At 61.5% G+C, this 57,671-nt stretch carries 45 protein-coding genes and 13 pseudogenes (2 of these 58 running past the window's edge); 44 read left to right on the forward strand and 14 right to left on the reverse strand.

Annotated elements, in window-relative coordinates; all coding sequences use genetic code 11:
• Positions 1-200 carry the 3' end of a hypothetical protein gene (locus tag ACN22W_RS36305; protein ID WP_419689943.1) on the forward strand. It extends 262 nt beyond the left edge of the window, so 200 of the gene's 462 nt are visible here — the last part of the coding sequence; its start codon lies off the left edge, out of view; the stop codon is at positions 198-200.
• Positions 201-737: 537 nt separating this feature from the next.
• Here the strand turns inward: ACN22W_RS36305 and ACN22W_RS36310 are convergent.
• A complete protein-coding gene (locus tag ACN22W_RS36310; RefSeq protein WP_419689944.1) occupies positions 738-845 on the reverse strand; it encodes a DUF1232 domain-containing protein in 108 nt (35 codons plus the stop codon).
• 405 nt (positions 846-1,250) lie between these two features.
• Here ACN22W_RS36310 and ACN22W_RS36315 point away from each other — a divergent pair, with 405 nt between their 5' ends.
• Together ACN22W_RS36315 and ACN22W_RS36320 are read left to right on the forward strand one after the other, a co-directional pair.
• A complete protein-coding gene (locus ACN22W_RS36315) occupies positions 1,251-1,445 on the forward strand; it encodes a type II toxin-antitoxin system HicA family toxin (protein WP_012367237.1) in 195 nt (64 codons plus the stop codon).
• Positions 1,446-1,511: 66 nt separating this feature from the next.
• The gene (locus ACN22W_RS36320) at positions 1,512-1,925 is read left to right on the forward strand and encodes a type II toxin-antitoxin system HicB family antitoxin (RefSeq protein ID WP_012367238.1); all 414 of its coding nucleotides are present in this window, start codon (positions 1,512-1,514) and stop codon (positions 1,923-1,925) included.
• 11 nt (positions 1,926-1,936) lie between these two features.
• On the opposite strand, the pseudogene ACN22W_RS36325 reads toward ACN22W_RS36320, so the two are convergent.
• Together ACN22W_RS36325 and ACN22W_RS36330 are read right to left on the reverse strand one after the other, a co-directional pair.
• Positions 1,937-2,857 (reverse strand): annotated as a pseudogene (locus ACN22W_RS36325) (ISL3 family transposase); the annotation flags it as partial.
• Between the two features lie 8 nt (positions 2,858-2,865).
• Positions 2,866-3,702 (reverse strand): annotated as a pseudogene (locus ACN22W_RS36330) (IS3 family transposase); the annotation flags it as partial.
• A 265-nt stretch (positions 3,703-3,967) separates the two neighbouring features.
• Between ACN22W_RS36330 and ACN22W_RS36335 the strand changes: the two are divergent.
• From ACN22W_RS36335 to ACN22W_RS36370, 8 genes are all read left to right on the forward strand, one after another.
• On the forward strand, positions 3,968-4,846 hold the full coding sequence (locus ACN22W_RS36335; RefSeq protein WP_419689945.1) for an alpha/beta hydrolase family protein: 879 nt from the start codon (positions 3,968-3,970) through the stop codon (positions 4,844-4,846).
• A gap of 372 nt (positions 4,847-5,218) precedes the next feature.
• Positions 5,219-6,145: an SMP-30/gluconolactonase/LRE family protein gene (locus ACN22W_RS36340; RefSeq protein WP_419689946.1), complete on the forward strand. Its 927-nt coding sequence runs from the start codon at positions 5,219-5,221 to the stop codon at positions 6,143-6,145.
• Complete coding sequence (locus ACN22W_RS36345) at positions 6,121-7,599, forward strand: NAD-dependent succinate-semialdehyde dehydrogenase (protein WP_419690731.1); 1,479 nt, start codon at positions 6,121-6,123, stop codon at positions 7,597-7,599. Before ACN22W_RS36340 ends, ACN22W_RS36345 begins: the two co-directional genes overlap by 25 nt.
• Before the next feature lie 63 nt (positions 7,600-7,662).
• Complete coding sequence (locus ACN22W_RS36350; protein WP_419689947.1) at positions 7,663-9,408, forward strand: solute:sodium symporter family transporter; 1,746 nt, start codon at positions 7,663-7,665, stop codon at positions 9,406-9,408.
• Positions 9,409-9,446: 38 nt separating this feature from the next.
• Positions 9,447-11,465 (forward strand): alpha-glucosidase, encoded by a 2,019-nt coding sequence (locus ACN22W_RS36355; protein WP_419689948.1) that lies wholly within the window; start codon positions 9,447-9,449, stop codon positions 11,463-11,465.
• On the forward strand, positions 11,446-12,315 hold the full coding sequence (locus tag ACN22W_RS36360; RefSeq protein WP_419689949.1) for a TSUP family transporter: 870 nt from the start codon (positions 11,446-11,448) through the stop codon (positions 12,313-12,315). The genes ACN22W_RS36355 and ACN22W_RS36360 overlap by 20 nt, the downstream gene beginning before the upstream one ends.
• Positions 12,312-13,829: a glycerol kinase GlpK gene (gene glpK, locus ACN22W_RS36365; protein ID WP_419689950.1), complete on the forward strand. Its 1,518-nt coding sequence runs from the start codon at positions 12,312-12,314 to the stop codon at positions 13,827-13,829. Before ACN22W_RS36360 ends, glpK begins: the two co-directional genes overlap by 4 nt.
• A gap of 7 nt (positions 13,830-13,836) precedes the next feature.
• The gene (locus tag ACN22W_RS36370; RefSeq protein ID WP_419689951.1) at positions 13,837-15,435 is read left to right on the forward strand and encodes a glycerol-3-phosphate dehydrogenase/oxidase; all 1,599 of its coding nucleotides are present in this window, start codon (positions 13,837-13,839) and stop codon (positions 15,433-15,435) included.
• A 13-nt stretch (positions 15,436-15,448) separates the two neighbouring features.
• On the opposite strand, the gene ACN22W_RS36375 is transcribed toward ACN22W_RS36370, so the two are convergent.
• Entirely contained in the window at positions 15,449-16,492 is a 1,044-nt protein-coding gene (locus tag ACN22W_RS36375) for a LacI family DNA-binding transcriptional regulator (RefSeq protein WP_419689952.1), read from the reverse strand.
• Positions 16,493-16,681: 189 nt separating this feature from the next.
• Between ACN22W_RS36375 and ACN22W_RS36380 the strand changes: the two genes are divergently transcribed.
• From ACN22W_RS36380 to ACN22W_RS36435, 12 genes are all read left to right on the forward strand, one after another.
• A complete protein-coding gene (locus tag ACN22W_RS36380; RefSeq protein WP_419689953.1) occupies positions 16,682-18,349 on the forward strand; it encodes an IlvD/Edd family dehydratase in 1,668 nt (555 codons plus the stop codon).
• Positions 18,350-18,364: 15 nt separating this feature from the next.
• Positions 18,365-19,177: an HpcH/HpaI aldolase family protein gene (locus tag ACN22W_RS36385; RefSeq protein ID WP_419689954.1), complete on the forward strand. Its 813-nt coding sequence runs from the start codon at positions 18,365-18,367 to the stop codon at positions 19,175-19,177.
• A 150-nt stretch (positions 19,178-19,327) separates the two neighbouring features.
• Positions 19,328-20,437 (forward strand): ABC transporter ATP-binding protein, encoded by a 1,110-nt coding sequence (locus ACN22W_RS36390; protein ID WP_419689955.1) that lies wholly within the window; start codon positions 19,328-19,330, stop codon positions 20,435-20,437.
• A 37-nt stretch (positions 20,438-20,474) separates the two neighbouring features.
• Positions 20,475-21,737: an ABC transporter substrate-binding protein gene (locus ACN22W_RS36395; RefSeq protein WP_419689956.1), complete on the forward strand. Its 1,263-nt coding sequence runs from the start codon at positions 20,475-20,477 to the stop codon at positions 21,735-21,737.
• Between the two features lie 16 nt (positions 21,738-21,753).
• The gene (locus ACN22W_RS36400; RefSeq protein WP_419689957.1) at positions 21,754-22,686 is read left to right on the forward strand and encodes a carbohydrate ABC transporter permease; all 933 of its coding nucleotides are present in this window, start codon (positions 21,754-21,756) and stop codon (positions 22,684-22,686) included.
• On the forward strand, positions 22,683-23,522 hold the full coding sequence (locus ACN22W_RS36405) for a carbohydrate ABC transporter permease (protein ID WP_419689958.1): 840 nt from the start codon (positions 22,683-22,685) through the stop codon (positions 23,520-23,522). The genes ACN22W_RS36400 and ACN22W_RS36405 overlap by 4 nt, the downstream gene beginning before the upstream one ends.
• 5 nt (positions 23,523-23,527) lie before the next feature.
• Positions 23,528-24,424 (forward strand): aldose 1-epimerase, encoded by an 897-nt coding sequence (locus ACN22W_RS36410; RefSeq protein WP_419689959.1) that lies wholly within the window; start codon positions 23,528-23,530, stop codon positions 24,422-24,424.
• A gap of 25 nt (positions 24,425-24,449) precedes the next feature.
• Positions 24,450-25,226 (forward strand): SDR family NAD(P)-dependent oxidoreductase, encoded by a 777-nt coding sequence (locus tag ACN22W_RS36415; protein WP_419689960.1) that lies wholly within the window; start codon positions 24,450-24,452, stop codon positions 25,224-25,226.
• Positions 25,227-25,421: 195 nt separating this feature from the next.
• Positions 25,422-26,489 (forward strand): porin, encoded by a 1,068-nt coding sequence (locus ACN22W_RS36420; RefSeq protein ID WP_419689961.1) that lies wholly within the window; start codon positions 25,422-25,424, stop codon positions 26,487-26,489.
• A 2-nt stretch (positions 26,490-26,491) separates the two neighbouring features.
• Positions 26,492-27,307 (forward strand): DeoR/GlpR family DNA-binding transcription regulator, encoded by an 816-nt coding sequence (locus ACN22W_RS36425; RefSeq protein WP_419689962.1) that lies wholly within the window; start codon positions 26,492-26,494, stop codon positions 27,305-27,307.
• Positions 27,307-28,416: a Gfo/Idh/MocA family protein gene (locus ACN22W_RS36430; RefSeq protein ID WP_419689963.1), complete on the forward strand. Its 1,110-nt coding sequence runs from the start codon at positions 27,307-27,309 to the stop codon at positions 28,414-28,416. The genes ACN22W_RS36425 and ACN22W_RS36430 overlap by 1 nt, the downstream gene beginning before the upstream one ends.
• Positions 28,417-28,450: 34 nt before the next feature.
• On the forward strand, positions 28,451-28,813 hold the full coding sequence (locus ACN22W_RS36435; protein WP_419689964.1) for a BON domain-containing protein: 363 nt from the start codon (positions 28,451-28,453) through the stop codon (positions 28,811-28,813).
• A gap of 971 nt (positions 28,814-29,784) precedes the next feature.
• Here the strand turns inward: ACN22W_RS36435 and ACN22W_RS36440 are convergent.
• Positions 29,785-30,120 (reverse strand): hypothetical protein, encoded by a 336-nt coding sequence (locus ACN22W_RS36440; protein ID WP_419689965.1) that lies wholly within the window; start codon positions 30,118-30,120, stop codon positions 29,785-29,787.
• A 1,012-nt stretch (positions 30,121-31,132) separates the two neighbouring features.
• Here ACN22W_RS36440 and ACN22W_RS36445 point away from each other — a divergent pair.
• From ACN22W_RS36445 to ACN22W_RS36455, 3 genes and pseudogenes are all read left to right on the forward strand, one after another.
• Positions 31,133-31,204: pseudogene (locus tag ACN22W_RS36445) on the forward strand (class I SAM-dependent methyltransferase family protein); the annotation flags it as partial.
• Positions 31,201-31,416 (forward strand): annotated as a pseudogene (locus tag ACN22W_RS36450) (serine/threonine protein phosphatase); the annotation flags it as partial. The pseudogenes ACN22W_RS36445 and ACN22W_RS36450, both read left to right, overlap by 4 nt.
• A gap of 232 nt (positions 31,417-31,648) precedes the next feature.
• Complete coding sequence (locus ACN22W_RS36455; protein ID WP_419689966.1) at positions 31,649-31,804, forward strand: hypothetical protein; 156 nt, start codon at positions 31,649-31,651, stop codon at positions 31,802-31,804.
• Between the two features lie 32 nt (positions 31,805-31,836).
• On the opposite strand, the gene ACN22W_RS36460 is transcribed toward ACN22W_RS36455, so the two are convergent.
• The 3 genes from ACN22W_RS36460 to ACN22W_RS36470 form a co-directional block, all read right to left on the reverse strand.
• Positions 31,837-32,601, reverse strand: a complete 765-nt coding sequence (locus ACN22W_RS36460; RefSeq protein WP_419689967.1) for an SDR family oxidoreductase — start codon at positions 32,599-32,601, stop codon at positions 31,837-31,839.
• Positions 32,602-32,620: 19 nt separating this feature from the next.
• Positions 32,621-33,616: an arabinose ABC transporter substrate-binding protein gene (locus tag ACN22W_RS36465; protein WP_419689968.1), complete on the reverse strand. Its 996-nt coding sequence runs from the start codon at positions 33,614-33,616 to the stop codon at positions 32,621-32,623.
• Between the two features lie 253 nt (positions 33,617-33,869).
• Positions 33,870-35,984, reverse strand: coding sequence for a family 20 glycosylhydrolase (locus ACN22W_RS36470; protein WP_419689969.1), 2,115 nt, complete (start codon positions 35,982-35,984; stop codon positions 33,870-33,872).
• 609 nt (positions 35,985-36,593) lie between these two features.
• Here ACN22W_RS36470 and ACN22W_RS36475 point away from each other — a divergent pair.
• Positions 36,594-37,311: pseudogene (locus ACN22W_RS36475) on the forward strand (SDR family oxidoreductase).
• Between the two features lie 57 nt (positions 37,312-37,368).
• Positions 37,369-38,480, forward strand: a pseudogene (locus tag ACN22W_RS36480) (ABC transporter ATP-binding protein).
• 34 nt (positions 38,481-38,514) lie between these two features.
• Here the strand turns inward: ACN22W_RS36480 and ACN22W_RS36485 are convergent.
• Complete coding sequence (locus ACN22W_RS36485; protein WP_419689970.1) at positions 38,515-39,417, reverse strand: MurR/RpiR family transcriptional regulator; 903 nt, start codon at positions 39,415-39,417, stop codon at positions 38,515-38,517.
• 293 nt (positions 39,418-39,710) lie between these two features.
• On the opposite strand from ACN22W_RS36485, the pseudogene ACN22W_RS36490 reads away from it, so the two are divergent.
• From ACN22W_RS36490 to ACN22W_RS36525, 8 genes and pseudogenes are all read left to right on the forward strand, one after another.
• A pseudogene (locus ACN22W_RS36490) lies at positions 39,711-41,384 on the forward strand (phage integrase family protein).
• A gap of 253 nt (positions 41,385-41,637) precedes the next feature.
• The gene (locus tag ACN22W_RS36495; protein WP_419689971.1) at positions 41,638-42,240 is read left to right on the forward strand and encodes a hypothetical protein; all 603 of its coding nucleotides are present in this window, start codon (positions 41,638-41,640) and stop codon (positions 42,238-42,240) included.
• Complete coding sequence (locus ACN22W_RS36500; RefSeq protein WP_419689972.1) at positions 42,204-42,575, forward strand: hypothetical protein; 372 nt, start codon at positions 42,204-42,206, stop codon at positions 42,573-42,575. The genes ACN22W_RS36495 and ACN22W_RS36500 overlap by 37 nt, the downstream gene beginning before the upstream one ends.
• A gap of 186 nt (positions 42,576-42,761) precedes the next feature.
• A pseudogene (locus ACN22W_RS36505) lies at positions 42,762-42,887 on the forward strand (hypothetical protein); the annotation flags it as partial.
• 593 nt (positions 42,888-43,480) lie between these two features.
• A pseudogene (locus ACN22W_RS36510) lies at positions 43,481-43,573 on the forward strand (IS1096 element passenger TnpR family protein); the annotation flags it as partial.
• 185 nt (positions 43,574-43,758) lie between these two features.
• A complete protein-coding gene (locus ACN22W_RS36515; protein ID WP_419690732.1) occupies positions 43,759-44,001 on the forward strand; it encodes an IS1096 element passenger TnpR family protein in 243 nt (80 codons plus the stop codon).
• 377 nt (positions 44,002-44,378) lie between these two features.
• Positions 44,379-44,531: pseudogene (locus ACN22W_RS36520) on the forward strand (DNA-binding response regulator); the annotation flags it as partial.
• On the forward strand, positions 44,525-45,886 hold the full coding sequence (locus tag ACN22W_RS36525) for a FecR domain-containing protein (RefSeq protein WP_419689973.1): 1,362 nt from the start codon (positions 44,525-44,527) through the stop codon (positions 45,884-45,886). The pseudogene ACN22W_RS36520 and the gene ACN22W_RS36525, both read left to right, overlap by 7 nt.
• A gap of 69 nt (positions 45,887-45,955) precedes the next feature.
• Here ACN22W_RS36525 and ACN22W_RS36530 read toward each other — a convergent pair.
• From ACN22W_RS36530 to tnpA, 5 genes and pseudogenes are all read right to left on the reverse strand, one after another.
• A protein-coding gene (locus tag ACN22W_RS36530) for an IS5 family transposase (RefSeq protein ID WP_419689974.1) occupies positions 45,956-46,773 on the reverse strand; the annotation gives its coding sequence in 2 pieces (ribosomal slippage) (positions 45,956-46,425 and positions 46,425-46,773; 819 coding nt in all).
• A 336-nt stretch (positions 46,774-47,109) separates the two neighbouring features.
• Positions 47,110-48,024, reverse strand: a complete 915-nt coding sequence (locus ACN22W_RS36535) for a PhzF family phenazine biosynthesis protein (protein ID WP_419689975.1) — start codon at positions 48,022-48,024, stop codon at positions 47,110-47,112.
• 184 nt (positions 48,025-48,208) lie between these two features.
• Positions 48,209-49,783: pseudogene (gene tnpC, locus ACN22W_RS36540) on the reverse strand (IS66 family transposase).
• 51 nt (positions 49,784-49,834) lie between these two features.
• Positions 49,835-50,184, reverse strand: a pseudogene (gene tnpB / locus ACN22W_RS36545) (IS66 family insertion sequence element accessory protein TnpB).
• Positions 50,181-50,564 (reverse strand): IS66-like element accessory protein TnpA, encoded by a 384-nt coding sequence (tnpA, locus tag ACN22W_RS36550; RefSeq protein ID WP_419689976.1) that lies wholly within the window; start codon positions 50,562-50,564, stop codon positions 50,181-50,183. Before tnpA ends, tnpB begins: the two are co-directional and overlap by 4 nt.
• Positions 50,565-50,748: 184 nt before the next feature.
• Here tnpA and ACN22W_RS36555 point away from each other — a divergent pair.
• The 8 genes and pseudogenes from ACN22W_RS36555 to ACN22W_RS36590 form a co-directional block, all read left to right on the forward strand.
• Positions 50,749-50,937 (forward strand): annotated as a pseudogene (locus ACN22W_RS36555) (helix-turn-helix domain-containing protein); the annotation flags it as partial.
• 548 nt (positions 50,938-51,485) lie between these two features.
• Positions 51,486-51,851: an XdhC family protein gene (locus tag ACN22W_RS36560; RefSeq protein ID WP_419690733.1), complete on the forward strand. Its 366-nt coding sequence runs from the start codon at positions 51,486-51,488 to the stop codon at positions 51,849-51,851.
• Entirely contained in the window at positions 51,773-52,417 is a 645-nt protein-coding gene (locus ACN22W_RS36565; RefSeq protein WP_419689977.1) for an XdhC family protein, read from the forward strand. Before ACN22W_RS36560 ends, ACN22W_RS36565 begins: the two co-directional genes overlap by 79 nt.
• Positions 52,418-52,471: 54 nt before the next feature.
• Complete coding sequence (locus ACN22W_RS36570; RefSeq protein WP_419689978.1) at positions 52,472-53,479, forward strand: winged helix-turn-helix transcriptional regulator; 1,008 nt, start codon at positions 52,472-52,474, stop codon at positions 53,477-53,479.
• Between the two features lie 585 nt (positions 53,480-54,064).
• Positions 54,065-55,216: an iron-containing alcohol dehydrogenase gene (locus tag ACN22W_RS36575; protein ID WP_419689979.1), complete on the forward strand. Its 1,152-nt coding sequence runs from the start codon at positions 54,065-54,067 to the stop codon at positions 55,214-55,216.
• 11 nt (positions 55,217-55,227) lie between these two features.
• Positions 55,228-55,650 carry an acyl-CoA thioesterase gene (locus ACN22W_RS36580; RefSeq protein WP_419690734.1) on the forward strand — a complete coding sequence of 141 codons (423 nt, stop codon included), beginning with the start codon at positions 55,228-55,230 and terminating at the stop codon, positions 55,648-55,650.
• Between the two features lie 38 nt (positions 55,651-55,688).
• The gene (locus ACN22W_RS36585; RefSeq protein ID WP_419689980.1) at positions 55,689-57,230 is read left to right on the forward strand and encodes an enoyl-CoA hydratase-related protein; all 1,542 of its coding nucleotides are present in this window, start codon (positions 55,689-55,691) and stop codon (positions 57,228-57,230) included.
• A gap of 11 nt (positions 57,231-57,241) precedes the next feature.
• Positions 57,242-57,671, forward strand: the start of a protein-coding gene (locus tag ACN22W_RS36590) for an FAD binding domain-containing protein (protein WP_419689981.1). 449 nt of this gene lie beyond the right edge of the window; 430 of the gene's 879 nt are visible here — the first part of the coding sequence; its start codon is at positions 57,242-57,244; its stop codon lies off the right edge, out of view.

Here is a 57,671-nt window from a genome sequence, read left to right on the forward strand (position 1 = left end):
GCGAACCGTGGACGTTGATGAATGCGGAGCGCGCTGCACTAGGGGCGTTGGTTGCCATCCATGACACGCAGCTCGCTGCGGTACCAGTCCACCGTTACCTCGATGCGCTGGAGCGAGCGCAGCAAACGGACGCTCCGAGTCTAGATTTGTCGAGTAGATCGAAGGATAAGGTAGCGCGAGCGATCGACGGCCAAAATTAAAACGATAGCGTGTCAGCCTGCAGATGAGACGACGACACGAGCGTGGTGAGTGATGTGGGCATGCGAGAGAGTTTCGAGCGAGAAAGTTTCTACGTAGAAACTTACGAAAAACGAAGCGCGGCGCAGCCCATGTGGTCGTTGTGCCACAACGGCGGTCCTGGCTGACCTCACTGGGGAGGGGCGACACGCTGGGAGTTCGGGCGAATCGAAGGGGGCGATAGTAAGGGCTATGTTACCCTTCATTTCGGGACAATCACCCGGGCCCGCAAATCAAGCGCCGCTCACACAACTAAAGTTTCGCTTAAGGCTCGACTGAAGTCGTGTGTACGGCCGTGCGATGCCGTGGGCCGGGCCAGTCGGCCACGGGAACAGTGTGGCCCGTAAGACCGGAACTCGAACCTGGTAGCCAGCGCGAGTATTGCCGACCATCTCAGGCCGATCACCACCGCCGTCCCTCGGCTGACGAGGCGATCGGTGGTCAGCGCACTGCAGCGAGATGTTCAGCCACGATTCCAAGCGGCACAAGTGTGGGCGCGGCTAGGATGCCGGGCGGCACCAGATCGCGTCATCGAGCAGCCCGGTTACAGGGATAAAGTCAGGGATGAGGTCGATCGACGAAGGCCAAACGAAGGCCACCGCTGTCATGGTATGGACCGGCGATTGTGAGGCCCACTCGGCCCGTTAGATCCGCGAACTGAATGGGCAACGACGTGGCACCCGACGCAACTGCGAACGGGTCAGCGGCCGCCTGTCGCGGTCAACGCAACGCGGGGACTTTTCAGCCAGGGCCGCACTTCGTTCGCCTCGACGGCAGGCGGGGGCTCCCTGCGAGGAGATGATGGCCCGTACAGCGCCGCTCCATGAGCTGGAAAGGCTTCTTCCGCGCTAACGCGTCGCACCGCCCGACTGATCTGACTCGGCTGGCGATTTTACACACCGGATACACAAATTTACCTTGCATTTCTCCGTGGTGTGTATAGACTACACATCGGGTGAGGCGAAAAGGGGTGTGTATGGCGACAGCTTTGGCGAAGGAAATGGTGCGGCGTTATGGATTCGAGAACAGTGATACGGCGGCTTGAGCAGGACGGGTGGGTGCAGAAGCGGGTGAAGGGTAGTCACCATCACTTCAGGCATCCGAGCAAGCCAGGCACGGTAACGGTGCCGCATCCAGAGAAAGACCTCACGATTGCGACGCTGAAAAGCATCGAGAGGCAATCTGGTTTAACACTCACCGGGCAGTAAGGCCGGTGGCTACAACGGACCCCGAGGGCCGCAACCGGTCAGCGGGTTCCAAACAAGGAGTTGGATGTGAGATTTTTCGTCGCTGTCGACAAGCAAGAGGGCACCGATTATGGCGTTGTCGTACCGGATTTTCCGGGCTGCAACTCATGGGGCACGACGCTCGAACAAGCGCTCGAAAACACGCAAGAGGCTATCGAGGGATGGGTTGAAACTTCCGTCGAGGCGGGGGACGAAGTTCGCTTCGAGCCCACGTCTTTTGAGGAACTTCGCGACAACCCGGACTATGCGGGCTCATTTTGGGCTGTCGTAGACATTGATCCTTCGAAATTTGATATGAAGCCAGAGCGTGTGAATATCAGTTTGCCGCGCTTCGTGCTTACACAGATTGACGCCTTCGCGGAGGCCCACAAGGAAACGCGTAGCGGTTTTCTCGTTCGTGCAGCACTAGAAGCCATTCGGCACGAGCAAACAGCCGTCTGATTAAAAAAGGTTCATCGAGGATTACCGGGGAACGCGGCGCGGATTTTGAGGAAGAAGTATTCCTCGTCGCGGTACCCGTAGGCCCGACGCTTGATGACCTTGATGGTGTTGTTGATGCCTTCGACGACGCTGGTATTGAGCGGATGGCGGCAGCGGGCGAGGATTCCGTGCCAGTAACCCTGCAGGCGCTGCGCGAACAGTTGTAGCGCGGCAATCCCGCTTTGCCGGGCTTGCTCGACCCAGTGTTCCCAGGCCTTTTCCGCCCAGGCAGGCTTTCGGTAGAACCAGAGCCGTTTGAGTTCGTCGCGTAGCACGTAGACGCACAGCAACGGCTGATTGGCAGCCAGCAGTTCCTTCAGATGCACGGACTGCTCGGGCTTCAGGTTGTGGCGGTTGCGCAGCAGCAGCCAGCGACTGGATTGCAATACCTTGCGGGCCGGCCGGTCATGGCGTAACTGATTGGCCTGATCTACTCGCACTCGATCGATCACCTCGCGCCCGTACTTGGCCACGACGTGGAACAGGTCGTAGACCACCTCGGCCTGCGGACACTGCGCCTTGATTTCCAGCTCGTAGGCCGTGGTCATGTCGATCGCGACTGCTTCGATGCGCTCGGCGACACCCTCAGGAAGCTGCTCGAAGAAGGCGCGGGCTGTCTCGCGTGAGCGTCCCGATCCAATCCAGAGCACCTGCCGGCCGATCGGATCGACCACCACCGTGGCATATCGATGGCCTTTATGGAGTGCAAACTCGTCCATCGCAAGATAACGGATCGTCGACCAGTCCGGCTCAGCCACACGCGCTTGCAAGCGCATCTTTTCGATCGATTTGACCGTGTGCCAGCCCAGATCGTAGAAGGCCGCCACTGCCTGCACGCTGGCTGCTTGCAGCAGTTTCTCGCAGGCCTTGGCAAATCGCTCCGTCTGACCCTGAACCAGAATTAGTCCCGGTCGGAAGTGGAGATTTCCGGCTTGGTTGAGTGGTCAGGCGAGGCGGATTCTCTTGCCTGACGGGCGAATTCGGCGGGCGTCATCCACTGCAATGCAGAGTGGGGACGAACCTCGTTATAGTACGTGCGCCAGTCATCGATTTTGCTCTGCGCGTCGGCCAATGACAAGAACCAATGCGCGTTCAGACATTCTTGCCGGAAGCGCCCGTTGAAGCTTTCGACCTTGGCGTTGTCAGTTGGCGTGCCCGGCCGGCTGAAATCCAGTTCAACGCCATGTTCATACGCCCAGCGATCCATTGCCTTCGAGATGAACTCGCTGCCGTTGTCGACCTTGATCGTGGCAGGGTGCCCGCGCATGGCGGTGATACGCGTCAGCGCTTCGACCACATGCTCTCCCTTCAGGCTTTGTCCAACCTCGATGGCCAGGCATTCCCGTGTGTAGTTGTCGACGACGGTCAGAGTCCGAAGGCGTCGCCCATTGAACAGTGCATCCGCAACGAAATCCATGCTCCAAATTTCGTTGATCGCGGTCACGATATGCTTGGGCTGTCGCAGCCGAGCCGATTTGTTACGTCGTGGTCGCTTATGCCGCAGTAAAAGGCCCTCCGCCCGATACAGCCTGTAGACGCGCTTGCAGTTATCTCGCCAGCCTTCCCGTCGCAGGACCACGTGAACGCGCCGATACCCATAGTGCACGCGCGTGGCGGTGATTTCCTTGATACGCATGAGCAGCGCCGACGAATCGCGCGCAACCGACTGATACCGATACAGCGAACGAGACATGCCAAACAACGCGCAAGTCTTCGTCAGGCTGGTTCGATACCTGCGGTTTCCGGCAGGTTTGTGACGTTTGATATCTTTATCTGGAGCGCAAACAAACGGTGATTTCCCGACACTAATTGACCGTCGGCTCCCCTGTCCGGGCGTAGGATTTGAATCGCGGAAACAGGCGCCGCGCGATCGCAAATAGATGTACGGTTAGGAATGGGTGATGTTGTCTTCGTTAGGTCGTTGACAGCGCGGCGCGTCCGATTAACCGTACCCGGCGTATGGATCCAATAACGCACAATTCGACAACACTCGAGCAAATCCGATGCCGCATGACAAATTTCATGAACTGCAGACGTACTCTCGGCTGTCCGTCAACCGCACCGGGCGCTTGCGCGGCTCTGCCAAAGCATCGATTTGGAGTCGGCTGCTGCTTGCTGCGGTTTTCACGCTCGGCAGTCATGCAGCAAGTGCGGGCGAGTTGGTTTCCGTGAAGAGTCGCAATGTTACTCAGAATGTCTACATCAATTCCACATCGACTTCACCCGAGTGGGTTGTCGTACTCTTCGCGGGTGGCGAGGGTGTCGTTGCTCTCGCAGCCGGTGGACCGACCAGTGAACAGGGAAATTTCCTGGTGCGGACGGCATCGTACTGGACGAACGTAGGCGATGCCGCGGTTGTTTTCGACGCGCCATCGGACCAAGCAGATGGAATGGATGACGAGTTTCGGTTAAGCGCGGCGGCCAGCCAAGACGTTGCCGCGGTCGTTGTGGAACTGAAAAAACGTTACCCCTCTTCCAGAATTGCGCTCGTCGGCACTAGCCGTGGAACGATTACAGTGGGCAACGTGCTGTTGCGGAATCCTGACCTAGCGGATGCTTTCGTGCTCACGTCACCGGTATCGATTGCCGTGCACGGCAAGCCAGGATTGTCGGGCGTCACCTGGCATCAAAGCATGGCGCGCGTACTGGTGCTATCAAATGAACACGACGTTTGCGTCGCCTCGCCATTTTGGGCAGCGAAGCGCATGGCTACCGACAATCACTTTGATTTCGTTGCGGTATCAAGTACTTCGGGTGGAGGCGACAAACATTCCGAATGTGGTGGACAGGCTCCGCATGGCTACTTGGGAATCGAAACCAAAGTCCTCGCCGCGATCAATGAGTGGCTACATGGGCCAAAGGCTGCATTTCGGTCAGAGTGACTCGATCCAGATCACGCACCCACCTATTTCAAGCCGATGGTGAACTGATATACCCACTGGTATCGGCACGCGCGTGAATTTCTGAGCGTTCGCTGGCTCCCTGTCGCAACGGGGTCGCATGTCGGGCTGCCTCGCGCCAGGACTGACGGCTACTGTAGCGATATCGGGTCACGCTTATTGTGCGCGAGAGGGTTTTCCCCCGGTTGATGCCAACGAGACAGGGCTTTACTATTTGCCTTGAATGGTAACGCTAACACAAGGTGGAACAATCAAGTCATTAGCAAGTCTCGTTAGTTCGAAATGGTAGCGCTACCGAAGTTGACGAATCTTCGTCTGTATCTGCCGTGCGTCTGGGCGGCGTAAGGAGCAACCTTGCCCGTCTTCAACTGCGTGTTGCCGGCCGCCGCGTCGTTAGGGGAGTGCCCGCGATGGGATGAACGTCGCCGGGTGCTGTGGTGGGTCGACATCCTGGCGCCAGCGCTTCACTGGTTCAATCCGGAGTCGCATCAGAGAGGCACGATCTCGATGCCGGAGCATGTTGGCTGCTTTGCGCTGACCGACGACGGCGGTTTCATCGCCGGCATGCGCAGCGGCATCTGGCTCCTCGGCGCCGACGGCGTGCCGCTTCGTCGTATCGCGGCGAATCCCGAGGACGTCGAGACGAGCCGCTTCAACGACGGGCGCTGCGACCAGTCCGGCCGCTTTTGGGCTGGCACCATCGACGAGCCGAAGGCGGGCGGAGCCGCACATCTGTATTGCTGTATCGGCGAGTCGCTGCGTGCGGTTGATGGTGGCTTCCTGACGTCGAATGGTCTCGCGTTCAGCCCGGACGGCCGCTGGCTGTACCACTCGGATACGCCACGCTTTACCGTCTACCGGCGTCCGTTCGATCTCGAGACCGGCATGGTCGGACCGCGCGAATCATGGTTGTGTATCGCACCGACCCCCAACGATCGTGGTCGCCCGGATGGTGCAGCCGTTGACGCCGATGGCTACTACTGGAGCGCACTGTTCGAGGGCGGGCGCGTGATCCGCGTTTCACCGGACGGGAGGATCGTCGCCGAGTTTCCACTCCCTGCGCGCTGCCCGACGATGTGCGCATTCGGCGGCGATGATCTGCGCACGCTCTATGTGACGACCGCGCGACACGGTCGTCCTCCCGACGAGCTCGACGCACTGCCGTTGTCCGGCGGCCTGTTCGCCATGGACGTTGATGTGCCCGGGCTCCTCGAGCCGCGCAGCCCGATGTCGAGCGCGTGCGAGCCGAATCAAATATTCCCACGGAGAAATGCATGTTGAAGCTCGACGACCCGACTCTGCTGCGACAGCAGGGCTTGATCAACGGTGAATGGTGTAACGCGGACGACGGTGCGACGATCGAAGTCGTTGACCCGGCGACGGGCTCAGTACTCGGCACCGTGCCCGCAATGGGCGCGGTCGAGACACGTCGTGCTATCGACGCTGCCGAGCGCGCGTTCGCCGCTTGGCGGCGGACGACCGCGAAGCATCGCGGGCACGTGCTGCGCAAGTGGCACGATCTGATGCTTGCGCACCAGGAGGATCTCGCGCGGATCATGACTGCGGAGCAGGGTAAGCCGCTCGCGGAAGCGCGCGGCGAGATTGGGTTTGCCGCGAGTTTTATTGAATGGTTTGCGGAGGAAGCGCGTCGCACGGATGGTGACGTGATTCCGACGCCGTCGCCGGACCGACGGTTGATCGTGTTGAAGCAGCCGGTGGGCGTGTGCGCGGCTATCACGCCCTGGAATTTTCCGGCGGCGATGATCACGCGTAAGGCCGGGCCGGCGCTCGCGGCAGGCTGCACGATGGTGCTAAAGCCCGCGACGCAGACCCCGTTTTCCGCGCTCGCGTTGGCCGTTCTTGCCGAGCGCGCGGGCGTGCCGGCCGGCTGCCTGTCGGTGGTGACCGGTGCGGCTGAGCCGATCGCCGGCGAGATGTCGGCGCATCCGGCCGTGCGCAAGGTCACGTTCACCGGCTCGACCGCGATCGGCGCGAAGCTGATGGCGGCAGGTGCGCAGCATATCCAGAAGCTGTCGCTGGAACTTGGGGGTAACGCGCCATTCATCGTGTTTGAGGATGCGGACCTTGACGCTGCTGTCGAAGGCGCCTTGATTTCGAAATATCGGAACGCTGGCCAGACCTGTGTGTGCGCGAATCGTTTGTACGTGCAAGACCGTGTGCATGATGCATTTGTGGAAAAGCTGGTCGCGCGGGTCGCGCAGCTGAAGGTCGGTCGTGGTACCGACGACGGCGTACAGATTGGCCCGCTAATCGACGCACGCGCACTCGAAAAGACTGAACGGCTGTATGACGACGCGATCGAGCGCGGTGCGCGAGCCCAAGGCGGCGGCCGGGTTGCGCTGCCGGGGCTCGCCGACCAGTTCTTCGCCCCGGCGGTGCTGACGGGTGTCACGCCGGAGATGCGTGTTGCCCGCGAGGAAATCTTTGGTCCGATCGCACCGATTCTCCGGTTCTCGACCGAAGCGGATGTGATTAGTCTGGCTAATGACACGGAATTCGGACTCGCAAGCTATTTCTACAGTCGCGACCTCTCACGGGTATGGCGCGTCGCGGAAGCGCTTGAATTCGGGATGGTCGGCGTGAACACGGGCCTGATCTCGACGGCCGAGGCACCATTCGGCGGTGTCAAGCAGTCGGGGCTTGGGAGAGAGGGCTCGAAATACGGGATCGACGAGTATCTCGAGATTAAGTACATGTGCGTTGGGCTCGACTGACGCGTCGGGTACCTGACGGACGGGCTTCGATCCCGTCCACGCATCAAGTAGAGAGAGGCAAGGATGGAGACTGATCTTTTCACGCTGGCGAGCTTCATATTCTTCACGGCGCTCGTCGGTATCGTGTCGTACCGGATTACGCATCGCGCAAAGGACACGGGAGCTCAGGGCTATTTCATGGCGAGCGGAGGGCTGTCAGGATGGTTTATCGCGGGATCTATGATGCTCACGAACCTGTCGGTCGAGCAGCTCGTCGGCCTGAATGGCGACGCATACGCGCACAACCTTTCCGCGATGGCATGGGAATGCACGGCCGCGCTGTCGACGATCGCTCTCGCTCTGTTTTTCCTGCCGCGCTACCTGCGCGGCGGCTTCACGACGTTACCGCAGTTCCTCGAAGAGCGCTATGACGCCGGCACCCGGCGTATCGTTAGCGCGCTCTTCATCATCGGTTATACGCTCGTCGTGAATCCATCCGGGCTCTATCTCGGCGCGATTACGTTCAACCAGATCTTCGGCGTCGATAAGCTGTTTGGTCTGTCTTATCCGGCGACGATCACGGTACTCGTCGTTGCAAGCGGCGCGATCGGTGCGCTGTATGCGGTGTTCGGCGGGCTGCGTGGCGTTGCCGTGTCGGACACGATCAACGGAATCGGCTTGCTGATCGCAGGTTTGCTGATCCCGGTGCTCGGGCTCGCAGCGCTTGGGCATGGCGATATGTATTCTGGGTTGCGCGAGATTCTAGATCATGCTCCCGAGAAGCTTAACGCGATCGGCGGCAAGCGCGACAGTGTACCGTTCGGCACATTGTTCACCGGAATGATCTTTGCGAACCTTTTCTACTGGTGCACGAACCAGTCAATCGTGCAGCGCACGCTTGCCGCGAAAAGCCTCGCCGAAGGGCAGAAGGGAGTATTGATATCCGGTCTGCTGAAGTTGCTCGTGCCGCTGATCATGCTCGTGCCGGGTGTCATTGCATATCACCTGTACGCAGACCGCGCGCTGTCGCGCCCCGACCTCACCTATCCGACGCTTGTCGCAACGCTGCTGCCGTTCTGGGCGAAGGGCTTCTTCGTCGCCGTGTTGTTCGGCACGGTGATGAGTCACTTTAACGCGGTGCTGAACAGTACGGCGACGCTTGTCGCGTACGATTTCTACAAGCCCTTCCGCCCGTACGCTGCCGACGACGACCTGATTCGTGTCGGCAAGCGCGTGAGCGTCGTCATCGCTGTGCTGTCGCTACTGATCGCGCCTCTGCTCATCTACGCGCCGGACGGGATCTACGCAGTGATGCGGCGTTTCACCGGCTTCTTCAACATTCCGATTATCGCAGTGGTGCTGATGGGGATGTTCGATCGCACCGTTGGCGCGCGCCCCGCGAAAATCGTGCTTGTCCTGCACGTCGTGATTTACACGCTGCTCGTGTTCGTGCTGAACGTCGACACGCGATTCGGCTTGCACTTCATTCACCTGATGGGGATTCTGTTCGCCGCCGAGATTGCGCTGATGGTCGCGCTGCGAAAGCGATTCGCGCGTGCTGTGCTGTATGCCCCGACGGTGCGTGAGCATGCAAACGAGACGCCTTGGCGCTATGCGCGCAGCATGAGCGTGCTGCTGGTCGCGCTCCTGGTAACCGTCTATCTAACGTTTTCGCCGCTTGGGATCGCGAGCAGCAATGGCCCGTCCGTGATGTATCCATTCGCCATGGCGATCGTGTGGACGTTCGCGCCGATCGTCGCGTGGACCCTTGCACGGCGGCGGGATAACGCTGGCGCGAGTGTGCGGGCCTCCGGCGCCGCACGTCACTGAGCCGCCCCGTATTTTTTGACATCGAGACCGAAACCGGAATGGAATTCGACTACACCGATCGATCCTGGGTGCTGCGCCATGCTGGGCAGACGCTGATCGAGCATACCGACGTACAGCCGTGCTGCTATGTCGGCTCAGGCACCGCGAGCGTGCAGATGTATCGCGGCAACTTTGACATCGAGGATTTCGTCGAGGAGCGCGTTGCGCTACGCCATGCGCATGTCGAACCGAAAGGAGGCGCTTTTCGCATCTCGCTCGCACGCGCGCCGGACGTCGAGTGGGATCTGGTGCTGACCGTGCATATGGACACGCACGGTGCAACGATCGCTTTCGAGCATGCGAAGCCGGAGATCAACCGGCTCTGGTGGCGTGTCGTCGCCCGGCCGGACGAGCATGTATGGGGCGGCGGCGAGCAGATGTCGTATTTCGATCTTCGCGGACGACGTTTCCCGTTGTGGACGTCGGAGCCGGGTGTCGGCCGCGACAAGACCACTCATCTGACCTGGCAGGCTGACGTGACCGGTAACGCCGGCGGCGACTACTACACGACCAACTATCCGCAGCCGACCTACGTATCGTCGCGGCGCTATTGCCTGCATGCCGAGACGACGGCATACGCGGACTTCGACTTTCGAAACGAACAATTTCACGAACTGCAGTTCTGGGCCGTGCCGGCGCGCATCGAGTTGACTGCGGCAGACAGCTTCGTCACGCTCGTCGAGCGCATCGCCACGCGCTTCGGCCGCCAGCCGGTTCTTCCCGACTGGGTTCAGAAAGGCGCGATCCTGGGGTTTAAGAACGGCCGCGATCACGCTCAGCGGTTGCTCGACCTGAGCAAGGAGCGAGGCGTGCAGGTGTCAGCACTGTGGTGCGAGGACTGGGTCGGCCTGCGTTTGACTTCGTTCGGCAAGCGACTCTTTTGGGACTGGCGCTGGAACGACGCACGGTATCCAGATTCGCGCGAGTGGGTTGCGTCGCTGAACGCGAATGGCGTGCGCTTTCTCGGCTACGTGAATCCCTATCTGTGCAACGACGGCACGCTGTACGAGGAAGCTCATGCGGCCGGATATCTCGCGACGAACGCGCAGGGGGGTGACTATCTGGTCGACTTCGGGGAGTTCTGGTGCGGCGTCGTGGACTTTACGAATCCGGCGGCCGCGCAGTGGTTTGCGGACCGCGTGATTCGCCGCGAGATGCTCGACGCGGGGCTCGATGGCTGGATGGCCGATTTCGGTGAATATCTGCCGACCGATGTGAAGCTCGCGAACGGGGTCGATGCGATGTTGATGCACAATGCGTGGCCGACGTTGTGGGCACAGGTCAACGCCGACGCGATCGACTCAGCCGGCCGTAGCGGCGACGCGCTGTTCTTCATGCGTGCAGGTTACACGGGCGTGCAGGCGCATTGTCCGCTGCTGTGGGCGGGCGATCAGTCTGTCGACTTCTCGCGACACGACGGGCTGCAGACGGTAATCTGCGGCGCGCTGTCGTCGGGGTTGCTCGGGAATGCGTACCACCATAGCGACATCGGCGGCTACACGAGCCTGTTCGGCAACCGCCGTACGCCGGAGTTATTTCAGCGCTGGGCAGAGATGGCGGCGTTCACGCCGGTGATGCGTACGCATGAGGGCAATCGCCCGGATGAGAACTTTCAGTTCTGGCAGGACGACGCGGTGCTCGCGCATTTTGCGAAAATGACGCGGCTCTACGTCGCGTTGGCACCGTACGTACGCCAGTTAAGCGAGGAAGCATCGCAACGCGGCCTACCGCTGCAACGACCGCTGTTCCTGCATTTCGAAGACGACCGTGCAACGTACGCGATCCAGGACCAGTACCTGTACGGCGAGGATCTGCTCATTGCGCCGGTGCACGAGGCCGGGCGCAGCGACTGGACGCCATATTTGCCAGCTGGTGCGCGCTGGATTCATCTTTGGAGCGGCGAGACGTTCGACGGTGGGCAACGCGTAACGGTCGCGGCGCCGCTCGGTCAGCCGCCGGTCTTCGTCCGCGCGGACAGCGCATCGCGTGAGTCGTTGCTTGCGCTGGCTTCGTGTTGAGCGCGCGATGACGATTGCACAACATATGATGTTCCTGCTATCGGTTGCATCTGCGACCTATACGCAGAACCTTACCGGCTTCGCGTTCGGTCTCGTCCTGCTCGGGCTCGTCGCGCTGCTGCACGTTGCCCCGCTTCCGGTCACTGCCAACGTCGTGATGATGATGGTGCTCGCGAACGCCGCGATCATCGTGCGGCGACGTCCCGATGTTCCGGCACCTGTGCTCGTTGCGATCCTCGCAAGCAGCCTTGTCGGCGTCGCGTGTGGAGTGACGCTGCTGACGTGGCTCAGCGATAACGCGGTTGATGCGACGAGGCTCGCGCTCGGCGTCGCGATTCTTGCGTGCAGCCTGCTCTTGCTGATGCAGGCGCGTGCGCTATCGGCGCTGTCGCCGCGCTGGACGTTCGTCGCATTCGGATGGCTGTCCGGTGTGATGGGCGGTGTGTTCGCGAGCGCCGGGCCGCCGATGGTGTTCCATATGTACCGGCAACCGCTGAAACCGAACGTGATCCGCGAGACGCTTGTGCTGTTGTTTGCGGTGAACGCGGTGCTGCGTCTTGCAATGGTCGCGGGGCAAGGGCGCTTCGATCACACGTCGGCGATGCTGAGCCTCGAGGCGCTGCCGGTCATGGTCGGGTTGACGTGGCTAAATCGCGTGCGGCCGCCGGACTGGTCCCCGCAGATCGTGCGTCGCGTCGTATTCGGACTACTGCTTCTCGCTGGCATCAGTCTCGTGCTGCCCGCGCTGCCGCGTCTAGTGGCGCACGGCAATATGCAAGCTTCGACGGAGCAACGTGTTGCCGTGTGCACTGATGCAAGCACCGAATCGTTCGGAGTGGCCATGTTATGAGAGAACACCGCTTTATCCTCGCCCTCGATCAGGGCACGACAAGCTCGCGCGCGATCCTGTTTGACCGCGACGGCATACCGGTCGCGACGGCACAGCGCGAATTTGCGCAGCATTATCCGCATCCGGGCTGGGTCGAGCACGATCCACGCGAGATATGGCAGTCGCAGCTTGATGTTGCGCACGAAGCGATGCGGATAGCACAAGCCAGCGCGGTGAACATCGCGGCGATCGGCATTGCGAACCAGCGCGAAACGACTCTGCTGTGGGATCGTGCGACCGGTGCGCCGCTCGGACCCGCGATCGTCTGGCAGGACCGCCGTACGGCTTCGTTCTGCGAGCGTCTTGCGTCGCGCGGCGCCAGTGGGTTGATTCGCGAGCGCACCGGTTTGCTGATCGATCCGTATTTCTCCGCGACGAAGCTTGCCTGGCTGCTCGACAGCGTGCCGGGTGCGCGTGATCGCGCTCGTCGCGGCGAGCTTGCATTCGGGACCGTCGACAGCTGGCTCGTTTGGCAACTAAGCGGCGGCCGACGGCACGTGACTGATCTGTCGAATGCAGCGCGGACATCGCTGCTGAACATTCACACGCTCGACTGGGACGATGAACTGCTCGCGCTGTTCGATATCCCGCGTGCGCTGCTTGCTGAACTGTTGCCGTCTAGCTGTCGATTCGGTCAGACTGACGCGGCGCTGTTCGGTGCGCCGCTGCCGATTACCGGAATCGCTGGCGACCAGCAAGCCGCGACGTTCGGCCAGGCATGCGTCGACGCAGGCATGGCGAAGAACACGTACGGCACGGGCCTCTTCATGTTGATGAACACCGGTGAACAGCCGGTTGCGTCGCAGCATCGGCTGCTTGGCACCGTCGGATGGCGGCTGCGCGAGCGCACGTCGTATGCGCTTGAAGGCTCGGTATTCATGGGGGGGGCGACGATCCAGTGGCTGCGCGACGGGCTTGGGATCATCGAGCGTGCGTCCGACGTTGAGGTATTGGCGGCTCAATGTACGAGCAGCGAGGGTGTAATGATGATTCCGGCGTTTGCAGGTCTTGGCGCGCCGCATTGGGATCCGTACACGCGCGGCACGCTGCTCGGCATGACGCGCGGCACCGGGAGAGCGCATATTGCGCGCGCGGCGCTCGACGCGATCGCATTGCAGACAGTCGACGTGCTCGGTGCGATGGAGGCCGACGCGGGCATCTCGGTCAGCGAGCTGCGCGTCGACGGCGGCGCGTCGCAGTGCGACCTCCTGATGCAAATCCAGGCTGACCTGCTCGGCCGCCCGGTCGTGCGGCCCGCGGTGACTGAAACTACCGCACTCGGCGCTGCATATCTGGCTGGCCTCGAGGTCGGCTTTTGGTCTGGGCTCGACGAGATCACCCAGCAATGGCGGGCCGAGCGGCGTTTCGAACCGACAATGTCGCAGGAAGAGCGTGCGGCGCGTGCCGGTGAATGGCATCAGGCCATCGAATGCGCTCGCGCATGGGCACCTCCGCCAGTCAACTCCTCGAATTGAAGCCAAGATGACTGATATCACTCCTTTGCCGCGAGCGGCAATTTTGCGCGAGATCGACCACACACCCATTTGGGACGTTGTCGTCATCGGCGGTGGCGCGACGGGACTTGGCACGGCGGTCGATGCGGCTGCGCGGGGCTACCGTACGCTGCTCGTCGAAGCGCGCGACTTTGCGAAGGGCACATCAAGCAAGGCGACGAAGCTCGTGCACGGAGGCGTTCGCTACCTTGCTCAAGGCAACATTTCGCTGGTGCGCGAGGCACTGCGCGAGCGTGGGCTGCTGGCACGCAATGCGTCGCATGTGGTGGGTCGCCTCGGTTTTGTTGTGCCCGCTTACCGGCATCTCGACAAGCCGTTCTATGGCGTCGGCCTGAAAGTGTATGACTGGCTGGCGGGGTCGCTGAATTTGTCGCGGTCACACGGGCTGAGTGCGGACGAGACGCGTTCGCTACTGCCGACGCTCACCGATTCGCTGCACGGGCGGCCGCTACGTGGCGGCACACTGTACTACGATGGTCAGTTCGACGATGCGCGGCTCGCGATCAGCTTGATGCGTACGGTGTTCGATCTCGGAGGCATCGCGTTGAACAATGCCGCCGTGCGTGCGATCAGGCCCGACGCCGGGAGGCGTGAGCACGTGCTCACGGTCGAGGACGCGGAGACCGGCAACCGGCTGGATGTGCGCGCGCGTTGTGTGGTCAATGCGACCGGCGTGTGGGTCGACGCGGTTCGCTCAATGGTCGAACCGGCCGCCCGGCCGATCGTAGCGCCAAGTCAAGGCGTCCACCTGACGCTGCCGGCGCGTTTTCTTCAAAGCCGGCATGCGATCCTGGTGCCGCGCACCGAAGACGGACGTGTGCTGTTCGTCGTACCGTGGCACGGGCATACGATCGTCGGCACGACGGACACGCCGCGTCCCGATATGCCAGTCGATCCCCATGCAAGCGCGCAGGATGTCGATTTCATCCTTCGGACGGCTGCGCGATACCTGTCGGTGGCGCCGACGCGCGACGACGTGTTGAGTGTGTGGGCCGGGCTGCGGCCTCTGGTGAAGGGCGACGGCGACGCGACGACGTCATCGCTGTCGCGTGAGCATACGATCCAGCTGCATTCGACCGGAATGATCACGGTGACGGGTGGCAAGTGGACAACGTATCGCCGGATGGCCGAGGAGGTGGTGGATCTCGCGATCGGGAGCGGACTGCTGCCGGCAGCGGGTTGTCGGACCGAGGATCTGCCGCTGCATGGCGCGACACGTTCGCCGGGCGCGGAGGCTGGCGTTTCCGCGTCGGGCGCTGCAGCCGGCTGTTACGGTACGGATGGTCCGCTGATCACCCGTCTACCCGGCGCGGACCGAGTTCTGGTCGCGGCGAGCGGACTGACCGAGGCTCAGGTGCGCTATGCGGCGCGAGCCGAACTCGCGCGTAGTGTCGAAGACGTGCTTGCCAGGCGCAATCGCGCACTGTTTCTCGACGCACGCGCCGCACGCCAGGCAGCACCAGAAGTCGCGCGGATTCTGGCGGCGGAACTCGGCCATGACGCGTATTGGCAGTCGCGCGAGGTCGCCGCATTTTCCACGTTCGCCGGCGACTGGCTACTCGGGTGATGGATCCGATCTATCAGGTGCTTTCGCGCTCGACGATTTCGTAAGGCAGCAGATTGTCGCGCTCCACATGACTCGGCGATAGGTCGCCGACCGCGACGCGCAGCGATTCGATCACGCGTATCGCCGCGATGCGGCCAATGTCGTATCGTGGTGGCCGGACGGTCGTCAGGCTCGGCACCAGCTTATCGGCGATTGACAGATCGCCGAAGCCCATCACAGCGCACGCGTCCGGAATGGCGACCTTCGCGCGCAACCCGTGCAGCAGTGCGCCCGCGGCGAGATTGTCGTTTGCGAAGATGATCGCTTCGGTGGGCCATCGCCCGCGAAGCAGCGTCTCGAACGCGTGCTTGCCCGCCTCCAGCGGCGCGGTCGCCGGCGAATGGAACGTGGACGGCGCGAGATCCAGCTCCTGCATGGCCTGCTCATAGCCGTTCGCACGCTCCATCGCGCGGAAGTCTTCAGGCTGCCCGGTGTGGACGAACACGATCCGCCGATAGCCGCGGTCGTGCAGATAACGAGTCTGGTCGCGGCCGACGTCGGCGTGCGAGAAGCCGACCTGGATGTGTGTCGAATCCGGCTTGTGGTCCCATGTCTCGACGACCGGAATGCCCGCGTTCACGAGGAGTTCCTCGGTCGCCGCCGAGTGACGGTGCCCCGTGAGGATCAGCGCCGCCGGCGACCAGCCGATGAACGCGCGCACGGCTTCCTGTTCCTCGTCTCGAGAATAGTTGCTCGATGCGAGCAGCAGTTGGTAGCCGTGCTGGCGCAGCGTGTCGGTGACGCCCTGTACAGTTTCCGCGAACACGCCGCTGCCGATGTTCGGAATCACCATGCCGACGACTTTGCCGCGCGCGGATGCGAGCCCGCCGGCGAACACGTTCGGTACATAGCCGGTCTGCTCGACTGCCGCGGCGATCCGCTTCTGCGCTTCCTCCGCGACGAGACTGGGCTGGCTGAAGTATCGCGATACGGTCATTGCGGACACGCCTGCGAGTTCGGCAACGTCGAGCAGCTTGATGCGCCCTGCGCCCCGGCGCTTGCGGGTGGTTTGTGTCATGACGTCAGGGAAATCCTTACTTGAGTCGGGTTGACGGAATGAGAGCGGTAACAGATACTAAGTCATGATAGCGCTAACAGTCGAGCGACGTACGGCGGGCCAAATCCTTTGAAGCAGGGACAAGCAGTGGACAGACAACGCAAAAGACTTGACGAACTTCGCAGCCAGCGCTGGTTTGCGCCAGACGACATGCGCTCGTTCGCACACCGCCAGCGGCTCCAGCAAATGGGATTGCGCCGAGAGGAATTCATGTCGCGTCCGGCAATCGCCATCATCAATACGTGGAGTGATCTGTCGCCATGCCATGCTCATCTGCGCGAGCGAGCCGAGTCGGTAAAGCGCGGCATCCTGCAGGCAGGCGGCATGCCGTTCGAACTGCCAGCGATGTCGCTGGGCGAAGTGATGGTGAAGCCAACCACGATGCTTTATCGGAACTTTCTTGCGATGGAGGTCGAGGAGTTGCTGCGTTCGCTGCCGATCGACGGTGTCGTGCTGATGGGTGGTTGCGACAAGACCACGCCGGGTCTTTTGATGGGGGCGCTGAGTGCAGATGTGCCGTGCATCTTTGTGCCGGCCGGCCCGATGCTGAACGACCGTCATCAAGGCACGGCGGTCGGTGCTGGCACGCACACGAAGAAATTCTGGGACGAGTACCAAGCCGGGAACATTGATAACACCGAATGGGTCGCGCTCGAAGCGCGGATGACGCGTGCGCCCGGCACCTGCAACACGATGGGCACCGCCAGCACGATGACATCGATCGCCGAGGCAATGGGCTTTACGCTGCCGGGTGCGACGAGCATTCCGGCCATGGATGCTGCGCATGTTCGGATGGCGTCCGCGAGCGGCGCGCGCATCGTCGACATGGTCTGGGAAGACCTGCGGCCGAGCCGCTTCTTCGGCGAGCGGTCGGTCGCGAACGGTGTTGCGACGTACATGGCGCTCGGCGGTTCGACGAACGCTGCGATCCACCTGATCGCGATCGCCGGTCGCGGTGGTGTGAAGCTGACCCTTGACGGGATCGACCAACTCGGGCGCGGGATTCCGGTGCTCGCGAACGTGTTCCCGTCCGGCGATCGCCTGATGGAGGACTTTTATTACGCGGGAGGGTTGCCGGCCCTGCTGCAGCAGATCGGCGAGCGTCTGAGCCTTGACTGCGTGACCGTGAACGGTCGCACGCTCGGAGAGAACCTCGCCGATGTGCGCCGGACCGATCCGCAGACTGTACGTTCGTGCGACGACCCGGTCACCGACGGCCAAGCGCTCGCGGTGCTGAGGGGCAATCTCGCACCGTCCGGCGCAGTCATCAAGCCGAGCGCGGCTAGCAAGAAGTTCCTGAGACACGTTGGTCCGGCGCTGGTGTTCGACTCGATCGCCGAAATGAATGCACGGATCCACGATCCAGATCTCGATGTCGACGAGAGCACTGTACTCGTCCTGCGTAACGGCGGACCGCTCGGCGCACCCGGGATGCCCGAATGGGGCAATTTGCCGATTCCGCGCAAGCTGCTAGAAGCCGGCGTTCGTGACATGGTGCGTCTGTCCGACGCGCGGATGAGCGGCACCCACTATGGAACCTGTGTGCTACACATCGCACCCGAGGCGGCGGCCGGCGGACCGCTTGCGCTGATCAGGACTGGCGACGTCGTCGAGCTCGACGTGGAAGCGGGGCGGCTCGACATGCGCGTCGACGACGACGAGCTTTCGCGCCGGCGCGCCGAATGGCGACCAACCGCGCAGACGCGCAAGCGTGGGTACACACGCATCTTCCTCGAGCACGTGACGCAGGCCGACGAAGGCTGCGATTTCGATTTCCTGATGGGGACGGAGACGCCCGTCGAACCGTCGATCTACTGAATGCGAGACACCACGATGAATCCGACCGAAGCCGATCCGCTCTTCAATCGTTTCAAGGCTGCGTTCGCGAGCGGCAGAGTGCCGCTCGGCACCTGGCTGATGTCAGGCTCGGCCAGCACGGCGGAGGCGCTCGGGCATGCAGGTTTCGACTGGCTCGTGATCGACATGGAGCATGTGCCGATCGAGTTTCGCGACACGTGGCAATTGCTGCAGGCTATCGGCTGCACGGGCGCAATGCCTGTCGTGCGACTGGCCGCGAACGACCCGGTGCTTGTGAAGCGCGCGCTCGACATGGGGGCGCCGACGCTGATGTTCCCGTTCGTGCAGAACGCGGACGATGCCCGCCGTGCGGTCGCAGCCGCCAAGTATCCGCCACACGGCACACGCGGCTATGCCGCAATGCATCGAGGCAGCCGCTATGGGACGTGGACCGCGTACGGCACCGAGGCGAACCGGGCGACCGCCTGCATCATGCAACTCGAAACGCCGGAGGCGATCGGTCAGCTCGACGAGATCGCGGCGGTGCCGGGCGTCGACGCGGTGTTCGTCGGGCCGGGGGACCTGTCGGCGGCGCTCGGCCAGATCGGAAATCTGAAGGACGCCCACGTTCAGGACCTGATTCACGATGCCGCACGGCGCGCGCGGGCGGCCGGCGTGCCGATCGGCATCGTCGGGCCGACGCCGGAAATGGTCGAATCGTTCGTTAAAGCAGGTTACGGCTTCGTCGCGATTGCGTCGGACCTCGGAATGATGATGCGCCAAGCGAACGCGTTCCTCGCGACGATGAAGGGTACCGAGGCGGTGGGTACCAGCGGCGGGCCGTACTGAGCGCCCGGACCTACCGCTTCGTCGGTGCCGGAAGAACATGGAAACATGAAGCGGCGCAGCGCTTTCCTGAAAGCCGCTCACGGATCGAACCAACGGCCCGAAACAGAACAACATCGCCGCGTTCCACTGGGGACGCGCAAGGAGACAGAAATGGCGACGGTGACCTTCGACAATGTGGTCAAAGCCTACGACAACGGCGTAACCGTACTGCACGACATCAACCTCGACGTGAAGGACGGCGAGTTTGTCGTGTTCGTAGGCCCGTCGGGCTGTGGAAAGTCGACGCTGATGCGAATGCTCGCAGGCCTCGAGAGCGTGACGCAGGGGGCGATCCGAATCGACGGCGCGCGAGTGGACGGGCTTGTGCCGCGCGAACGAGAGATCGCGATGGTGTTTCAGGACTATGCGCTGTATCCGCACAAGACCGTATACGAAAACATGGCGTTTGGTTTGCGACTGCGCAAGATTCCGAAATCGGAAATCGACGCACGCGTGAAGGAAGCCGCCGATATCCTGCAACTCGGGCATTTGCTCGAGCGCAAGCCGCGCAACCTGTCCGGCGGTCAGCGACAGCGCGTCGCGATGGGGCGCGCGATCGTCCGGCACGCGAAGGTTTTCCTGTTCGACGAACCGTTGTCGAACCTCGACGCGAAGCTGCGCAACGAGATGCGGGTCGAAATCAAGAAGCTTCATCGCCGGCTCGGCGCGACGATGATCTACGTGACGCACGACCAGGTCGAGGCGATGACGCTGGCGGACCGCATCGCAGTGCTTTCTGGCGGCCACGTCGTCCAGTACGGCACACCCGACGAGATCTACAACTCTCCGCGCACCACGTTCGTCGCAGGCTTTACCGGCTCGCCGCCGATGAATCTTCTGAAACTCGATCTCGACGGCGCGCGCGGGCGCGGCCACGGAATCGAGATCGCGGTCCCGTCGGACGTCCTGCAACGGCAGGGGCGGCTCGGCGGAGGCCACATCACGCTCGGCGTACGCCCAGAATCCGTGCTGCATGCGATGGACAGGAACACGATGCCGGCCGGGCGTTGCGCGCTCGACGCGCGCGTGGTCGTCACCGAGCCGCTCGGCGCGGAGACGCTGTGTACGTTTGAGGTCGCGGGTCAGCAGCTCGTCGCCCGCCTGGGTGCGGACGTGCGGCTCGAGCCGGGCACTGCCGCGTCGCTTGCAATCGATCCCGCGAAGGTGCACTGGTTCGATGCCGAGTCGGGTATGTCGCTGTCACAGCGCAGCGCGAAATGATCAATAACGCCACACCGGCATAGCAAAGGAAACAAAAATGATTGCAAAGATAGCTGCGGTGACCGTCGTCGCCGGTCTTGCCGCCGCGTCGCTGTCCGTGCGCGCCGACGTGACGATACGCCTGTTTGCAGGAGGATCGGGGCAGCGCCCCGATCTCGTGCGCAAGGCGCTCGACGCATACGAGAAGACGAATCCCGGGGTTAAGGTCGTAACCGAGACTGGCGGCGCCACGTCGGAGCAACAGCGCCAATATCTGTCGACGTTACTCAATGCAAAGGATGCGTCTCTCGACGTATTCATGATTGACATCGTGAATCCCGCGCAATATCTGACAGCCGGCTGGATCGCGCCGCTCGATCCATACCTTGGGCCTGCGTCGAGTGTGCTGAATGCGTATCTGCCCGTCTACGCGAAAGCCGACGTCGTCAATGGCAAAATCGCTGCGCTTCCCGCGTTTGCGGACGGGATGTTCGTCTACTACCGAAAAGACCTACTAGACAAGTACGGCCTGCCGCAGCCGAAGACCTGGGATGATCTGGCAACCGGGGCCAGCAGGATCCTCGCGAAGGAGCACAACCCCGTGCTTCAGGGGCTGTCGATTCAGGGGGCGCCAGCAGAGGGTGCGGTCTGCACTTTCCTGCTGCCGTACTGGAGCCAAAGCAAGGAGCTGACCGGTGCGGCCGGTGAGTTGACGCTCGACAAGCGCGCCGCCGTCGCCGGAATGAACATGTGGACCGGCTTGATGGACCAGGGCGTGATCAAGCGTAATGTCGCCGAGGTAAAGACCGCTGACACGGTCAACGAATTCAAGGCGGGACACGCGATATACGCGGTGAACTGGGGTTTCGCGTGGAATCACTTCCAGGCCGATATGGACTCGGCCGTCAAGGGCAAGGTCGGGGTGATGCCGCTGCCTTCGATGCCAGGCGGCACGTCGACAACCTGCGTCGGTGGCTGGCAGTGGGCATTGTCCGCGTTCTCCGCGCACAAGCCGGAAGCAGCGAAGCTGATTCGCTACCTGTCGTCGCCGGACGTCGCGAAGATGCTCGCGGAAAAAGGCTCGCTGCTGCCAGTGTTTCCGGCAACCTATCAGGATCCGGGCGTGCTCGCCCAGAATCCGTGGTTCAAATCGGCCGGCGATATCCTGACCAAGACCGGTCGCGCCCGCCCGGTGACGCCACGCTATAGCGAGGTGTCCGATGCGATTCGCACGGCGACGTCGGCGATGCTCGGCCGCTCGATGCCGGTCGCGGACGGTGTCGACCAGATCGAAGGCCGGCTGCGCCGGGTCCTCCGTTAAGCGAAGCGAGGCCAAGATGAACTCCGTCAGCTCAATGCAGGATCGTGCCTTTCCGGTGCGACGGGCGAGCCACTGGCTTGATCCGTCGGATCGATGGTTAGCCGTCGCCCTGCTCGCGCCGACCGCGCTGCTGCTCGGGCTGATCGTCGTCTACCCGATCGGCAAACTGCTGTACAACAGCTTCTTCGACATACGGCTATCCGGCGGTGCGGTGCCCGCGTTCGTGGGCTTGCGCAATTACGTTGACGCGTTACACGATCCCGACTTCTGGAACGCTACGAAGAATACGCTGCTGATCACGTTGATTACCGTGCCGGGCGCCTTCCTCGTAGGGCTCCCACTTGCGCTGCTCGCGAATCTGCCGTTCCGGATGCGCTGGCCGATCCGTCTCGCGCTCCTGTTGCCGTGGTCGCTGCCGATGGCGTTTTCAGGACTGATTTTCGCGTGGTTTTTCAACACCGACTACGGGATTATTAACGACTTGCTGGGCCGGTTTGGCTTCCATGGAGTGACGTTCCTGCTAATACCGGGATGGGCGTTCGCGGCAGTCTGCCTGACGACGATCTGGAAGACCTCGTCGTTCGTGGCGCTGATCCTGCTCGCGGGCTTGCAGACAATTCCGCGCTCGCTATACGAGGCGGCAGAGGTCGACGGCGCGACCAAACCGCAGCAATTCATCCACATCACGCTGCCGATGCTGGTTCCGTCGATCGTCGTCGCGATGATCTTCCGCACGATCACCGCACTGCAGACCTTCGACATTCCGTACACGATGGTCCACGGCGGCCCAGGCACCAGCACTACGACGCTCGCGATGCTGATCAACACAACGACGATCGATTATCTCGACGTCGGTTACGGATCGGCACAGGCGGCGTTCATGTTTGTAATTTCGCTGGTCATCAGCTTCATCTATCTGAAATTCGTGCGCGGAGAAGCGAAAAAATGAACCTGTTCGCTACGTTGTTCGCCGGTGCCCGGCTGCGCGTGATCGCCGGTGCGATCGTTGTCGTCAACGGCTTCTTTCCGGCTGTCTGGATCCTACTGACGTCATTCAAGGGCGAGGCCGAGCTCGTGCAACGACCGATCACGTACCTACCGGCCGCACCGACGATGGCCAATTACGTACACGCGTTCACCGACCAGCCGCTATTCCTGTTCCTGCTGAACAGCGCGATTGTTGCGCTGTGCTCGACCGGTCTCGCGGTGCTGATCGCGTCGGGCGCCGCCTACGCGATCGCACGGCTCGACCTGAAGTGCCGAGGATTGATTTTGTCGGCGATCATCGCGTCGTCGATGTTTCCGCTCGTCACGCTGCTCGTGCCGATTTTTCAGATCATGCGCAGTCTCGGATTGCTTAATACGTACGCGGCGTTGATTCTGCCGTACACGGTGCTGAGCCTTCCCGTCTGCACGCTGGTGCTGGTCAGCTTCTTCCAGGCAATCCCGCGCGATCTCGAAAGCGCCGCGATGCTCGACGGATGCACGCGGCTGGGTGCGCTGTGCCGGATCGTGTTCCCGTTGTCCGCGCCCGGCGTGTTCACTGCGGCGATCCTCGCGTTCGTGAACTCGTGGGATGAGTTCTTGCTCGCGCTGTCGCTGAACTCCGCGCCGAACTTCCGTACGCTGCCGGTCGGCATCACGTTCTACCAAGGCGAATACTCGTTCCCCTGGCCGCTGATCGCCGCAGCGCTCGTCGTTGCGATCGTGCCGGTCGCAACGATCATGGCGATCTTCCAGGAGCGCGTGATCGGCGGACTGACGTCAGGCGGCCTGAAGGGGTGACGGCGATGGATACGCTGACGCCGGATGTTGTCGAGCTGGAGCACGGCGACTGGCAGGTCGACGTGTGCGCATCGCTCGGCGGCGCATTGACACGCGTGAAGTGGCGTGGTCGGCCGGTTCTCCGCGACTGCGGTGACGAACCGGTCGCGGCTCGCAACGTGCGGCGCGCAGCTTGCTATCCCCTCGTGCCGTACTCGAATCGGATCGGCTACGCGCGCTTCGACTGCAATGGTCACGCACATACGCTACGTGCGAACTTTCCGGGCGAACCCCACGCCATGCACGGCTTCGGCTGGCAGCGCGAATGGCGGATCGCCGCACTCGAGCCTGCCCGCGCGGTGCTGCGTCTCGACCATGACGGCGATGCCGATTGGCCATACGCATGTGCGATCGAGCAACGAATCGACGTCGCTCATGATGCATTGTCTCTCGAGCTCGTGCTGACCAACGTTGACGCACGACCCGCGCCGGCGGGTCTCGGCTGGCATCCGTACTTTCCACTGACGGCACATACGAGGCTGCGCACCGAGTGGCGGCACGTATTGCTCACCGCGCCGGACAGACTGCCGGCTGACGTTGCGCGAGTGCCGGACACGTGGCGTTTCGACGACGGGCGTTCGCTTGCCGACGTGCAGGTCGATCATTGTTTCACGGGCTGGCAAGGTAACGCAACGATCGTCCAGCCGGACTACCGTCTGGAGCTTGTCGCCTTGGGGACGCCGGCCGTGGTGCTGTTTCGCCCCCCGGACGCCGGGTTCTTTGCATTGGAGCCAGTCAGTCATTCGAACAACGTTCTTCAGTTCGGTGACGTCCCGGGAACTGTGCCGATGGGAATTTTGGCACCTGGAGCATCACTTCATGTCGTGATGACGCTCACGGCTTCCGAATCGGAACTGCCGTAATTCTTGCCGACAAAATGGACTGATCATGTCACATGCAACTTATCCAAGCCTAGCAAACAAGGCCGTGTTCATCTCCGGGGGAGGATCGGGGATCGGTGCGGCGCTTGTCGATGCATTTGTGCAGCAACGCGCGCGAGTAGCGTTCTGCGACATCGACGCAGGGGCGTCGGCAGAACTTCTTGCCGGCTATCCTGAGGGTGCGCGCCCCTGGTTCGGGCAGTGCGACATACGTGACATCGCTGCCTATAAGCGTGTGCTTTCAGACGCGGCAGAGGCGGTGGGTCCTATCCGTGTGCTCGTCAATAACGCAGGCCGTGACGACCGGCACGCGCTTGCGGACCTCACACTCGAGCGCTGGAACGACATTTTGTCGGTCAACCTCACGCATCACATATTCGCGACGCAAGCTGTGACCCAGGGAATGGCGGCTGCAGGCGGCGGGTCGATCATCAATCTCGGATCGATCTCGTGGCTGCGCGGGCGCCCGAATCTCGTCGGTTACACCGCGTCGAAGGCGGCGATAAGCGGGATCTCTCGCACGCTGGCGCGCGAGCTAGGTGAGCACAATATTCGCGTGAATGCGCTCTTGCCCGGCGCGGTCGTTACCGAACGCCAGCAGGCGCTTTGGCGCGATCCCGGTGCGGATCAGCGTTTCATCGAACTGCAGTGCCTGAAGTTTCGAGTCGAGCCGTCGCATATCGCAGATATGGCCCTGTTCCTCGCATCGGACCAATCCACGGCAGTAACCGGACAAAGTGTCATTGTTGATGCAGGACTCGCGCAGGTGTCTGTGGTCGGCTGAGAAGGGCCGAGGCCGAGGGTTTCCACGCGTTGCGAGCGGAGGATCACCGAAATAGTATTTGAACTGGTAGCGCTACCAGTAAACCGCAACAAGGGTATGAGTCGTATGTGAAAAGCCCGCGATAAGGGCTATGGCGCTCAAAGGCACGTCAGAAAATGATACCGCTAACTATTACAGGGTTTGAGGAGATACAGGATGAAGGTTCGCCATTTGAAGTGGGTTGCTGGCGGGGTGGGGCTGATTGCCGCGGGCGCGTGCCACGCACAGTCATCGGTGACGCTCTACGGGATCGTCGATTCTTCGATTCAATATGTAAAGCTTGACCGCACTGTCAGTCCCACCGTGATGGCCGCGAGCGGCAACCTGCAGGCATCTCGCTGGGGACTGCGCGGAAGCGAAGATCTTGGTGGCGGATATCGAGCCAACTTCCAGCTCGAAATGGGTTTCAACACCTACACCGGAGTGGCAGGTGGTTCGACGCTGTGGAATCGCGGCGCGTCGGTTGGTTTGTCGAGCCCCTACGGCAGCCTTGATTTTGGCTACATGTATCTGCCGATCTACTGGGTGTTCCTCGGTTCCGACGTCGCAACCTACGGGCTCTCGAATCCGGCCGCAATCATGAGCCTTGAGCACACGGTGACGCTCGGCAAATCCGGCACGGGTGGATTCTACCAAAACGCGGTACGTTACCGTACGCCGAATTTCCACGGACTGACCGCTGAGCTTGGCTATTCGTTCGGTTCGCAAAACTCGTCGGGGCAAGTCGCCGACGGGCGAAACCTCGGCATGAATGTCCAGTATGCGAACGGCCCGCTGTGGGTTGGTTACGGCGTCAATCATTACCAGTATTACGCGAACACCACGATACTGACGCCCTCGGCGCAGACCACACAAGTCGTTTCCGCGTCCTACAATTTCGGTCCTGTCACGCTCGGCGGCAACTACCTCTATACCAAGCGCAGCGATCCGACCAATTTCTTCGCATCGGCGGAGATGCTCAACGCCAAGGTTCCAATCGGGCCGGGCGACCTGAACATTGGAGCAGCGCGGCGGATCGAAAAGGGAGGCGCACGCGCGCTTGCTTACGACATCGGCTACGTCTACTTCCTGTCGAAGCGCACGCAGCTATACGGTTACGCCGCGTACATCCAAAACAACTCGCATTCCACCCAGGGGTTCGGCTTGCTCAACTCCGCGTATGCGACCGTCCAGCCGGGGTTCAAGCCGTGGGCATTTACCGCCGGCCTTCGAACGTCGTTCTGAGCATGGCGCATCCGCGCCACGGGCGAATCGTCGACGTGTTGTGTGCCGACGGCAGCATGTCGGTTGACGTGCTCGCCGAGAGGCTCGGTGTGACACCCCAAACGGTCCGACGGGACCTTCGAACACTGACGCGAGACGGTAGCGTCACGCGTACGCGCGGGATCGCGATGGCGACGGCATGCGTCGGTACTACGGTTGCCAGCAGGCGCGATACCGATGCGCTGACATCGGCATGCCGGACCGAGCAACACCTGTGCGAAATCGCAGCGTGGCAGGTGCCGCACGGCAGTACGGTGTTGCTTGGGAGTGGGGCCGTCGCTGAAGGGATCGGAGCAGCGCTTGCGCGACGCGGCGGTGTGCGTGTGGTGACAAGCAGCCTTAAAGTCGCGATGTCGTTAAGCATCGCGGCACGTGACGTCGAAGACACGCGCGCCGATATCGAGGTGATCGTTGCTGGCGGTGTCGTGCGACCTAGCGATTCGGCATTGTTCGGCACGCACATCAGGGCATTCCTGACTGACTACAGGGCGGACATCGCGATTGTCGGCGTCGACGGAGTGGGTGCGGACGGCGGGATGCTCATCGGTGATCTGGATTGTGCAGCGGTGCTGCGCATGATCATTGAAGTAGCCCGTGAGGTCTGGCTTGTGGCAGACAGTGCGCGCTTCTCCAACGTGCGCGGATTCACCATGGTTGGCCAGATCGGCCGTATGGCGAGAGTTTATACCAACGCACCGTTGCCAGCGTCCATCGCAGAGATATGCGATGGACGTGCGATCGAAGTGTCCGTGGCGGTACCTATGAGCGAGGAAGCGTGATGCAACAACTCAGGTATGGCGTGATCGGTACCGGGATGATGGGGCAAGAGCATCTACGATACCTCGCGTTGCTGCCTGGCGTGACAGTCACAGCGCTTGCCGATACGCACCGTGAGTCGATTGTCGCTGCGGCTGCATTGGTTGGGCACGATGTTCGGACGTTCGCTGATCATCGCGCGTTACTCGACAGCAATGTGTGTGATGTGCTCGTCGTTGCGACGCCGAACGACACGCATCGCGCAGTGCTCGACGATATCTTTGCGGCAGCGCGAGCGTATCCAACGCTCGTCGAGAAGCCGATTTGTACGTCGCTCGACGATTGCCGTTGGCTCGAGGAAGCGGCGTCGAGCCATCCGGCGCCGGTGTGGGTCGGGATGGAGTATCGATACATGCCGCCGTTTCGCGCGATGCTCGACGAAATTCGAGGCGGATTCATTGGCACGCCGCGGATGTTCTCGATTCGAGAGCATCGCCATCCGTTCCTGTCCAAGGTCGGCAACTGGAATCGCTTCAGCGATCGTACAGGCGGAACGCTTGTCGAGAAGTGCTGCCACTTCTTCGACCTGATGCGCCTGGTCGTCGGTGGCGAGGCAGTACGCGTATACGCCTCAGGGTCGGCGGAGGTCAACCATCGCCACGAGCGCTATGACGGGCGGGTGCCGGACATGGTCGACAACGCGTATGTGATCGTCGAGTTTGACAACGGTTCCCGCGCAAGTCTCGATCTATGCATGTTTGCAGATGGCTCGGAATGGCAGGAGGAATTTTCGGTGGTCGGCGATAAGGGTAAGGTGGAGTGCTTCGTGCCTGGTGCGCAGAAGCATTGGCCGGAGCGCGGCGAGCGGCACGCGGAGCTTGTGCTATGTCCACGCGAACCGAAGGGGCCGCAACGCCGAGTGGTGGAGGTCGATTCCTATCTATTGTCGCTCGGTGCACACCACGGCTCGACGTATTACGAACATGTCGGCTTCATGCGGACCGTGATAGAGGCCGAGCCGGTCGGTGTAACCGTGCGTGATGGCGTTCGTGCTGCGGTAATAGGGCTAGCCGGGGAATTGTCGATACGCGAGAAGCGGCCTGTCACGATCGATGGTCTGTCGATAGCTTGACTCATGAAATTATTGTCGGAAGAGGAGAGATCAAATGAGAATGCGTATAGCAATGGGGTTGGTGGCTTGGCTGGCTGCCGCCACGCTATGTGGGGAAGCCGCAGCGCAACAGACTGGTGAGATCGCATCGGGCGTGAACCCGACAGGTGTGACCGCGAATGCTAAGGCGAGCCGCCAGGCCGATCGGCAACTCGCGAAGCAGGTTCGTCATGTACTCGCGAAAACGAAGGGCCTTGTAAGCGTCAACTTGACGGTTCGCGCCAAACGTGGCGTGGTCACGTTGCGCGGCTCGGTACCAGACAACAAGCAAGTCGCCCTCGCGGGGCAAGTCGCTGGCGGGGTGAACGGCGTGCAGTCTGTCGACAATCAGCTCACGCCGTTCCGACAGGCGCAGTGACCCGCAATCGGTGCTGCCCGTCACCCGGTGTCGCGGGCCGCACCGATTCCGGATACATTTTGGAATTGACTCTTACCTGATTTCGGCTGGTACGAGCAGTGAGGCTTGCATACCATGACGGCTTTTGAGGGGCTCGTCAGCTATGGACGTTCCGAAATCCGTCATCGCGACTACAATCGTGTGTTTGTCACTTCTTTGCAGTGCAGTATCACGCGCCGCTCTGGCCAGCGTGCTCGAGGTAAGGCCCGAGGCGCCGCGGTGTGACGCGGCGGCATATGCGAAGGGGGGCGCCTTGAATCGAGCCGCGTGCCGCCGCCTGTTCGCGCGTCAAGGTCGACCATCCGTACAGACATCGCCTCAAACGGCCGGGGACTACGCGTCCTGACTGTAGTGCGGACCTTCGGTCAGTTGAAAAACCGGGCGGAGCCAAGCGTGCGGCACCACATTTTCTGAGAGTAAAGACGTTAAGTCGCAGCGTTAGCTACCATCGCAAGGCGCATCGCGGATCGGTCCAGGATTCCTAAAGCGGATCAGTCGCGGGACGTCATCGTTCCTGAGACCATACAGCACCGACGTTGTCGGGCTGGCCGGCCGTGTCAACCAGATGTTACTCATCTTCGCATAGCGCGTCAGCCCTGGTGTGCGGTCGAACCTTGCTTACCGATTCGGCACCAACCAAATCGGAGGAGAACTCGGCGCCCTGCGCGGTCTGAACAAGCTGGCTCATCGGATGATCCTGTTAGGCAGCCTGACCATCGAGGTGTGATGCTGCGTTTCGGGCTGTGCAGTTCGACCTTAGTGTTGACTACCGCACCGACAGATCTGAAGGCATAACAGAGGCGCGACTCAACGGCATAGGCACTATGCGTTTTCCAGGTTGATCTTTGCGCGCTTTGGCTGGCGGACGACGTCGGGGGTATTTCATTGAACGTTGTCAAGCGTGACTGCGTCACCTGAAAAGGAGGCGCGGGTTATCGAGCGTCGTCATCGCTTGCAATTGTTTGTGGTTTTGTGATCGGCGAGCACTTGTATTCTTGCCCGGTTTCCTTCTCCGTGAGGAACCAATCGCCGGACGATAGACGTGTGACGTGGCAGAACGGGAACCGTTGTTCCATAATCATCTTCTCATTGGCGTCACGCTGCTTTCGCCATCGATCAAGTTGACGCCGCAGAGCTGAAAAAGCCAAGGAAACCGCGAAGAGAGCGAAAATCGCACAACCGACGATCATCTGGTCGCCTTTGAAAAGTCTCGTAGAGACGGAGACTAAGATGACAATCATCAGCACACTCGGAATGAGCAGGTCCATGGTCGGGCGTTGCAGGTGAGAGCATATGGGACCGAGTCCCCGATCATGCCAACTTCTCAAATGCACTAGCGTTGCAACGGGTCTAACGTGCACGTATCGAGGTGGCGGGAGGGGAGCGGAAGGTGAGTCACCTCAACGATACAAGCTTCGAATTCCGAGAATCGGAGCGAAAACAGGTCATTTTTCAGGCGTTTTCCACCCAAATTCACACGTCCGGCTGTGAACTTCGGTATTTGCCTGACCCTGTACCACCGGCCATGTTTCATGCGCGAGTACTTTCCCGGCATACACCCACACGAACACCATGCCGCTGAGGACGTGTCCGCAAGCCTACGCGGGTAGGTAGCGAGAACTTCAGCTTCGAGTCGAGCCTTCTGCCTCGCTTGTTTCAAGTGCGAGCGTTTGCGCCAAGCGTAATAGCCGCTGACTGGCGCCGCTCGCAAGAGCGACGTCGGTGGCTGTTGCCGCTCGCAGTTTCTGCTAACAGTGACCACAGATACTGCTAATGGGTAAACTCGTGGTAGCGCCGTCAGCAAAGGCTGATAGCGATGTTCCTTTCGTGTCCGCACGCGTTGCTGGAATGCAACAAAGGGGGGATGTATGTGCGACGATTTTGCTAATGCACCTTCAAGAGCTTGCAATGTCGGATGTGGCTCACGAGCGGCGCAATGAGGAAAGTCGCTTGTGACGAGAGCATGGCGTGCACGTAACCGATGATCAACAACGTGGGTGTATGCGCAACAATATACCTCTCGTCGAAAGGACGGGGGTGCGACTTTAATGCCTGTTTTCCAGGGTGGGAGAGGCTGTCGACATTGAGCCGTGGTGCACGCCCATGTCGCGCTTCAACTCCATCGTTTGGAATTCAGCGCACGTCGACGAAATACCTCGCCAGCGACCTGCCGCTGCTCACTTCCTCAGCTTGACGTTCGCCGCCCCGCATTAGCGGAATCATTGGACACGATTAGCGCTCGAACGGACACCATTAGCAGAATCTACGAACTTCAACAGCAAGCTCGATCAGCGGATCGACGAGATGGGCATTTTCACTGTCAGCCTCGCGCAGCGGGTCGACGCGTCATGAGCGAATTCGGCGGCGACGCGCGCGGCCTGGCGGCGCAGGTGTCGGCGGCCGGCGCGCGCGACGCGTTGGTCGCGCTGCGCTTCGGCTGGCTCGCGGCGATGGGCGTCGTGTTCTTCTCCACGTACGGCTTCGCGAACTGGCTCGCCGCGCGCCGTGCGGCGGTGCCGACGTTCGCGTTCGGCTGGGAGCACGCGATCCCGTTTGTGCCGTGGCCGACTCTCATGAGCGGTTCCGTGCTCGCCGAACCCCCGCGGGCGCTGCGTCCCGGTCTGCCGGTGGTCACCGTGACCGCACTGGTGACGCTTTACGACCGCGCGAAGTGCGAGGCCGCCGACAAGGCGTCGGTCGTGACGAAACCGCTGTCGCTCGTGGCTCCGGTCGACGTGCTCGAATCGGTGACGACGCAGACGGCCAGCCATGCCGCCCGCGCACCGGTGAGTAATATTGAAGACGGCCAGGGCCAGGGCCAGGGCCAGCGCGGAAACCACTCAAGGCTGGCTCGGCGGCCGTGCATGGCCGGCCGACGTGATCGACGTGTTTCGCGAAACGGCCGACGCGTCGCTGTGCGCGATGCGCGGCGGCGCGCCGCGCATCCTGTAGCGGGGCGGCCGCCGGCCCTGCGGGCTTCAGCTTCAGTAGAACGTCTCGAGCGTCAGCTCCTGCGCCATCACGCGATTGCCAGCCAGCAGGCCGCCGTCCACCGGCAGCGCGACGCCGGTGATGATCCGCGCGGCCGGCGAGCACAGGAACAGGGCAGCCTGCGCGACGTCGTCGGGCGTCGCGAAATCGTCGAGCGGATACCACTTCCTCAATTGCTCGAACACCTGCGGGTTGCGCTGCACGCGCGCTTCCCACGCGGGTGTCTTCACGGTGCCCGGCAGAACGATGTTCGCGCGCACGCCGTCGCGGCCGTACTCGATCGCGAGCGATTTCGTGTAGCTGATCAGCCCGGCCTTCGCCGCGCTGTAGGCCGGATGCCCGAGCGCGTGCACGCCGTTCACCGAACCGATGATCGCGATCGCGCCGCGCCGGCTCGCGCGCATGCCGGGCAGTACGGCTTCGACGCTCACGTAGGTCGCCGTCAGGTTCGCGTCGAGATCGGTGCGCCAGCTGGCGGGCGTCGTGTCGCGCAGCGTGGTCGATGCGGCCGTGCCCGCGTTCGCGACCAGCACGTCGACCGGCGGATGCGCTTCGAGCATCGAGCGCAGTCGTTCGGCGTCGGTCAGGTCGTCGACGACCGCCGTCGCGCGTGCGTCGCCGAGCGTAGCGATGAAGCGGTCGAGCGATGCGCGGTCGCGATCGAGTGCGAGCACGCGGTCGCCTGCCGCAAGGAAGGTACGGCATAGCGCCTGGCCGATGCCGCCGGCGGCGCCTGTCACGAGGGTGGTGCGTGTCATGTCGGCTCCTTGGACCGGCTCACAGGCCGATCGCGGCGCGCGCCCGCTTTTCGTTGTCGCGCGTGATCAGCGTGCCGGACGTCAGCACGAGCGGCGGCGGCGCCTGGTTCTTCGTGATCCAGTCGTACATGTTGAGGCTCGTCTGGTAGCCGTGCTGGCGCGGATTCAGCAGGATCGACCCGTAGAAGCCGGTCGGCTTCGGCTTCGCGAATTCGTTGAGCGCGACTTGGCTGCCATTGATGCCGACCGCGACCATCGCGTCCGCGCCGATGCCGCGCCCTTCGGCGGCGCGTACCGCACCGACCGTCGTGTCGTCGTTCGAGCCGAACGCGACCCAGCGCTTGAAATTCGCATGCTTGGTGAGCGCGATGTTCGCCGCGTTGAACGCGCCTTCGGTGTCGGCCGTCATCTCGGGCGCGTCGATCACGTTCGCGGCCGGGAAGCCGGCGGCCTTCAGCGCATCGACCGCGCCGGTCGTGCGCTCCTTCGCGGTCGGCAACTGGTCGTACGCGATCCGGATGATGCCGACCTCGGCCGGATTCCAGCCACGCCGCTTCGTTTCGTCCGCGATCGCCTGGCCCACCTGCTGGCCGATCTTGTACGCGGAGATGCCCATGTGCGGCACGCCCGGGAGCGGTGCGCCGTGGCCGTCGACGAGCTGGTCGTCGACCGACATCAGCTTGATCCCCGCGCGCTTCGCCTTCGCCGCGATGCCGGGGCCGAGCTTCACGTCGGGCGCGCAGACGATCACGCCTTGCGCCTTCTGCGCGGCGAGGCTGTCGAGCGCGGTCGACACCTTTTCGCCGCTCGGCGTCGCGATCTTGATCAGCGTGAAGTGCTTTTCCTTCGCGGCCTGCTCGGCGAAGCGCCATTCGTCCTGGAACCACGGATCGTCCGGCTGTTTGACGAGGAAGCCGATTTTCACGTCGGCGGCATCGGCGGCGCGGGCCGGGGCGCCGCCCAGCAGCGTGACGCTCGCAGTAGCCAGCACGAGTGTTTTCCAGTGAAGTCTCATGTGTTTTCTCTTTGGTTGTGGGTTGATGCAGAGAGCTACAATAATTCGCGAGAGATTAGTCAGATATAATCTTGAGAATTGGTTTAAAAACATTGGCTGATGGCATGATAAAAAATATTGCTCTTCCAGCAGTTAATCGCCAGCTGGATGGTGAACTCAGACGGAAAGCGACCTTTCAGCGCCTTCCGAACGGAGGCATTAGTTTATGATATCCCGCCACGCCATCAATGAACGGGATGTCACATCTTAAATCTTATCTAGGTGAAAGCCATGTTTGATTATTCTGAGCGATCCCGCATTGCCAAAAATCGACGGGTGCTTGGTCGCCCTTTACCCCTTGGAAAACATCAAGACAATAACCATTTACGGCGGTAAAGTTTTTGTTTGTGTAGCCAAATTTTTGATTATTGGAAGTTGCATCGCAGGTCGTCAATTGCGCCCACGTCCCAGTTATGCCATTTAAATTATTTTTCACACCATTCGCCGTGGATGCTAAACACTGACCAGTTCCAAGTTGTTGAATCTGATAGTTTGAATTGTAGACCCATCGTTGCGTGACACTTGAATTGTCGCAGATCGCTGCGATCGCATATCCATTTTTGCTATCGAGACAAAGTGGACTTTGCTGATCAAGTGAAATTTGTCCTGCTCCGTATGGAGGTGCACCAACGGTAATTGCATTGTTTGTGAAAACCGAGTAGTTTGTAGATTTTTTGCCGCCCCATACGCGATCGGCAATGACTTGTCTGGCGCCTACCGCATAATAATCGATCCATTCGACCGTCTGTTTCTCAGCGTTATCTGACCAACGCGAAACCTTGTATCCTCGAATATGAGGGCCGACAGCAAAATTATAGTTCATGTAGATATTGTTCGCGTCAAAATAACCATATTGCCCAGAACTCGTTCCGTAGCCTGGAGATACGTACAAGCTGCCTCCCTGAGAACCAATGGTGTCATATTGCAAAGGTGCCATCCCTGCCGTCAAGAATGAAGTTGCATTTCCATTTGCAAAATCCGAAGCGGCACTAGCCCAATTGTCGATTCGAATGGATGTATCGACTGCAGTTGACACATTATTGTGCTCTCGCTCCCACCAGTCCCATATTTCCATAGTCTTACCTTTTCCGCGCACAGTGCCATTCATGTCATTGATGAAATCCACGAGGACATCGCCTGGATATTTAAATCCTTTTTGCTTTTGATACGCTGTCCACTGGGAGCACGCTTGCTGGTTATATGCCACAGGAACCTCATCCGTACCAATATGAAAATATGGCCCGGGAAATAGTGACATCATCTCGACAAACAGATTTTTTAAGAAATTCCTCGTGTAAGAGGACGTGACGTCGAGCGTCCACCCGAGGTGTTCAGAGCCAGACCATGTGTCGGGTGATCCGGGATAATTTTTCGGCTGACTCATTGAACTGCACGCGATTGGCAAATTGCTGTCAGTGATGGAAATTGCCACTGCATGAGACGGAACATCAAATTCTGGGATTAATGTCACATAATATGTGCTGGCATATGCCGTCAGGCTTTTGATGTCTTCTTGCGAATAGTGATCGATCGAGGCGAGATTGGGATAGAGTTTGCTTTCTACGCGAAAACCCTCCCAATCTGACAAATGAAGATGGAAGCTATTCATCTTCATCCATGCCATGAGGCGAATTTGCTGTTTGAGATAAGCAAGGGGATAAAATTTTCGTCCAATGTCAAGCATCTGCCCTCGCTCCGGAAGCGTCGGCCAATCGACCGCCAGGCCCTGCGGTATGGACTGACGAGACGCACTCGTCTTAAGCATCTGCAACAATGTCTGTGTTCCGTAAAAAACACCGTTTGCCTGATTGGCACGAATGATGGCTGAATTCCCAACGAAAGCGCTATAACCCTCGTCACCAATCTGCGAGGACGTGTTGCTACAGGGTGAGAGACTTAACCCAATATCCCCGGCGCTAAGTTTTCCATCTGTCACAACCGGCAAAACCAACCCGGTAATCATCTTTAGATCGGCCGAGAAAGTATTGGCCAAATCTTGTAGTTTTGCAGAATCGATTACGATTCTGTTCGCCGCCGACAGATTTAGATTCCCGCTTCCTCCCTGCCAGCTCTGCAGTGCGGGAACCACTATCGGTGCAGCATTTGGGCCGCCAGGGTTCGCGCCATTTTCCGCGGACGTGCAAGCTGGCAATGCCGCGATTATCGGGCTCGTCCCCGTTGTTTGCTGCATTACCATGTCATTGGTATTCGCTACGCTTGAGGATTCTATGGTGGCGGTCGGAGATGATATCGTGGTGGATGAACCGTCTTCTCCGCCACAACCCACTACAGTACAAGACGCCAAAAGCAGTAAAACGTAGAGTTTCATGGTTGCCTCCTTTATATGGCGTTTGATTGGTCAGTTGAATTATTTGGCCACACCCAATGCTAATCTCTTCACCAAATACTGCTGTAGCTTCTGTTGCAGTGTGTCTCAGTTCACGCCCTCAATCTTGATCGTGGTGCGCGGATTCGTTTTTTCGAAGTCGCGGACGACCTTCTCGAAGTACGGCGCCGTCGCATCGCTCTAGTGCGCGACGGTAACGCGGACCATGTCCGCCTGGGCAAGACCTACCAAGACCATCACGGCGCCAAGTTTTTGAAGTGCATCAGGAATAGGGATCATTCGGGGCTCTGTCTGATAACGCGTCGCGGGAACTTGTGTGCGTCGCGATGTAATCAAGCTACATCCTTCCAAATAAAATGTCACCTCGGATTTGTGCGTACTCCATCCATTTTTCAGAAAAATCAACGATTGTCTGGAAATGTAGGTCGGAAATCCCAATTTTTGGGACGACTCGATCTGATTCGCTACGCCATTGTAATTGCTGATGTGTAATTAAGTTACATATCGTTCTAATTGGGAATCTGTAAGGTGCGCATCGTGACGAGCTGCTCCAAGACACGTCCTTCCGCCGACAAAATCTGAGGAAAAAGCATGAGTCGCATGGTGTTGACAACTAGCGCGTGCGGTGGCAGCGGATCGGCCCAGGGCAGGCGTAATGTCGAACCAGGTGACTTTGTGCTTGCGCTCGACATCGATGCAAATGCGCTCGCTGGCCTGGTTGATCAACGGGGCAGATGCGGGTCACGCCGATCATGGCTGACGTCGGGCATCCGGTTCGGAAAGCGGTTGAGCATGCCGTCAAACTGCGGGGTCCGGTTGGTGTGCTGGTCGTTAATGCGGGAACTGCGCACGGCCTCGCGCTAGCTACCACCGACACTGAGAGTTGGCAGCGCGACGTGCCCCTGAACCTGAACGGCACTTAACACGCGGTCGGGTCGGTCCGGTGAACGGCATGGCGGCGCTCGGCCACCCGGCATACAGTGCTGCGAAGGGCGGTCTGATCAGCTATACGAAGTCGCTCGCAATCGAGTTGGGTCGCTTCGGCATCCGCACGAACATCGTGTGTTCCGGCACCGCGAAGACGCATGCATCGAGGGCCCGCGTCGAGAAACATCAGCAGGTGTTCAAAGCGCCGAAGAAGTGATACGCGCGACGCGATTTCGCCACGCCAGACGATATCGCCGACGCGCTGCTGTTTCTCGCCTCACCGTTGGCGTGCTTGATTTCCGGCGTCGCGCTACCGGTGGATGACGGCGTGATGGTGGACAACCGGCTGATGGCCGAAGAACTAACGCTCGAATCGATCTGAGGCGCGAGATCCGAATCGCCAAGCTGCGCAAAAACGCGTGCAATCGTAAGGGACGGGATGGCAGCAGTTCAACTGAGCGGCATCTTTAAGCGCTACGGCGAGACCCAGGTCGTGCACGGCATCAACCTCTACATCGACGACGGCGAGTTCGTCGTGCGGGTCGGACCGTCCGGTTGCGGCAAGAGCACGCTGATGCGGATGGTCGCGGGACTGGAGGAAATCAGCGGTGGTGATCTGATGATCGGCAGTACACGCGTGAACGGCCTGACGACGCAGCAGCGCAGCAACTCGATGGTGTTCCAGAGCGATGCGCTGTACTCGTATCTGTCCGCGTAAAAGAGCATCGCGTTCAGGCCGCGCATCCGCAAAGAACCCTCTGCGAATTTTAAGCCGCGAATCGAATCCGCGGGGAAGATCCTGAATCTCGGCGGCTATCTCGATCGTCTGCCGCGCGCGTTATCGGGCAGCCCACGGCAGCGCGTCACGATGGGTCGCGCGCTGGTGCGAGAGCCGTCGCTGTTCCTGTTCGACGAGCCGCTGTCAAACTCGATGCGAAGCTGCGTGTGCAAATGCGCACCGAAATCAAAGCGCTGCATCAGCAGTTGAAGAACGCAGTGATCTATATGACGCACGACCAGATCGAAGCAATGACAATGGCCGATCGCATCGTCGTGATGAATGCGGACCGCATCGAGCAGGTAGGCCGGCCGCTCGATTTGTACGACAAGCCGGCAAACCTGTTTGTCGCCAGTTTCTTCGGTTCGCCTTCGATGAATTTTGTGGAAGGCGTCGTCACGGCGGGGGCGCAGGGACCGGCGGTGAAGTTCGGCGACGGCACGGAAGTGGCGCTACCGGGAGCGGTTGCGGCTGCAGCGGCGCCGGGTGCGAAGCTCACGCTCGGTGTGTGACTCGAGCACATCGCTCTCGATATCGCGAACGACGGTGCGGACGAAGGTGCGGACGAAGGTGCGGACGCCGTTGCGATGGATATCGAAGCCGCCGAGCCAACCGGTGCAGGGACGCACCTGTACGGCAAGGTGGGGCGCAATACGTGGTGCGTCACGACCCGCCGGCGTACAGCGTTCGGGCCGGGCCAGCGCGTGATGCTGCGGCTACCGGCCGCGTATCTTCATCATTTTGACGAAACAACGGGTAGCCGGATTGAATAACTCAGCGCGGGAAGTACAGACCAAGTCTAAACGTCTAGCACTTTTTACTGCCCGTCGAACGTGGAAATACGTCAAGCCCGTGCTCGGAGAGGATGCTCTGTAGCCGTCGCAGCTGTTCTCTGCCTAAGTCCCCCTTCTGGAGCGCGACGCCGATGATCAGGATGTCAATGATTGCCAGGTGTGCGATGCAGGCATCGCTGCCGATGTACGCATTGACCGAAGTGGGCAGCGAGAAGGTCAACGGAATGTCGCATAATCCGGCAAGCGGCGTGCCAGGCTCACAAAGACCGATTACGACTGCGCCACGGTCCCGAGCTACATTCACTGCCTCCAACAGGAAGGGCATGCGTCCAAAGTGCGTCACAGCGATCACAACGTCGCCAGCATTCAGCGTGGCAGCAGAAAACATCTGCATGTTTGCATCGGTATAGGTCTGCGCCTGGATACCGAAACGAAACAGTCGAGCTTGCGTATCCGCGGCGACAAAGCTGGACGTGGTACCAACGCCATAGCAGTCAACACGGTGTGCCTCCCCGAGCGCACCAATCGCACGTTTGATCTGCTCGATGGGTAATTGTCGCTCAACATCTAGCAGGATATCGGCTGAGCTACGCAGCACCTTGCCAACGATTTCGTCGATTGAATCGATCGCTGTGATGCTCCGATGCAACGTGACGCTACCGAGTGCCACTTGTTGCGCGACGCGGAGTTTGAAATCCCGCAGCCCCTGAAACCCCAGGGCTCGGCAAAACCGCACGACGGTGGGCTCGCTGACGCCGGCGAGCCTCGCAATTTCATGCACATGCGCCTGCATCGCCCATTCGGGTCTGTCTAGGAACACCTTGGCGACCAGTTGCTGAGCGGCCGCCAGATCAGGCAGGCGGGTGTGAATCAAGCCAAACAGATCGGAATCGATATCGGTATTTAACGTGCCCATCACAGTCAGATTAGGAACCTGATAGGTGAATAGCCAGGATGGCCATTCGGAATCGCCCTATATTTTGCACGTCTTCCAGTAACTATGGGCGTTTCTTTACCATCGATTGCATCAGGCGCCAGGTGCAGTCGGCGAACGGATCCGTGATGGCTAGGAGGTGCGTGGAAGAGGGATGTATAGAGCTCGTGACGGCGGCAATGCAGATCTTCCGGTTTGCGTAAGACGCAACTACACCTCTATCGCTAAACCGGACATTATCGATCCATATCTGATCTTTATTTAAACTGTGAATCATGAAAACGCGCGAGACTCTTCCCGTCGACGACAAGGGGCCCTACTTCCCGGACGAAGCCGGGCTCGCCGCATTGCGCGGCTGGTACGCCTGCCTGGACGCGCGGGCCGCCGTGAGACCCGTTATCTCGGCTATCGACAGGATGTCGTCGCGCGGCGCGCTCGGCCTGATTCGCCGGCGGCTCGTCGCATACGCGCTGGCTCGCGACCGCGCCGACCTGGCGGCCGCGTTCTTGGTTTGTCCGACAAGGACATCGACCGATAGCGTGATCCGCGCGATTGAGGTACTTCGTAACTTGCCCGTACTGACACCGCTGATCACCGACACAGTCGAGCAGTGGCAGCCGCCGCGCATTGTCGAGGCGCTGCACGCGCACGGTGTGCGACCACTGGCCGATCTGACCGTGCGGGTCCCGCGGCGACGCCGCTGGTGGTCGGTGATCGCTGGACTCGTTGCTGCCGGCCCACACCGCATCGAGGTGTTCCTTGGCGTGCATCCGGCGCTGACCGAACCAGCGCGCGCATTGAGCGTGGCGGTGCCGTCCGGCAGTATCGTGCCGTGGGAGAAGTTGCTTGTACCGAACCCCAGGTCGACGGTTCGCGCGGGCAGTTCCGAGCCTCGGAGAGCAATGCCTGCTGAAGGCTTCGAACGACTATGAGGCGGTTCAGTCGTGGCTGTCGCTGCACGAATCGGCCGCCACACAACGCGCCTACCGAAAAGCGGCCGAACGACTGATCCTGTTGGCGCTCATCGAGCGCAGTTGCGCACTGTCGTCGCTCGCCACCAACGATGCGATCGCCTACCGGAGTTTCCTGAGGCGGCCAACACCGCGCGAGCGCTGGGTTGGACCATCGCGGCCGCGGCACAGCCTAGAATGGCGGCCGTTCACCGGTCCGCTGCCCACCGGATGCCCTGAACGTCTTGTCGGCGCTGTTTCGATGGCTCGTCGAGCAGCACCACGTGCTCGCGAATCCGTTTGCCGCTGTCAAGATCAAGAGCCATGTGCAGCGTGCGGGACTGGACGTGTCTCGCGGCTTTACCGAAGGTGAGTGGCTGCTGATCCGCACGCTTGCCGATGGCCTCGGATGGTCCAACGGCTGGAGTGCGCCGGCCGCGCAACGCCTGCAGTTTCTGCTGAACTTCGGCTACGCAACCGGCCTGCGCGCGAGCGAATTGGTCAGTACGTCGCTCGGCGATATCCGCCGCGACGAGCACGGCGATCACTGGCTGCACGTTCTCGGCAAGGGAGGTAAGCTAGGTAAGGTGGTATTGCCGTCGCTCGCTCGTAGCGCGCTGGAACAATCTCTCGTGCAGCGCGGACTGTGCCCCTCACGCCGGCGCGCTGAAACCGGTCGACGCCACTCGTCGCGGGTCTCGACGACGATGGCATGAGCATCGAAAGCACTCGACTGTGGCGCGTGCTGCGCTGGTTCTTCGTGCTGTCGGCCGACGCGATCCAGGACGAACGGCCGGCAACCGCTGAGAAGCTGCGGCGCGCGAGCCCGCACTGGATGCAGCACGCGCACGCGTCGCACGCGGCGCCGAGCTGATCATGGTGAGCGACAACCGGCGCCATACATCGATCTCGACGACGTCGACCTCTTTTGATAGCGACAAGATGCAGCGAGCTCGGCAGTTCGATCAGGCATTTAGCTCACGGGATTTCAAGCAGTAGGCCGCAGCCGAATGACATTTTAGGTATAGGCGCATGAAATTTCATAATTTATGACTATGATGGTGAATTGCGCTTACCTTGTTCATATTTCTAGTTTAATTTTTCGAAAAGTTCCAAGTTTTGGTCAATCGGAAGTAACACAAAAATGCAACCAGGACCGACGTCGTTGCTTGTTTTGCACGGGTTTCAAGCTCATGATGGGGTTTCATGTTTGGTTCGATTGACAGCAACCGGCACGGCGGCAGCTGGTGGCGTGCGATTCCCCGCATCCGCTCGCTGCGCGCAAAAAACGCTGGTGGCCTGGCTGCGCCGGCACGATGCGATCCTCGGGGTGCGCGTCGATGCCGACGTCGACGCGATGCCGCTCACGCCCTCACCCGATCGCGCAATCGTGGTTGGCCCAGGCCGGGCCGGACTCGCGCCGCTCGAACGGCTGGCCGCGCCGGTCGAGCTGTCTGGCGTGAGCGGCACGAACCGCGCGGTCGGGTTTCCGTTCATCCGTGCCGAGCACGATCTGGCCGCGCTGCCTGCGTGGCTGACGCGTTATCGCGACCGGCCCGCGACGCTGCGTGCATACACGCGCGAGATCGAACGCTTTGTGCTGTGGGCGCTGAAAGTGCGCGGCGTCGCGGTCTCGTCGCTGCGTGTCGAGGACTGTGACGCCTACAAGGAATTTCTGCGGCAGCCGAGCGCGGACTTCTGCGGCCCGAAGGGACCCCGCGCGAGCGGCCGCTGTCGGCCGTTCACCGGTTCGCTGTCGGCCGCCAGCCAGGCCTATGCCGTGCGCACGCTTCGCATGGCATTCCACTGGCTGTCAAGGTGCGCTATTTGGCCGGCAACCCGTTCAGCGCGGTGACGCTGCCGGCGACGCTCGCGCCGGAATGGTCGTTGCAGATCGAGCGCGCGCTGGCGCCGGAACTGCTGCGCGCACTGCGCGAATCGCTCGACGCGCACTGCGCGCGGCCGGGCGACGAGGCCGCGCAATGCCGGATTGCACGCGCGGCGATTGGCCTGATGGTCGACTCGGGCCTGCGTCGCGCCGAAGCGGCTGGCGCCCGACGCAGTGGCGTCAAGCGCGTCGACGGCATCAGGGGGCAGTCGATGTGGACGCTCACGCTGGTCGGCAAGCGTAGTAAGGTGCGCACGGTGCCGGCCAGTCCCGCGACGCTCGACGCGCTGCGCGCCCACTGAACCGATCGCGGGCTTGCGTGGGACCGACACGACACGAGCGAGGCGAGGGCCGCCGATCTCCCGCTGATCGCGCCGCTGGCGATTCGCGGCACCGCGGCGGCCCGGGTGCAGCATGGCGAGGGCCCGGTTGCCTATGCTCCGGATGCGCCCGGGCGCCTGGTGCGCGCCGCGCTTTAGCGCCTGCAGGTGGAGCTGCAGCGCTGGGGCGTACTGTCGCTATGGGCTGCTGCGCAGCTGCAGAAGACCAGTGCGCACGCGCTGCGCCATACGTTCGGCACCGATGCGACCGCGCGCGGCGTGCCGATCGACGTGGTGCAGCAGATCCTCGGTCACGCGTCGCTCGCGACCACCTCGATCTACGTGAAGGCGCAGCAGCGCGTGCTCGAGGCTACGCTCGACTATTTCCAGCAGCAGGCTCGGGATATCCCTGCCGAATCCGCGACGGCGTTCGCGCCGCAGTTATCGGTGAGGGCGAAGACGGCGCCTTCAGCGCGCGAGACGGCGACGAGGGGGCAGGGATGCGGACTACCCCGATCCAGCTCACGCTGCGCGTCGAGAACGTCGCACCCGGCGGGCGGGGCCGCGCACGCACGATCCGCGCGCTCGAGCGCGGCATCCTCGCCGTTCACGCGGCCTAGCGTATCGCGCCCGGCACCTATGCGCTCAAGGTGCTGCACGAAGACGAGGCGGCGCTCGAGGTCGAGCTTGAGGAACTGTTCGACGAGATCCGGGACGAGGCGCATCTGAACAACTGCGTGTCCGAGATCGATGCGCAGCGCGTCGGCGCGGATCTTACATGGACCTACCGGATCGCTCCGGGCAACGTGATTCCGTTTCCGGGCGATCCAGATAGTCCAGGTTCAGCCACGTGCGACCCTGTGGAGGCAGCGCCTGGTCCGCGCGTGATGCGGCTGCGTATCAGTCTGCTGGACGTTGCGCCGGAAATTTGGCGCCGCCTCGAGGTGTCGGCCGACCTTTCGCTGGCCGAGCTGCACGACGTGATCCAGGCGGCGATGGGCTGGCACGGCCGGAATCGCTACGGGTTTGGGTTTGCGGAGCTCGTTGGGGCGCTGAATCCGTTAGCGAGCGGCGCCGCCGACGTACGGCTCGAAGAGGTGGCCGCAATCAGTGCGGCATTGACCTGCACTACGATCCCGACGATGGCTGGCCGCATGCGGTCAGGATCGAGGCGGTCGAGCCGGCGGCTGTGGGTGTGCGCTATCCGCGGTGGGTCGCCGGTGCCGAAGCGTGCCCGCCCGAGGATTGCGGCGGCCCGGCGGGCTACGCTCAGCTCGTGCGCACGCTGGCCGGCCGGATATCCGAAGTAAGGCGCCAACCGGTGGAGTGGCTCGGAGAGCCGTTCGATCCGGATGTGTTTCGGTTGGCTGAGGCGAACGCGCAGCTAGCCGCGTCACGACGCTCCTAACCAGCACAATTCGCCCGCCCCGCCCCGGCACGCCAGCCACAGGCTTTTGCTGAAAAAAATTAGAAAGGTATCCTTGACGATTGTTGAACGTCGGTCAATTTTACAGATGATAGGATCAGTGGGGTAGAAATATCAAACCACGCAAGGTCGTGTATGGGGTTCTCTACGCGACTAAACAACAAGCCTTCGCAGGGGCGGAGATCACGCGTCACAAGGGTGTTGTCGCGTTAGCGGAGTTCTTCGCGAGGCCCCCAGTAACAGTCTTGATGCGTGACGCACAACATCATGAATTCACGAGATATTCGCATCTCTCGGTCGACGACGACAGGCGAAGTGACATCTTTCCTTCGCAAACTGTGACAACATTAATTGCTCCACGGCAGGCGACGGACATCCCGTCGCGCAAGATGGACACTCACATCTCGATGCTACGCACGAAGCTTGGCCAGCGGCCTGAAAATGGCTATCGCCTCGCGCCGATCTACGGCTATCGGCTCGAACGGGTCGAACAGGGAGAAACGGAGTGGTGACAGAAATCACGCAGCGCATGGCAAACCTGCGCACGATGGCGCTGCGCACAGCGTGCGCCGTTCCGTTTGCATTCGCCGCGCAGCAGGCAGCTGCGCGGCCGCCCGCTGCCGCGAGCAAGATGGTCGAGTACCGCGCGCAGGCAGGCGACACGCTGTACGACGTCGCCGCGCGTTATCTGCAGGGCTCGGACGACTGGCAACTGCTCCAGCAGATCAACAGCGTGCCAGCGCCGAAGTACCTGCAGCGTGGTGTCGTGCTGAAGCTGCCGGTTGTTCGCCTGCGTAAGGAAAAACTGACCGCACGAGTGATCGCGGTGCAGGGCACGGCCGAACGCGCGTCGGGCGACGCTTTCACGGCGCTTGCAAACGACGCGACGCTCGCCGAAGGCGACCGCGTACGTACGGGTCCGAACGGGTTCGTGACGATCAAGCTCGCCGATGGAACGCACATGAGCTTGCCGCCCGACAGCCAGCTCGACCTGAAGTCGTTGCGCCGCACCGTGCTGACCGGCACGCTCGATCGCGAGTTCGAACTCACGCGCGGCTCGGTCACCAGCGAGGTCACGCATCTGAAGAAACGCGACGACCGCTTTCAGATCCGCTCGCCGTCCGTCGTGGCCGGCGTGCGCGGCACATACTTCCGCGTGAACTACGACGCAGCCGGCAATGCGTTGACGCGTGTCGAAGTGCTCGACGGCACCGTCGGCGTCGCGGGTCACCGGCAGGCAGCCGCCCCGACGCTCGTGCACGCGAACTTCGGTAGCGTCTCGACATCGTCCGGCGCGGTCGGGGCGCCCGTCGAGCTGCTGGCCGCACCCGCGCTCGCGTATCCGGACAAGGTGCAGGACGAGTCCGACGTCGCGTTCGACGTCGCGCCACTCGCTCAGGCACATGGCTACCACGTGCAGCTTGCGCACGACGCGGGGCTGCTCGACCTGTTCCGCGAAACGCGCACCGATGCGCCGCGCGCGGTGTTCAGCGACGTGCCGAACGGAAATTACTTCGTGCGGCTGGCCGCGATTGACGAGAACGGTCTCGAAGGCGTGGCACGCACCTATGTGTTCGAACGCCGCGTGATGGGGCTAGACGCAAGTGCGTCCCCCGGCGCGGGCGGCTACGAGTTTCGCTGGTCGCCGAGCGGTTCGGGCAAGGATGCGCACTACCGGTTCGTGCTGTCGCGCTCGAAGGACCTGAGCGCGCCGGTCGTCGACCAAGTGGGGCTGCAGGCCTGCAAAATCACCATCGTGCACCTGCCGCCGGGCGACTACTACTGGGCGGTGACCGTCGAGGAGTTGGAAGGTGGCAAGTTCTACGAGAAGACCAGTCCGGTCAGCGCGTTCACGCTATCGCGGTGAGCGACTCGGCTGGGCCAGTGTTGTCGTGTAGTGGTCAACTCATTCCGGACACTGCGTTAAGAGACGGTTTCATAAAGACTGATCGGCCCGCCGAAGGGTATTCCAGCAGATCAGACAGCAACCGAGTTTGAGGAACGCGCCGTGAATGTCTGCACGGCGCTCGAAACGAATACGGAGACGACGGAAGTGATGCAGCCAGGCATGCGTGCGTTCGACGACCCAGCGATATTTGCCAAGGCCGCTGCCATGTTCGGTACGGCGCTTGGCGATCACTGGCTCGATACCGCGATCGCGCAACGCGCGCCGATGTCGCTCGGAGTCGTATCCGCGATCGGCGTAGACCACACACGGTCTGTGCAGCGGGTGGCCGCGCAAACCGCGAATCGGCGGAATCGCGTCGATCAGCGGCAGCAATTGCGTGACGTCGTTGACGTTCGCGCCGGTCAGGATCGCGGCGAGCGGCGTGCCGTTGGCGTCGGTGACGATGTGGTGCTTGGAACCGGGTCGCGCGCGATCGGTAGGGTTTGGCCCAGTTTTTGGCCTGCCCCAACGGCGCGAATCGATGATGAATCGACAGCAACTCGAGAGAAGTCGATCTGGTCTGCTGCTCGCAGCTTCGCGAGCAGCAGCTCGTGCAAGCGGTCCCACACGCCGGCAACCTGCCAGTCGCGTAGCCGTCGCCAACATGTCACGCCCGAGCCGCAACCCATCTCGGCAGGCAGATCGCGCCAGCGCAGTCCGGTCTTGAGAACGAACAAGATGCCGGTCAGCGCGGCGCGGTTCGAAACCGGCAGGCAGCCCGGGTTCTTCTTGCGCCGTGGCTTGGATGGCGGCAGTAACGGCTCGATCAGTGTCCACAACTCGTCGTCGATGATCGGCTTGCCCATCTCCTCAGTCTCTGTTGCTCCGATGCCTGAGGTTAACAGCTCGTCGCGAAAGTTAACAGCCCCAAGGGGCCATTTTGAAACCGTCTCTAAGCGGCGCGCCGTCGAACATCCTGGGACGCTACCGCGATCGCAGCAGTGTCAACGCACGGATCCGCGTAACCGTACGACCAGTACCGTCTTGCGGGGTGTCGAAAGCCGGCAAGACGGTATCCGCGCTCTTGCCAACTTTCGGATTGTTGTCGCATCGCTCAAGCCGGTTTGACGCTCCCTAGCTTTTGTTCCCGCCCGTCATTCTGCTGTGATTCGGACACCACTACCGAAATGGCGTTGCCTCCATCACGCTTGGCCTGCGAGTGTGAACGTGCCCGTCATAACGATGACGCATTTACCGCCCACTCGAACCGTCGCGCCATCACCCGCCACCTCGAACTGTGCGAGGAGCAGGCTAGGACGGCCCATATCAACACCTTGCCGCACACGCAATGTCAACTGCGGGGCCGCACGTAGCGTCGCCAGCAAAGCAACGGTCGCGGCAGTCGCGCTACCCGTCGCTGGATCCTCCGTCATGCGTGGCGTGAACATGCGCGCCTGTAAATCGCAGTCACTCGCTGCGTCGTGCAGAGCTACATCGCGCGTGTATGCGTAGATCGAGACAGCGCCATCGAGTGGAAGCGTCGCCTTATAGGCAACTGGATTGGGCGTGCAACGGCGCAGCGCCTCACGGGAGGCAAGTTCCACCACCAGAAACGGCAGCCCCACTGAGACGACCCGAGGCTGGTGCACGTCAGTCATGATGTCGCCGGCGTCGAGCGAGAGACATGCCGCAACCTGGTCCGCCTGTACGGCTGAGCGCCGCGATAACGATTCGGGGGCGATGAGCTCACCACCCACCACCGCATTACCGTCTTTCATTTGCCGCACTGGCACAAGGCCGCCCGCTTCGTCGAACACTAAGGTGTCGGGCAACGGCTTTCCTCCTGCGACCGCTTGTGTGGCGAGGACAAACGCCGTACCGATGTTCGGGTGACCGGCAAATGGAATTTCCCTCGTGGGTGTGAAAATTCGCACCCACGCCGTATGTGATGAATCCCGTGGCGGCAGCACGAAGGTCGTTTCGCTGTAAGCGAATTCTGCCGCAATGAGTTGCATCTGCTGCGTCGATAAGCCCTCAGCGTCCAATACAACCGCGACCGGGTTTCCTTCAAACGGAATATCGGAAAACACGTCTGCAGTCACGTAACGGCGTTTCATGGGAATCTCTCTTTTCAACTGGCGTTGTTCGTCGGGCGGTGCTGATAGCGGCTCGGAGATCGTACTTCTCGCATTCTCGGTGGAACGCGTTGTGCCGACCACACGCCTTCAGGCACCCCATCGGAACTCTATCAGCATCGACCTGCACCGTCGTGAATATCGTCGATGAAGAATACGCGAGCGGCTAATGAATTTCTGTGATGCGCGCGGAAACTGGCAGAAGCGGCCCCACGTTCCACGGCAGCAGCTCGTCGATGCGGCTGATCGGATGGTCAGCGATGCGCTCGAGCACGTACGCGAGATACGCCTCGGGATCGAGGCCGTTCAGACGTGCCGTGCCGATTAGGCTATACATCGCGGCGGCACGTTCGCCACCGGAGTCGGCGCCGGCGAACAGGTAATTCCGCCTGCCTAGGGCGACGCCGCGCAGTGCTCGCTCGGCGATCAGGTTATCGATTTCCGCACGCCCGTCGCTGCAGTAGTAGATGAGCGCCGGCCAGCGATTCAGCGCGTACTGAATCGCCTTGGTCGTGTCAGATTTTGCAGAGAGCGTGGCAAGCGTCGCTTCGAACCAGCGCTTCATGTCGTCGAGCAGCGGCACCGCCCGCGCTTGGCGCACACTGCGCCGTTCGTCGGGCGGCTTGCCGCGGATCTGCTCCTCGATCTTGTAGAGTGCGCCGATCCGGCGCAGCGCCTCCTCCGTCACGGCGTTGGGGCGCACCGCGTGCAGGTCGTGGATCTTTCGGCGAGCGTGGGCCATGCAGGCAGCTTCCTGGATGGTGCCGCCGCGATACAGTTCGGCATAGCCGGCAAACGCATCGGCCTGCAGCACGCCGGCGAAGTCTGCAAGATGCTGCTAGTGGGGATGCTCGCCCCGTCGATCGGGCGTGTAGGTGAACCAGACCGCTGCCGGCTCTTCGGAGGCACTCGGCCGATCATCACGCACGTAGACCCACAGACGTCCTGTCTTCGTGCGACCGTTGCCCGGTGCCAGCACAGGCAGCGGCGTGTCGTCCGCATGAACCTTCTCGCCAGTCAGCGCGTAGCGGCGCACGGCGTCGACCAGCGGTGCGAGCAGCGCCGCGATACTGCCCATCCAATACCCCATTGCGCCCGGATCGATCTCGACGCCGTCACGCGCGTACATCACCGCCTGGCGGTGCAGCGGGAGGTGGTACGCGAACTTCGACACGGCGATGTGGGCTAGCAGCGCCGGACCCGGGATGCCCCGATCGATTGGGCGGCTCGGCGCCGCGGCCTGCACGATGCGATCACAGCGCGCGCAGGCCAGCTTTGGGCGACGGTGACGGATCACGCGGAAGTGCGCACGCACGTATTCGAGTTGCTCAGCGACGTCTTCACCCAACGGCTTGAGTTGCCCACCGCAATCGGGGCAGTCATCATCGGCGGGCAGATGGACGCGCTCTTCGCGTTCAAGATGTTCGGGTAGCGGCTTGCGGTTCACACCTTCGCGGCGCGGACGCTTTGCCTCGGGAGCGGCTGCCACATCGGCGGCGCCTTCGTCGGCCTGCAGGTTCTCCAGCCGCAATTCGAGCTGTTCGATCTGGCGATCTAGTTTCTCCGATTTCCGGCCGAACTGCATTCGGCGCAGTTTCGCGATCGTGAGCTTCAGATGCTCGATTTCGAGAACCCGCGACGAGAGCTGCTTTCGCAGTTCAGCTACCTGAGCTTCACGCTCAAGCAGCAACGCTCTCAGAGCGTTGCTGTCGTCGGGCAGCGCGGTCGAGGTTGATTCCATGAGGACAGTTTACGACTGCCCGCGATCACGCGAACGCCAGTTAACAATGGTTTACAGCGCACTACGTGGGCGCGCGGCTTCGACCGGCTGCCGCCAATCGAAGCCCTCGAGCAACAACGACAGCTGCGCGGTTGTCAGCGCGACCACACCAGAGTCGGCACGGGGCCAAGCAAAGCGTCCTTTTCGAGCCGTTTCGCCAATAAACATAGCCCGCCGTCGCTCCAATACAAGCACTTCAGCAGGTCACCGCGCTTGCCCCGGAACACGAACACGTGTCCAGAGAACGGATCTTTCTCCAGCACCGTCTGTACCTTTGCGGCCAACGAATTGAAGCCGCATCGCATATCGGTGACGCCCGCCGCGATCCAGATCCGCGTGTTTTGAGGCAGACCGATCATCATAAAATGCGATCGAGAACAGAACGCAGCACGTCCGGGTCCGGCGCGCCTTCGATGCGAATCGACGTCTTGCCATGCTGGATCTGGATCGAGCCGGACTGTATGTTGTCGGTCGCAGTCGGCACCTCGAGCGCCATCGACGGCTGAGACGGTTCGTTGACGACAACCGGCAGCATTGCGTCTGGAATCGCATCGTCCGTTAGCAGGCCTTGCGCATGGAGGCGGCGCCATGTCCACACCTGATTGGCATTGATGCCGTTCTCGCGAGCAACACGGGCGACCGACGCGCCGGGCTCGAATGTTAGCGCGACGATGGTCCGCTTCCATTCCGTGGGATGTCGGCGAGTTTGCCGTTTCGGCGGGATCTCGACTGTCTGAGTCACTCTGTCCACAACTCCTATCGTGGACACGACCGGTCATTCGTGTCCTTCACAGGACATCATGGCATTCGTCACCGAGCGTTCACAGACGGTACTGGTCCCGTGCTTACGGATCCGCCAGTACTTGCGCGGCCTCGACGTGAACGCGTGATCGGATTTCGCGGGGGTGGCCAACGCGATGCGCGTCTCCGAGCGTACGCTGTTTCGCCGTCTCAGCGCGGAAGGGCGGTCGTACCAGACCATCAAGGATGACCTGCGCCGCGACATGGCCGTGCATCTGCTCGGCAACTCGCTAAGCAGTATCGGCGATATCGCGGTGCAGCTCGGCTTCTCGGAGCCGAGCGCATTTCACCGTGCGTTCCGCAAATGGACCTGACAGGGGCTGGGCGCGTATCACGCGATGATAATGAAGGATTAGCGAAGACGACGAGGGGGCGACGGGAGCCCCGGAGGGGGGTACGTGCACCTCGCGCGGTGCCTTCGATTTACCTTGCTTGCAACGCGCCGCGATGATCTGCGAGCAGAGCAAGCACCGGAAAACTAGTTGGACCGACTTTTTGTCGCCCACTGGACTCGTAGCAGTCCTGGCAGGCGACCCACTGTGCACACTGGATCACATAGCCGATCGTGCCGGACTAGCAGGACATAGCGAGAGGTTGATCGCTTGCCAATTCGGGCGGCGCATCAGCGCGGAGTATGTCGCGATTCTGGCTGAACCGGCTTTCAGCAGTCTTCATGTCGAGGAAGTCGAACAATCGAGGACGACCCCATTACGATTCACGGCGGTGCTCGAAATCATGTTGCTTGCATAAGTAGACTAAACGACGTACAGTGATAGAGTCGTGGAGGAAAACTGCGTTGGACAGCTTGGATCGAGAAGTACTGGAAACTGCCGTCACGTGGCGTCGCGAGGGGCGCGCAGTGATGCTTGGCACGGTTCTGAAGACGTGGGGCTCGGCGCCTCGCCCGATTGGCGCGATGGTCGCACTGCGAGACGACGGAGCGGTGAAGGGATCGATATCGGGCGGATGTCTCGAAGACGATCTAATCGAGCGCGTGTGGCGCGTCGGATTCTCGGGCTCGGCGCCGACTGTTGTAACCTACGGCCTCTTGGCGGACGACGCGCATCGCTTCGGTCTTCCATGCGGCGGCACTCTGATGATTCTTGTGGAGCCGGTTCGAGCGCTGTCGCGCCTGGATGATGCGCTGGAGTGGGTCAGGCGTGGCCGAGTGGCGATCCGGAACGTAACGCCGAGACCGGTGAGGCTGACGTGTGGCCTGTCGATGTGACGGACCAGACCTCATTCGGTGGCGTGTCGTTGCGTGCATGTTACGGACCGAGCCATCGCCTGCTGATCATCGGCGCCGGGCAACTGTCCGAATATGTTGCGCGGATGGCGGTGGCGCTGGGCTATCGGGTCATCGTTTGTGACCCGCGTGAAGAGTACCTTGGGGAATGGCCCGTGCCTCATACTGAAGTATTCCGCGAAATGCCCGACGACCTGATCGAGCGAATCGGCTTGGATCCGAACACTGCGTTGGTGGCGCTGACGCATGATCCGAAGATCGACGACCTGGCGTTGATCGAGGCGCTCAAATCGCCGGCGTTCTATGTGGGAGCGGTCGGCTCGCGTGCGAATAACGCGAAGCGTCGGGAACGGCTTAAGCTGTTTGACCTGACCGACACGCAGGTTGCAACGCTTCATGGACCGATCGGGCTTCACATCGGAGCCAGGACGCCGCCGGAGATCGCGGTGGCCATCATGGCGGAGATGACTTCGCTACGTTACGGCGTGCCGGTCGTGCAGTCGCACGCGCTTCGCGAAGCGCCATCGGTGCCGCAACGGGTCGAATAGGCGTGCGAGCATCTGTGTTGTGCGCATGGCAGCTCAAATTTTTTCGATGAACTTATGGCTAAACCCACCATGCTCGAATCGTCGAGCCACAGTGCTTCGGATGCGCGCTTTGCATCGATCGAGCGCTATTCATCGGTTGCGAGAACGGTCGAGATCCTGTCGGATGCGTGGGGCTTCCTGGTGCTGCGAGAATGCTTCTTCGGCGTCAGGCGATTCGAGCAGTTCCAGAGCATCCTGCAGGTTCCGCGTACCACGCTGGTGGAGCGGCTCAAGAAATTCACGACCCTGGGCATACTGAAGAAACAGCTTCCGTCTACAGGCGGTGCGCGGCACGAGTACTGTTTCACGGAACAGGGCCGCGACTTGTACGCGACGATGGTTGCATTGCTCGCATTCGGGGACCGGTGGCTTGCAGGCGGCGCGCAGCCTCCGTTGAAGCTAATTCACAAGGCCTGCAAATGCGATTGCACGCCCCGCGTCGTATGCTCGCACTGTCACGCCGGCGTAGACCCGAGGTCCGTCCACTATCGCGACGGGCCGGGGGCGGGCGGTGAGGAGCGTATCGCTGAACGCAAGCGTTCGCGCCGGAATTCGGATGTGAGCGTCCTCGAGCGCATTCGCCCATGCTCGGTCGCGCGGACGTTGCAGATCATCGGTGACCGATGGAGCTTCCTCGTGATCCGGGAGTTCTTTTACGGCGTTCGACGCTTCGACGAATTTCAGTCGCGCTTGGGTATCGCCACCAACATCTTGTCGGACCGGCTGCAGCGTCTCGTGGAGCAGGGTATCGCGGAGAAACGCCTGTATCAGGAGAGGCCGAAGCGTTACGAGTACCGGCTGACCGAAATGGGCCGTGACATGTATGGGCCGATGCTCGTCATGATGGCCTGGGGCGACAAATGGTTGTCTGGTGGAAAAGCACCGTTGAAACTCCGGCACCGGGAGTGTGACCACGATTTCCATGCGCTTGTCGTATGTGACAAATGCGGTGCCGAACTCGATCCGCGTGAAATGTCGTACCTGCTGCGGTATGCGTTGCCGGTAGAGCTCGATGTCGGCTGACTTGCGCTGCGTTACCGCCTGGCGCCACAGTGCGCGTGCGGCGGCAGGTCTATTCAATAGCATGGTGGCGGTGGCAGTCTTTTCGCCCAGCCGGCCCGCGGGCCGGCTGGGCATATCCTTCAAATTGCGCCATACGACCGCGAGCGTGGCGGTTGCATCGCCATCTCGCTCTTTCTCGTCCTCATAGTTCGACGCTTCTGGCCTATTGCACGTGTCGATAGGCACACCCAGTCGCGCGCGCGGACTTGCCGTGTCCCGATTCGACCTTGCAGCAGACGAAAGCCGTGTAGGCATGTCCGGTACACAATCAAGAAGGTATCAGAAATGCAAGCGATCTCTACGTTGACAAATCCACATCGGAACGGCCGCGTCATCACGCGAAAGAGACGGCCGCATCCGCGCGGAATACTTCAATAGCTCACCAATTAACGGCTGAACAATCACGTAACGTCATATGTAACAAGTTGTCGAACAAGAGGCTTGCAAACCAAAATTTTGCCCACTATAGTCCATTTATGCAAGTTACATGAGAGCTACGACATCGTCGTAGATTCCAGGGATCTTTGATCGGGTGGGGGAGCAAAATTGAACGCATTTGAGTTTCAGTCGAACAGGTCGACGATCGTCGAGGCCGGTGCCTCGGCGCGCCTTGGGGAAATCGTCGAGCGCCTGGGTTGTCGCTCGGCCTTTATCGTGACCGATCGCGGCATCGTCGATAACGGTCTGCTAAAGCCGGCTCTAGGAAGCCTCGAGGCGGCCGGCATGGATGTAACGGTGTATGCGGACGTGCACGCCGATCCGCCGGCTCATGTAGTGAACGGTGCGGCCGATGCGGTGGTGTCCGCGCGGGCCGACTGTGTGGTCGGTATCGGTGGCGGCAGCTCACTCGACGTCGCGAAACTGGTGGCGCTTCTAGCGCGCCGGACGGAAAAACTCGACGACGTCTACGGCGTTGGCGTCGCGAAGGGACCGCGACTTCCGCTGGTGTTGCTCCCCACGACTGCGGGAACCGGATCCGAGGTCACGCCGATTTCGATCGTGACGACCGGGGACGGAGAAAAGAAGGGTGTTGTCTCGCCGGTGCTGCTGCCGGACATCGCGGTGCTCGACGCGGATCTGACGTTGAGCCTGCCGCCCGCGGTCACGGCGGCGACGGGCGTCGATGCAATGGTTCATGCGATTGAGGCATATACCAGCAGGCGCCTGAAGAATCCGGTTTCCGATTGCCTGGCGAAGGAAGCGCTTCGCTTGCTCGGCGCCAACATTCGCGAGGCCTGTGCCAACGGTGCAAATCGCGACGCACGTCAGGCAATGCTGCTCGGCGCAATGCTGGCCGGCCTCGCGTTCGCCAATGCTCCCGTAGCAGGCGTGCATGCGCTGGCCTATCCGATAGGCGCACGCTTCCACGTTCCGCACGGGTTGTCGAACTCGCTCGTTCTGCCGGCGGTCATGCGCTTCAACCTCGATGCGGTGGCCGATCGGTATGCGGAGCTTGCCGACGTTCTGATGCCGGACTTAACGGGAAACGCCAGTGCGCGTGCGAATTCACTGGTCGAGCGGTTGACTGCGTTGCCGAAGGCGCTCGGTTTGCCAACGCGGCTGTCGGACGTCGGTATCGGCCACGACGATATCGCGACACTGGCTGAAGACGCGATGCGTCAAACGCGTCTGCTCGTCAACAACCCGCGTGAGATTTCCCTTCAGGATGCGGCCGCGCTCTACGAGGAGGTTCTGTGAGTCAGAAAAAAATGCCGTCGTGCCGCGCCCAATATCCGCACTTCAGTGCCATCCAGACGCGCTGGTCTGACAACGATTCCTACGGGCACGTGAACAACGTCGTCTATTACGCGTACTTCGATACGGCGGTCAATCGGCATTTGATCGAACGTGGCGTGCTCGATATAGCAAACAGCCCCGTCATCGGGCTCGTGGTCGACACGCGTTGCACGTACTTCTCGTCCATCGGCTTTCCCGACGTCGTCCATGTCGGCATGAAGGTCGTGCATCTCGGCAACAGTAGCGTGCGCTACGAGATCGCGCTGTTTCGCAACGATGCCGACACGGCTTCGGCGATCGGCGAGTTCGTACATGTCTATGTCGATCGAGCAACGAACGGCCCGGTGCCGGTTCCGCACGATGTCCGGCAAGTCTTGCAGTCGTTGATGGCCTGACGCGCTGATCGCGACAGGTGTCCTGGAGGAGAGAACAAATGGAAATGGCAGGAGAAGCGCGGTTGCAGGCCTCCCGCGAGACCGTGTGGAGCGCGCTCAACGATCCGGCGGTGCTGCAGGCCAGCATCCCGGGGTGCGAAGTGCTCGAGAAGAGCGCCGACAACGAATTTACCGCGACGGTGGTGTCGAAGGTCGGGCCGATCAAAGCGCGGTTCGCCGGCAAGGTGACTTTGTCGAATATCGCCGCCCCCGTCAGTTACACGCTGACGGGTGAAGGGTCTGGCGGCGCGGCAGGCTTCGCGCGTGCCGACATCGACGTAGTGCTCGAAGCACTGGAGCAGGATGTCACGCTGCTTCGATACGGCGTCAAGGCAAATGTAGGTGGCAAGCTGGCCCAGTTGGGCTCGCGCATGATCGATGCGGCGGCGCGCAAGTCTGCAGACGATTTCTTTGATCTGTTCGCGAGGCAGGTCGGCACGAGAGTGGCCAATGGCGAACAGGAGACGTCGTCATCGACGATGGGTGTCGATGCGCTGATGGCGGCTGTGTCGATCGAGCGTCCGCTCGTTGCGCCGGCTCAGGCGGAATTGGCCGTCGCCGGCGAACCCGCGGCACCGCGGCAACGCGCGGAGCCCGTCGGCGCTGCTGCGCCGCAGGCTCGCTCCACCGGGGCGGACGGCGCACCTGAGGTCCCGCTGGCCGGCCTTCAGGCGGAGATGGTGGATGCGTTGATGACCGAGAAGATCAAAGTATGGATCTCCGATCAGATCGCGGTCGTCACCATGAACCGGCCGGGCAGCCGCAACGCGATGACATACGGGATGTGGCTCGCGATGCCATCGATCATGGCTGCGCTCGAACGAAATCCCGAGGTGCGGGCTGTGTTGCTGACGGGCGCGGGGGACGACTTCTGCGCCGGCGCCGACATCTCCGAGTTCGAGAAAGTGCGTGCCGACGCTGGCCAGGCGAACGCATATGAGATCGCAGTGGATGCCTGCTGCGATGCGATCGCGAACATCTCGAAGCCAACCATCGCGGTATTGCGCGGCTATTGCCTGGGCGGCGGCGCGCATCTGGCGATGTCTTGCGACTTCCGCTTCTCGGCGCCCGACGCCACGTTCGGCATTCCTGCGGCCCGCCTTTCCATCATCTACGGCGTGCGTGGGACGCGCAAGCTGTTGTCGCTGGTGGGGCTGTCGCAAGCGAAGAAGATTCTCTACGGCGCAGAGCGATTCGATGCGCGAGCGGCACGTGACATTGGATTCGTGGACCGGATCGCCGGAGACGACGCGCAGGTCGCGCCGCTCTCGTGGTGGCAGCGTGTGAGCTGCGCCAAGGCGCGCGCAAGGACGAGCGATCCGGTGGCCGATGCGCGCGCGTTCGCGAGAACGATGGCGGCGAACGCGCCACTGAGCCTGGCGGGCGCGAAATACCTGCTGAACGGGATGGTGATGGGCACCGGCGTGCTTGATCTCGATCGAGCCGAGGCGATGATCGCGGCGGCAGCCAGCAGCGACGACTATCGGGAAGGCCGGGCCGCGTTCACCGAAAAGCGCTCCGCGAAATTCCAGGGACGTTGACGGAGGAAACGATGAAACCGGCACCGTTTGATTATTGTTGTCCCGACTCCGTCGACGAGGCGATCGCCGCGCTGGCAGCCTGCCGCGGCGATGTGAAATTAATGGCCGGCGGCCAAAGCCTAATGCCGATGCTGAATTTTCGTGTGGTTCGTCCCGCGATGATCGTCGACATCCGCAAACTGGTCGAGCTCGACTACGTGCGCGAGCGTGAGGGCGGTGGACTCGCGGTGGGTGCGCTGACGCGTCACCGCGTGCTCGAGACGTCGCGCCAGGTTGCCCGACAATTTCCGATCATTCCGGACACGATGCGCCATGTCGCACACTTGGCGATCCGCAATCGTGGCACGATCGGCGGAAGCCTGTCGCATGCCGATCCGGCCGCTGAACTGCCGATGCTCGCGCGATTGCTGGATGCGACGATCGTCGCGCGTTCGCTCCGCG

Source organism: Burkholderia theae, assembly GCF_048565265.1.
GTDB lineage: Bacteria > Pseudomonadota > Gammaproteobacteria > Burkholderiales > Burkholderiaceae > Burkholderia > Burkholderia theae.

Bases quoted from the DNA above. Each gene is read 5' to 3' on its own strand.
- glpK (WP_419689950.1), top strand. From the start codon at position 12,312: ATGAGAGAACACCGCTTTATCCTCGCCCTCGATCAGGGCACGACAAGC.
- ACN22W_RS36405 (WP_419689958.1), top strand. From the start codon at position 22,683: ATGAACCTGTTCGCTACGTTGTTCGCCGGTGCCCGGCTGCGCGTGATC.
- ACN22W_RS36435 (WP_419689964.1), top strand. From the start codon at position 28,451: ATGAGAATGCGTATAGCAATGGGGTTGGTGGCTTGGCTGGCTGCCGCC.
- ACN22W_RS36380 (WP_419689953.1), top strand. From the start codon at position 16,682: ATGCGCTCGTTCGCACACCGCCAGCGGCTCCAGCAAATGGGATTGCGC.
- ACN22W_RS36335 (WP_419689945.1), top strand. From the start codon at position 3,968: ATGCCGCATGACAAATTTCATGAACTGCAGACGTACTCTCGGCTGTCC.
- ACN22W_RS36310 (WP_419689944.1), bottom strand. From the start codon at position 845: ATGACAGCGGTGGCCTTCGTTTGGCCTTCGTCGATCGACCTCATCCCT.
- ACN22W_RS36350 (WP_419689947.1), top strand. From the start codon at position 7,663: ATGGAGACTGATCTTTTCACGCTGGCGAGCTTCATATTCTTCACGGCG.
- ACN22W_RS36420 (WP_419689961.1), top strand. From the start codon at position 25,422: ATGAAGGTTCGCCATTTGAAGTGGGTTGCTGGCGGGGTGGGGCTGATT.
- ACN22W_RS36410 (WP_419689959.1), top strand. From the start codon at position 23,528: ATGGATACGCTGACGCCGGATGTTGTCGAGCTGGAGCACGGCGACTGG.
- ACN22W_RS36570 (WP_419689978.1), top strand. From the start codon at position 52,472: ATGGCTAAACCCACCATGCTCGAATCGTCGAGCCACAGTGCTTCGGAT.
- ACN22W_RS36385 (WP_419689954.1), top strand. From the start codon at position 18,365: ATGAATCCGACCGAAGCCGATCCGCTCTTCAATCGTTTCAAGGCTGCG.
- ACN22W_RS36535 (WP_419689975.1), bottom strand. From the start codon at position 48,024: ATGAAACGCCGTTACGTGACTGCAGACGTGTTTTCCGATATTCCGTTT.
- ACN22W_RS36375 (WP_419689952.1), bottom strand. From the start codon at position 16,492: ATGACACAAACCACCCGCAAGCGCCGGGGCGCAGGGCGCATCAAGCTG.
- ACN22W_RS36585 (WP_419689980.1), top strand. From the start codon at position 55,689: ATGGAAATGGCAGGAGAAGCGCGGTTGCAGGCCTCCCGCGAGACCGTG.
- ACN22W_RS36400 (WP_419689957.1), top strand. From the start codon at position 21,754: ATGAACTCCGTCAGCTCAATGCAGGATCGTGCCTTTCCGGTGCGACGG.
- ACN22W_RS36395 (WP_419689956.1), top strand. From the start codon at position 20,475: ATGATTGCAAAGATAGCTGCGGTGACCGTCGTCGCCGGTCTTGCCGCC.
- ACN22W_RS36460 (WP_419689967.1), bottom strand. From the start codon at position 32,601: ATGACACGCACCACCCTCGTGACAGGCGCCGCCGGCGGCATCGGCCAG.
- ACN22W_RS36440 (WP_419689965.1), bottom strand. From the start codon at position 30,120: ATGGACCTGCTCATTCCGAGTGTGCTGATGATTGTCATCTTAGTCTCC.
- ACN22W_RS36355 (WP_419689948.1), top strand. From the start codon at position 9,447: ATGGAATTCGACTACACCGATCGATCCTGGGTGCTGCGCCATGCTGGG.
- ACN22W_RS36580 (WP_419690734.1), top strand. From the start codon at position 55,228: ATGCCGTCGTGCCGCGCCCAATATCCGCACTTCAGTGCCATCCAGACG.
- ACN22W_RS36560 (WP_419690733.1), top strand. From the start codon at position 51,486: ATGCTTGGCACGGTTCTGAAGACGTGGGGCTCGGCGCCTCGCCCGATT.
- ACN22W_RS36425 (WP_419689962.1), top strand. From the start codon at position 26,492: ATGGCGCATCCGCGCCACGGGCGAATCGTCGACGTGTTGTGTGCCGAC.
- ACN22W_RS36465 (WP_419689968.1), bottom strand. From the start codon at position 33,616: ATGAGACTTCACTGGAAAACACTCGTGCTGGCTACTGCGAGCGTCACG.
- ACN22W_RS36315 (WP_012367237.1), top strand. From the start codon at position 1,251: ATGGATTCGAGAACAGTGATACGGCGGCTTGAGCAGGACGGGTGGGTG.
- ACN22W_RS36430 (WP_419689963.1), top strand. From the start codon at position 27,307: ATGCAACAACTCAGGTATGGCGTGATCGGTACCGGGATGATGGGGCAA.
- ACN22W_RS36390 (WP_419689955.1), top strand. From the start codon at position 19,328: ATGGCGACGGTGACCTTCGACAATGTGGTCAAAGCCTACGACAACGGC.
- ACN22W_RS36370 (WP_419689951.1), top strand. From the start codon at position 13,837: ATGACTGATATCACTCCTTTGCCGCGAGCGGCAATTTTGCGCGAGATC.
- ACN22W_RS36470 (WP_419689969.1), bottom strand. From the start codon at position 35,984: ATGAAACTCTACGTTTTACTGCTTTTGGCGTCTTGTACTGTAGTGGGT.
- ACN22W_RS36485 (WP_419689970.1), bottom strand. From the start codon at position 39,417: ATGGGCACGTTAAATACCGATATCGATTCCGATCTGTTTGGCTTGATT.
- ACN22W_RS36415 (WP_419689960.1), top strand. From the start codon at position 24,450: ATGTCACATGCAACTTATCCAAGCCTAGCAAACAAGGCCGTGTTCATC.